Source organism: Methanothermobacter sp. (assembly GCF_030055435.1).
GTDB lineage: Archaea > Methanobacteriota > Methanobacteria > Methanobacteriales > Methanothermobacteraceae > Methanothermobacter.
Genome location: NZ_JASFYG010000002.1, coordinates 173015 through 230264, shown reverse-complemented (window position 1 = coordinate 230264; position 57250 = coordinate 173015). Strand labels below are relative to the sequence as shown.

Annotated in this window: 63 protein-coding genes and 1 tRNA gene (2 of these 64 cut by a window edge); 43 read left to right on the top strand and 21 right to left on the bottom strand. The window is 48.4% G+C overall.

Annotated features, from left to right (window positions below):
- On the top strand, positions 1-1716 hold the 3' portion of the coding sequence (gene topA, locus QFX30_RS02965) for a DNA topoisomerase I (protein ID WP_300487997.1). The gene continues 420 nt to the left of window position 1, outside the view; only the last 1716 of its 2136 coding nucleotides appear in the window; its start codon lies off the left edge, out of view; its stop codon occupies positions 1714-1716.
- A 135-nt stretch (positions 1717-1851) separates the two neighbouring features.
- A complete protein-coding gene (locus QFX30_RS02960) occupies positions 1852-4395 on the top strand; it encodes an STT3 domain-containing protein (RefSeq protein ID WP_300487995.1) in 2544 nt (847 codons plus the stop codon).
- 104 nt (positions 4396-4499) lie between these two features.
- Here the strand turns inward: QFX30_RS02960 and QFX30_RS02955 are convergent, their stop codons facing one another.
- The gene (locus tag QFX30_RS02955; protein ID WP_300487993.1) at positions 4500-4877 is read right to left on the bottom strand and encodes a CBS domain-containing protein; all 378 of its coding nucleotides are present in this window, start codon (positions 4875-4877) and stop codon (positions 4500-4502) included.
- A 130-nt stretch (positions 4878-5007) separates the two neighbouring features.
- Here QFX30_RS02955 and QFX30_RS02950 point away from each other — a divergent pair, with 130 nt between their 5' ends.
- The 15 genes from QFX30_RS02950 to QFX30_RS02880 all read left to right on the top strand — a co-directional run bounded on the left by QFX30_RS02950 (position 5008) and on the right by QFX30_RS02880 (position 13820).
- The gene (locus tag QFX30_RS02950; protein ID WP_300488248.1) at positions 5008-6102 is read left to right on the top strand and encodes a GTP-binding protein; all 1095 of its coding nucleotides are present in this window, start codon (positions 5008-5010) and stop codon (positions 6100-6102) included.
- 64 nt (positions 6103-6166) lie between these two features.
- Positions 6167-6943, top strand: coding sequence for a sulfide-dependent adenosine diphosphate thiazole synthase (locus QFX30_RS02945; RefSeq protein ID WP_300487991.1), 777 nt, complete (start codon positions 6167-6169; stop codon positions 6941-6943).
- The gene (locus QFX30_RS02940; protein WP_300487987.1) at positions 6943-7482 is read left to right on the top strand and encodes an adenylate kinase family protein; all 540 of its coding nucleotides are present in this window, start codon (positions 6943-6945) and stop codon (positions 7480-7482) included. The genes QFX30_RS02945 and QFX30_RS02940 overlap by 1 nt, the downstream gene beginning before the upstream one ends.
- A 104-nt stretch (positions 7483-7586) precedes the next feature.
- Complete coding sequence (gene rnp4, locus QFX30_RS02935; RefSeq protein WP_300487984.1) at positions 7587-8006, top strand: ribonuclease P protein component 4; 420 nt, start codon at positions 7587-7589, stop codon at positions 8004-8006.
- Positions 7951-8184, top strand: coding sequence for a YhbY family RNA-binding protein (locus QFX30_RS02930; RefSeq protein ID WP_300477545.1), 234 nt, complete (start codon positions 7951-7953; stop codon positions 8182-8184). Before rnp4 ends, QFX30_RS02930 begins: the two co-directional genes overlap by 56 nt.
- Positions 8185-8194: 10 nt before the next feature.
- Entirely contained in the window at positions 8195-8632 is a 438-nt protein-coding gene (locus QFX30_RS02925; RefSeq protein WP_300477543.1) for a 30S ribosomal protein S19e, read from the top strand.
- Between the two features lie 31 nt (positions 8633-8663).
- Complete coding sequence (locus tag QFX30_RS02920) at positions 8664-8999, top strand: DNA-binding protein (protein ID WP_300487981.1); 336 nt, start codon at positions 8664-8666, stop codon at positions 8997-8999.
- Positions 8996-9598 (top strand): asparagine synthase-related protein, encoded by a 603-nt coding sequence (locus QFX30_RS02915; RefSeq protein WP_300487978.1) that lies wholly within the window; start codon positions 8996-8998, stop codon positions 9596-9598. The genes QFX30_RS02920 and QFX30_RS02915 overlap by 4 nt, the downstream gene beginning before the upstream one ends.
- Positions 9599-9754, top strand: a complete 156-nt coding sequence (locus QFX30_RS02910) for a 50S ribosomal protein L39e (RefSeq protein ID WP_010877221.1) — start codon at positions 9599-9601, stop codon at positions 9752-9754. It abuts the gene before it with no gap.
- A 13-nt stretch (positions 9755-9767) separates the two neighbouring features.
- Positions 9768-10013, top strand: coding sequence for a 50S ribosomal protein L31e (locus tag QFX30_RS02905; protein WP_300487975.1), 246 nt, complete (start codon positions 9768-9770; stop codon positions 10011-10013).
- 13 nt (positions 10014-10026) lie between these two features.
- On the top strand, positions 10027-10695 hold the full coding sequence (locus QFX30_RS02900) for a translation initiation factor IF-6 (protein WP_300487972.1): 669 nt from the start codon (positions 10027-10029) through the stop codon (positions 10693-10695).
- Between the two features lie 3 nt (positions 10696-10698).
- Positions 10699-10929: a 50S ribosomal protein L18Ae gene (gene rpl18a, locus QFX30_RS02895; protein ID WP_300487969.1), complete on the top strand. Its 231-nt coding sequence runs from the start codon at positions 10699-10701 to the stop codon at positions 10927-10929.
- A gap of 4 nt (positions 10930-10933) precedes the next feature.
- The gene (pfdA, locus tag QFX30_RS02890) at positions 10934-11359 is read left to right on the top strand and encodes a prefoldin subunit alpha (protein ID WP_300487966.1); all 426 of its coding nucleotides are present in this window, start codon (positions 10934-10936) and stop codon (positions 11357-11359) included.
- The gene (gene ftsY, locus QFX30_RS02885; protein ID WP_300487963.1) at positions 11360-12442 is read left to right on the top strand and encodes a signal recognition particle-docking protein FtsY; all 1083 of its coding nucleotides are present in this window, start codon (positions 11360-11362) and stop codon (positions 12440-12442) included.
- A 103-nt stretch (positions 12443-12545) separates the two neighbouring features.
- The gene (locus QFX30_RS02880) at positions 12546-13820 is read left to right on the top strand and encodes a GAF domain-containing protein (RefSeq protein WP_300487960.1); all 1275 of its coding nucleotides are present in this window, start codon (positions 12546-12548) and stop codon (positions 13818-13820) included.
- A 50-nt stretch (positions 13821-13870) separates the two neighbouring features.
- Here QFX30_RS02880 and dmpI read toward each other — a convergent pair whose 3' ends face one another.
- Positions 13871-14056 (bottom strand): 4-oxalocrotonate tautomerase DmpI, encoded by a 186-nt coding sequence (gene dmpI, locus QFX30_RS02875; protein ID WP_237778936.1) that lies wholly within the window; start codon positions 14054-14056, stop codon positions 13871-13873.
- A gap of 89 nt (positions 14057-14145) precedes the next feature.
- On the opposite strand from dmpI, the gene QFX30_RS02870 reads away from it, so the two are divergent.
- The gene (locus tag QFX30_RS02870; protein WP_300487957.1) at positions 14146-14598 is read left to right on the top strand and encodes a deoxyuridine 5'-triphosphate nucleotidohydrolase; all 453 of its coding nucleotides are present in this window, start codon (positions 14146-14148) and stop codon (positions 14596-14598) included.
- 5 nt (positions 14599-14603) lie between these two features.
- Here the strand turns inward: QFX30_RS02870 and acs are convergent, their stop codons facing one another.
- Positions 14604-16565: an acetate--CoA ligase gene (acs, locus tag QFX30_RS02865; RefSeq protein WP_300487954.1), complete on the bottom strand. Its 1962-nt coding sequence runs from the start codon at positions 16563-16565 to the stop codon at positions 14604-14606.
- A gap of 69 nt (positions 16566-16634) precedes the next feature.
- Between acs and QFX30_RS02860 the strand changes: the two genes are divergently transcribed.
- The gene (locus QFX30_RS02860; protein ID WP_300487951.1) at positions 16635-18203 is read left to right on the top strand and encodes a thiamine pyrophosphate-binding protein; all 1569 of its coding nucleotides are present in this window, start codon (positions 16635-16637) and stop codon (positions 18201-18203) included.
- A gap of 63 nt (positions 18204-18266) precedes the next feature.
- On the opposite strand, the gene QFX30_RS02855 is transcribed toward QFX30_RS02860, so the two are convergent.
- Positions 18267-19424 (bottom strand): alanine--glyoxylate aminotransferase family protein, encoded by a 1158-nt coding sequence (locus QFX30_RS02855; RefSeq protein WP_300487948.1) that lies wholly within the window; start codon positions 19422-19424, stop codon positions 18267-18269.
- Between the two features lie 195 nt (positions 19425-19619).
- Between QFX30_RS02855 and QFX30_RS02850 the strand changes: the two genes are divergently transcribed.
- The gene (locus QFX30_RS02850; protein WP_300487946.1) at positions 19620-20318 is read left to right on the top strand and encodes a 6-hydroxymethylpterin diphosphokinase MptE-like protein; all 699 of its coding nucleotides are present in this window, start codon (positions 19620-19622) and stop codon (positions 20316-20318) included.
- Positions 20319-20716: 398 nt separating this feature from the next.
- Complete coding sequence (locus tag QFX30_RS02845) at positions 20717-21841, top strand: ORC1-type DNA replication protein (protein ID WP_300488245.1); 1125 nt, start codon at positions 20717-20719, stop codon at positions 21839-21841.
- Here the strand turns inward: QFX30_RS02845 and QFX30_RS02840 are convergent, their stop codons facing one another.
- Entirely contained in the window at positions 21842-22012 is a 171-nt protein-coding gene (locus tag QFX30_RS02840; protein ID WP_300487944.1) for a hypothetical protein, read from the bottom strand. It lies immediately after the preceding gene.
- A 123-nt stretch (positions 22013-22135) separates the two neighbouring features.
- On the opposite strand from QFX30_RS02840, the gene QFX30_RS02835 reads away from it, so the two are divergent.
- The 14 genes from QFX30_RS02835 to QFX30_RS02770 all read left to right on the top strand — a co-directional run bounded on the left by QFX30_RS02835 (position 22136) and on the right by QFX30_RS02770 (position 34610).
- Positions 22136-22558, top strand: a complete 423-nt coding sequence (locus QFX30_RS02835; protein ID WP_300487942.1) for an archease — start codon at positions 22136-22138, stop codon at positions 22556-22558.
- Between the two features lie 25 nt (positions 22559-22583).
- Positions 22584-24032 carry an RtcB family protein gene (locus QFX30_RS02830; RefSeq protein WP_300487939.1) on the top strand — a complete coding sequence of 483 codons (1449 nt, stop codon included), beginning with the start codon at positions 22584-22586 and terminating at the stop codon, positions 24030-24032.
- Between the two features lie 15 nt (positions 24033-24047).
- Complete coding sequence (gene mtnP / locus QFX30_RS02825) at positions 24048-24833, top strand: S-methyl-5'-thioadenosine phosphorylase (RefSeq protein WP_300487936.1); 786 nt, start codon at positions 24048-24050, stop codon at positions 24831-24833.
- Positions 24824-25402, top strand: a complete 579-nt coding sequence (locus tag QFX30_RS02820) for a flavodoxin family protein (protein ID WP_300487933.1) — start codon at positions 24824-24826, stop codon at positions 25400-25402. Before mtnP ends, QFX30_RS02820 begins: the two co-directional genes overlap by 10 nt.
- A gap of 1 nt (position 25403) precedes the next feature.
- The gene (locus QFX30_RS02815) at positions 25404-25733 is read left to right on the top strand and encodes a NifB/NifX family molybdenum-iron cluster-binding protein (protein WP_300487930.1); all 330 of its coding nucleotides are present in this window, start codon (positions 25404-25406) and stop codon (positions 25731-25733) included.
- Positions 25734-25965: 232 nt separating this feature from the next.
- Positions 25966-26553 carry a 30S ribosomal protein S3ae gene (locus QFX30_RS02810; RefSeq protein ID WP_300487927.1) on the top strand — a complete coding sequence of 196 codons (588 nt, stop codon included), beginning with the start codon at positions 25966-25968 and terminating at the stop codon, positions 26551-26553.
- A 19-nt stretch (positions 26554-26572) separates the two neighbouring features.
- Positions 26573-27256 (top strand): TIGR00297 family protein, encoded by a 684-nt coding sequence (locus QFX30_RS02805; protein WP_300487924.1) that lies wholly within the window; start codon positions 26573-26575, stop codon positions 27254-27256.
- A gap of 31 nt (positions 27257-27287) precedes the next feature.
- Complete coding sequence (locus QFX30_RS02800; protein ID WP_300487921.1) at positions 27288-28517, top strand: 2,3-bisphosphoglycerate-independent phosphoglycerate mutase; 1230 nt, start codon at positions 27288-27290, stop codon at positions 28515-28517.
- A gap of 1 nt (position 28518) precedes the next feature.
- Positions 28519-29862, top strand: a complete 1344-nt coding sequence (gene glmM / locus QFX30_RS02795) for a phosphoglucosamine mutase (protein ID WP_300487918.1) — start codon at positions 28519-28521, stop codon at positions 29860-29862.
- A gap of 4 nt (positions 29863-29866) precedes the next feature.
- On the top strand, positions 29867-31132 hold the full coding sequence (glmU, locus tag QFX30_RS02790; protein ID WP_300487917.1) for a bifunctional sugar-1-phosphate nucleotidylyltransferase/acetyltransferase: 1266 nt from the start codon (positions 29867-29869) through the stop codon (positions 31130-31132).
- A 13-nt stretch (positions 31133-31145) separates the two neighbouring features.
- Positions 31146-31610, top strand: a complete 465-nt coding sequence (locus tag QFX30_RS02785; protein ID WP_300487914.1) for a gamma carbonic anhydrase family protein — start codon at positions 31146-31148, stop codon at positions 31608-31610.
- A gap of 46 nt (positions 31611-31656) precedes the next feature.
- The gene (gene hisC / locus QFX30_RS02780) at positions 31657-32757 is read left to right on the top strand and encodes a histidinol-phosphate transaminase (RefSeq protein WP_300487910.1); all 1101 of its coding nucleotides are present in this window, start codon (positions 31657-31659) and stop codon (positions 32755-32757) included.
- A 5-nt stretch (positions 32758-32762) separates the two neighbouring features.
- Positions 32763-33458 carry an anaerobic ribonucleoside-triphosphate reductase activating protein gene (locus tag QFX30_RS02775; RefSeq protein ID WP_300488242.1) on the top strand — a complete coding sequence of 232 codons (696 nt, stop codon included), beginning with the start codon at positions 32763-32765 and terminating at the stop codon, positions 33456-33458.
- Positions 33459-33476: 18 nt separating this feature from the next.
- On the top strand, positions 33477-34610 hold the full coding sequence (locus QFX30_RS02770; RefSeq protein WP_300487908.1) for a tetratricopeptide repeat protein: 1134 nt from the start codon (positions 33477-33479) through the stop codon (positions 34608-34610).
- Here QFX30_RS02770 and glmM (QFX30_RS02765) read toward each other — a convergent pair.
- Both glmM (QFX30_RS02765) and QFX30_RS09060 read right to left on the bottom strand, forming a co-directional pair.
- The gene (glmM, locus tag QFX30_RS02765; RefSeq protein WP_300487906.1) at positions 34607-36013 is read right to left on the bottom strand and encodes a phosphoglucosamine mutase; all 1407 of its coding nucleotides are present in this window, start codon (positions 36011-36013) and stop codon (positions 34607-34609) included. The genes QFX30_RS02770 and glmM (QFX30_RS02765) overlap by 4 nt on opposite strands.
- A gap of 40 nt (positions 36014-36053) precedes the next feature.
- Positions 36054-36815: a hypothetical protein gene (locus QFX30_RS09060; protein ID WP_367186124.1), complete on the bottom strand. Its 762-nt coding sequence runs from the start codon at positions 36813-36815 to the stop codon at positions 36054-36056.
- Between the two features lie 544 nt (positions 36816-37359).
- Here QFX30_RS09060 and QFX30_RS02755 point away from each other — a divergent pair.
- Both QFX30_RS02755 and QFX30_RS02750 read left to right on the top strand, forming a co-directional pair.
- The gene (locus QFX30_RS02755; RefSeq protein WP_300487900.1) at positions 37360-37494 is read left to right on the top strand and encodes a hypothetical protein; all 135 of its coding nucleotides are present in this window, start codon (positions 37360-37362) and stop codon (positions 37492-37494) included.
- A gap of 11 nt (positions 37495-37505) precedes the next feature.
- Positions 37506-38024, top strand: a complete 519-nt coding sequence (locus QFX30_RS02750) for a carbonic anhydrase (protein WP_300487897.1) — start codon at positions 37506-37508, stop codon at positions 38022-38024.
- 1 nt (position 38025) lies between these two features.
- Here the strand turns inward: QFX30_RS02750 and QFX30_RS02745 are convergent, their stop codons facing one another.
- The 6 genes from QFX30_RS02745 to thiC form a co-directional block, all read right to left on the bottom strand.
- On the bottom strand, positions 38026-38427 hold the full coding sequence (locus QFX30_RS02745) for an exodeoxyribonuclease VII large subunit (protein ID WP_300487894.1): 402 nt from the start codon (positions 38425-38427) through the stop codon (positions 38026-38028).
- 48 nt (positions 38428-38475) lie between these two features.
- Complete coding sequence (locus QFX30_RS02740; RefSeq protein WP_300487891.1) at positions 38476-40131, bottom strand: ATP-dependent DNA ligase; 1656 nt, start codon at positions 40129-40131, stop codon at positions 38476-38478.
- Between the two features lies 1 nt (position 40132).
- On the bottom strand, positions 40133-40885 hold the full coding sequence (locus QFX30_RS02735; RefSeq protein ID WP_300487889.1) for a winged helix-turn-helix domain-containing protein: 753 nt from the start codon (positions 40883-40885) through the stop codon (positions 40133-40135).
- A gap of 19 nt (positions 40886-40904) precedes the next feature.
- Positions 40905-41357 (bottom strand): ferredoxin-thioredoxin reductase catalytic domain-containing protein, encoded by a 453-nt coding sequence (locus QFX30_RS02730; protein ID WP_300487886.1) that lies wholly within the window; start codon positions 41355-41357, stop codon positions 40905-40907.
- Between the two features lie 9 nt (positions 41358-41366).
- Positions 41367-41645, bottom strand: a complete 279-nt coding sequence (locus QFX30_RS02725; RefSeq protein WP_300487882.1) for a glutaredoxin family protein — start codon at positions 41643-41645, stop codon at positions 41367-41369.
- A 138-nt stretch (positions 41646-41783) separates the two neighbouring features.
- A complete protein-coding gene (gene thiC / locus QFX30_RS02720) occupies positions 41784-43055 on the bottom strand; it encodes a phosphomethylpyrimidine synthase (RefSeq protein ID WP_300487880.1) in 1272 nt (423 codons plus the stop codon).
- 46 nt (positions 43056-43101) lie between these two features.
- On the opposite strand from thiC, the gene QFX30_RS02715 reads away from it, so the two are divergent.
- Positions 43102-43479, top strand: coding sequence for a CBS domain-containing protein (locus tag QFX30_RS02715; protein WP_300487878.1), 378 nt, complete (start codon positions 43102-43104; stop codon positions 43477-43479).
- 2 nt (positions 43480-43481) lie between these two features.
- Here QFX30_RS02715 and QFX30_RS02710 read toward each other — a convergent pair whose 3' ends face one another.
- Together QFX30_RS02710 and QFX30_RS02705 are read right to left on the bottom strand one after the other, a co-directional pair.
- Entirely contained in the window at positions 43482-44309 is an 828-nt protein-coding gene (locus QFX30_RS02710) for a methanogenesis marker 8 protein (RefSeq protein ID WP_300487875.1), read from the bottom strand.
- Positions 44310-44319: 10 nt separating this feature from the next.
- Positions 44320-45318, bottom strand: coding sequence for a hypothetical protein (locus QFX30_RS02705; protein ID WP_300487872.1), 999 nt, complete (start codon positions 45316-45318; stop codon positions 44320-44322).
- A 139-nt stretch (positions 45319-45457) separates the two neighbouring features.
- Between QFX30_RS02705 and QFX30_RS02700 the strand changes: the two genes are divergently transcribed.
- The 5 genes from QFX30_RS02700 to QFX30_RS02680 all read left to right on the top strand — a co-directional run bounded on the left by QFX30_RS02700 (position 45458) and on the right by QFX30_RS02680 (position 50138).
- Positions 45458-45566: transfer RNA gene (locus QFX30_RS02700), tRNA-Met, on the top strand.
- Between the two features lie 282 nt (positions 45567-45848).
- The gene (locus QFX30_RS02695) at positions 45849-46601 is read left to right on the top strand and encodes a HesA/MoeB/ThiF family protein (protein WP_300487869.1); all 753 of its coding nucleotides are present in this window, start codon (positions 45849-45851) and stop codon (positions 46599-46601) included.
- A gap of 78 nt (positions 46602-46679) precedes the next feature.
- Entirely contained in the window at positions 46680-48008 is a 1329-nt protein-coding gene (gene glnA / locus QFX30_RS02690) for a type I glutamate--ammonia ligase (RefSeq protein ID WP_300487866.1), read from the top strand.
- 61 nt (positions 48009-48069) lie between these two features.
- Positions 48070-49752 (top strand): DUF128 domain-containing protein, encoded by a 1683-nt coding sequence (locus QFX30_RS02685; protein WP_300487863.1) that lies wholly within the window; start codon positions 48070-48072, stop codon positions 49750-49752.
- A 101-nt stretch (positions 49753-49853) separates the two neighbouring features.
- Positions 49854-50138, top strand: coding sequence for a DUF2097 domain-containing protein (locus tag QFX30_RS02680; protein ID WP_300487859.1), 285 nt, complete (start codon positions 49854-49856; stop codon positions 50136-50138).
- Positions 50139-50289: 151 nt separating this feature from the next.
- Here the strand turns inward: QFX30_RS02680 and QFX30_RS02675 are convergent, their stop codons facing one another.
- The 6 genes in view from QFX30_RS02675 to QFX30_RS02650 are tightly spaced (at most 10 nt apart) and all read right to left on the bottom strand, a layout consistent with a single transcriptional unit that may run on beyond the window.
- Positions 50290-52206 carry a molybdopterin-dependent oxidoreductase gene (locus QFX30_RS02675; RefSeq protein ID WP_300487856.1) on the bottom strand — a complete coding sequence of 639 codons (1917 nt, stop codon included), beginning with the start codon at positions 52204-52206 and terminating at the stop codon, positions 50290-50292.
- 10 nt (positions 52207-52216) lie between these two features.
- The gene (locus QFX30_RS02670; protein WP_300487853.1) at positions 52217-52552 is read right to left on the bottom strand and encodes a NifB/NifX family molybdenum-iron cluster-binding protein; all 336 of its coding nucleotides are present in this window, start codon (positions 52550-52552) and stop codon (positions 52217-52219) included.
- The gene (locus tag QFX30_RS02665; protein ID WP_300487850.1) at positions 52524-53867 is read right to left on the bottom strand and encodes a nitrogenase component 1; all 1344 of its coding nucleotides are present in this window, start codon (positions 53865-53867) and stop codon (positions 52524-52526) included. The genes QFX30_RS02670 and QFX30_RS02665 overlap by 29 nt, the downstream gene beginning before the upstream one ends.
- Positions 53857-55299, bottom strand: a complete 1443-nt coding sequence (nifE, locus tag QFX30_RS02660) for a nitrogenase iron-molybdenum cofactor biosynthesis protein NifE (protein WP_300487848.1) — start codon at positions 55297-55299, stop codon at positions 53857-53859. Before nifE ends, QFX30_RS02665 begins: the two co-directional genes overlap by 11 nt.
- Positions 55268-56647, bottom strand: coding sequence for a nitrogenase component 1 (locus tag QFX30_RS02655; RefSeq protein ID WP_300487845.1), 1380 nt, complete (start codon positions 56645-56647; stop codon positions 55268-55270). Before QFX30_RS02655 ends, nifE begins: the two co-directional genes overlap by 32 nt.
- Positions 56647-57250, bottom strand: the 3' portion of a protein-coding gene (locus QFX30_RS02650; protein WP_300487842.1) for a nitrogenase subunit alpha. The gene runs 809 nt beyond the window's last position; 604 of the gene's 1413 nt are visible here — the last part of the coding sequence; its start codon lies beyond the right edge, outside the window; its stop codon occupies positions 56647-56649. The genes QFX30_RS02655 and QFX30_RS02650 overlap by 1 nt, the downstream gene beginning before the upstream one ends.

Below are 57250 nucleotides of genomic sequence, written 5' to 3'. Positions count from 1 at the left end.
CGGGAGGAGATACGGAAAGCCTATGAGAACCCCATAGAACTTGACTGCGGGCAGGTGGACAGTGGCGCTGCACGGCACATCCTTGACTTCATATTCGGTGTGAACATCTCAAGGTCCCTAATGAAATCCGTGAAGGAGGCGACCAACCGCTTCATTAAATTATCTGCCGGGAGGGTTCAGACCCCCACCCTTGCGATACTCGTCGAAAGGGAGAAGGAGATAAGGGAATTCAAGCCGGTCCCCTACTGGATAATCCAGGCAGAACTTGAATCAGGTATCGTGGCAGAGAGCAGAAGGGGTAAGATATTCAAGCGCCCCCTCGTTGATGAGGTCCTTGAGAGGTGTAGTGGTAGCGATGCGTCTGTTAGAAGCGTGAAGGTAAGGGAAACAGTAAGGAAACCGCCTGTGCCCTTTGATCTTGGATCACTCCAGTCGGAGGCATACCGGGTATTTGGATTCAGTCCCAAGAAGACCCAGACCATCGCACAGAACCTCTACACCGAGGGTTACACCTCCTATCCCAGGACATCATCCCAGAAGCTCCCTGAAAGCATAGGTTACCGTAAGATACTGGACAGGCTTTCAGAGGACCCACGGTTCAGTGCGCACATTGAAGGGCTCAGGGAGCCCCTAAAACCCCACGAGGGTAAAAAGGTTGATGATGCACACCCTGCGATACACCCAACGGGTCTTCTCCCATCAGATCTTTCCAGTGATGAAAGAAAGATCTATGATCTCATAGTCCACCGTTTCATAAGTGTATTCGGGGAAGATGCTGTTCTACAGACAATGAGGGTGGACCTTGAAATAGGAGGAGAGGAGTTCAGTTTCTCAAGAAAGAGGGTGAGCAAAAGGGGATGGATGGATAGCTACCCCTACACCCGAATTGAAGATGAGGTTTTCCCTGATATATCCGAGGGTGATATTATGGGCGTTGTGGGGGTATCCGCCCTGGAGAAGGAGACAAAGCCCCCAGCCAGATACAATGAAGCCTCACTCATAAGGGAACTGGAGAAGAGGGGCCTTGGAACCAAATCAACCCGTGCAGATATAATAGCCAAACTCTATGACAGAAAGTACATTGAGGGTAAGAAGATACGTGTGAGCCCCCTGGGTGAGAACATAATTGACACCCTCACAAAGTACTGTGAGAAGATAACCAGTGAGGAGCTCACAAGGCAGTTTGAGAGGGAACTCGAGGAGATCATGAAGGGAAAGATAAGCCGCGATAGGGTGGTGGATGAGGCCATAGAGGAGGTTAAATCCATACTCAGTGATATTGAGAGGAATATGAAAGACATAGGCAGGGACCTCTATAAAGCCTACCAGGACAGCAGGGTTGTGGGTGAATGCCCTGAATGTGGCAGGAATCTTGTCATAAAATATTCCCCCAGAAACAAAAGCACCTTTGTGGGGTGTTCAGGCTACCCTGATTGCAGAACAGTGTATTCACTTCCCCAGCGGGCCAGTGTACTTAAAAGTCGCTGCGAAAAATGTGGCCTTCCCATGATATCCTATGGCAGGCCACGTCAGAGGGCCTGCCTTGACCCATCGTGTGGGAAGAAGGAATCCAAAGGTGAAGAAATTGTTGGTAAGTGTCCTGAGTGTGGATCCGATCTTATAAAACGTTCAGGGCGTTACGGTGAGTTCGTGGGCTGCAAGGGATTCCCCAAGTGTCGATTCACCTGCTCGGTTGACGATGTTCAGGCTGCATGATGAGGGTACATTTTCACAGGGACACTGCCTCAGCCTGTAGACAGATCAAAGTTTATAAGTGTTTACTGAACTAAAGAGTATACATCATCCATAAGTTCCTGAATTTATTACCAACTAAGGTAAAGAGGCGGTTAAATGAATATCAGAAATTTGCTTGAAAAATTGAAGCCCTTCATAATAATTATACTGCTGTTCTCAGCCGTATTCTATATAAGGGCCGAGGCCAGTAACATTGGAGGGGTCCCTGCTGATGCAAAGGAATTCTATAAGGACTCCGATGGACTGCCGTACTTCAGTGAGATGGACTCCTACTACAACTACAGGCTCACAATGAATTACCTCACCAGGGGCATAATGGGGGATACCCTTGTCGACGGCAAACCATACGACCTCCATTCATACTACCCCCCTGGAAGACCCGTCGATTACCCCCCACTCATAGTTTACATAACGTCCGCTGCCTACAGGGTGGCAAACGTCTTTGGAGACTTTAGCCTCAAGGAGGTGGCTTTCTGGATGGGGGCCCTAATAGGTTCCCTCTGTGTAATACCTGCCTACCTCTTCGTCAGGAGAATCACCAATGACTACGGGGGCATCGCAGCAGCCCTTGTGGTTGGACTGGTCCCCACCTACGTTGCCCACACCTACGCCGGTTTCTTTGACACTGACATGTTCAACTTCGTTCTTCCACTGCTGGTGTTCTGGTTCTTCACAGAGAGCATGCTTGCAGTGGACCTGAAAAGGAAAACTGCCTATGCGTTTGCAGCTGCAGTTTCAGTACTTGTATTCTCAGCTGCATGGGTCGGTTACATATTCTATCTGGCCGTTCTTGTGGCCTTCATCATAGTTTACTCCCTCATCTCAAGGTACGTTCTGGGTGAGAAACCCGATAGGGAGTTCACGGGTAAGGTTGACTGGCTGCTGCATCAGCGCGAGATATTCCCCCTCCTGGTCCTCCTTATAGGTGGCGGGATTCTCATAAGCATATTTGGAGGAGTTTCCAGCCTGGCTGGTGCCGTAACGGGTCTTGTGAGCACCACCCAGATACAGGCAACGGCCCAGACAACAGCCTACCCCAACGTTTATGTATCAGTTTCCGAGCTCCAGATCCCAGAATTTATAACCACCGGTGCCGGGGCAAAGAACCTGTTCATGCCAGGACAGGGAACGGTTGTTGGTGGTGTTGGTGGCCTTCTGGTATTCCTTCTTGGCATACTCGGTGTCGCAGTCCTCCTCTGGAAGTACCGCCAGCCTGAGGTTCAGGTTAAGGAACCTGACAGAAAGATTAAGGCCGGCAAGAAGAGCAAATTCATTAAAAGGCAGAATAAAAACAGAACCACCGACAGTGAAATGAGGCACAGGTACCTCCTATACGCTGTCCTAATGGCTGTATGGCTGGTGATGAGTGGATACGCTGTCACGAAAGGTTCAAGGTTCATACCAACCTTTGCAATACCCCTGGGACTTTCAGCAGGGATATTCACGGGATTCCTGGTTGAATACCTCAGGGAAAATATTAAGACAACATCCTCCATTGCACTGGTTGCCTTTGTGGCTGCTATTGCAATTGCAATGCCCTTCGGTGTCTCAGTTGCTGTTAAACTCCTTGCAGGGGTGATTGCAGCTGGATTCATATACCTGGTCAGGAAGCCAGAGGTTAGGGCTCCTGTCATGATGGCCCTTGTTGTCCTGGCGGTGGTGGCCCCCTCTGTGAGCGGAGCACATTCACTTACATCATCTGTGGCACCGGGCACAGATGATGGGATGTGGAAATCAATGGAGTGGATCAAGAAGAACACCAGCAAGGACACCGTGGTCATGTCATGGTGGGACTTCGGCCACCTCTTTGCTGTTGCAGCTGATAGGCCCGTGACTTTCGATGGTGGTTCACAGAACACTCCAAGGGCTTACTGGATCGGTAAGGCGCTGACAACCAGTAACGAGACACTCTCAAGGGGTATACTCACAATGTTATCATCCAGCGGGGATCTTGCCTATGAAACCCTCGACAACTATACAAATGACAGTGGTAAAACCGCCGAGATACTCACATCCACCCTGGGACTTTCAAGGGATGATGCCAGGGCAGTTATGACGGGGCGCTACGGCCTCACAGAGAAGGAGGCTGATAGTGTACTCAGATATTCACACCCCGCAAAACCAAAACCCTTCGTACTTGTACTCAGCTCTGACATGCTCGGCAAGGCCCCATGGTGGACATACTTCGGGACCTGGGACTTCAAGAAGAAAACAGGGTCAAGGTACGGCTACTATCCATCAATGGGAAGTTCAAAGCCCCAGGTTGTGAACAACACAACCGTGATCCAGACCGTCAACACAATGGTGGAGGACAACCTGGTTGGAACAATCATAGAGAAGAAAGGCAATACAACAAATGCAACGATAGCCATCGGCAATAACAGGACCGTTCAGAGGATAAACCCCCACAAGCTCATAATAATAGAGGGTAACCTCCTTGTCAGGAATGAGATTGTGGACAGCAATGCCCAGCTCAGCCTAATTGTCATCGGAAGCGGAAACCAGTACACAACTGTGATAATGAACAGGGAGCTGGAAGACGCGGTATTCACTAAACTCTTCCTCCTGGGTGGATTCAACCAGACATCCTTTAAGTTCCTTCATCAGGAACCAGGTGTGCTGCTTTGGACAGCAGCATAACCATATTTTTTTATAATCCACAAGAAGTAGAAAAATAATTTAAAAAAGCACATAACCATTTTTTAATCTAAGAAATCAACATTCAGTGAAGAAAAATTAATTTTTCAGTAGCGTTTGGCCATCTTGGCCCTTAGTATGTCCGTTGCACTTACTACGCCAATTATCTCGTCATCATACTCAACCAGGAGGCGCCAGACAACGTTCTTGACCATCCTCTCAGCGGCCTCCTTCAGGGTTGCCCCTGGCGGGACTGTGACAAGGTCCCTCTCCATGACCTCCCATACCTTGACCTCTCCGAGATCATCCCCCTCCGCAATTGCTTCAAGCACGTCCCAGGTGGTTACAATTCCAACCTTGACACCATCCTTGACAACAACCGAGCTCCCCTTGCCGTTCTCAACATAGTTCCTGAGAACATCCTCAAGGCTGGCCGATATGTCAATGGTGTCAACATCTGTAACCATAACGTCCTCAACCCTCATAAAATCACCATAATATATTATGAATTTTATGATATAAAATTATAAGGGAAAATATTTAATAATGTGGATTAGAGAACATTAAATGATTACACTGATTTTGTCCCGCTTCAACAATGTTCATGTGAGTATTATGGATATCGAGGAGAAGATCAAAAAGATAGAAGAGGAGATACAGAGGACTCCCTACAACAAGGCCACAGCACACCATATAGGGAAACTGAAGGCAAAGATCTCCCGCCTGAAGGAGGAGGCCCTCCAGAGAAGGTCGTCCTCAGGGAAGGGGAGAGGATTCCATATAAAAAAGTCAGGGGACTCCACCGTTGTCCTCATAGGTTTCCCCTCTGTCGGTAAATCCACCCTCCTCAATCAACTCACCAATGCGGAGTCAAAGGTTGGGGATTACCAGTTCACAACCCTTGAAATAGTACCTGGTGTGATGGAGTACCGGGGGGCCCAGATACAGATCTTTGACATACCTGGGATAATCACAGGTGCCTCGCGAGGTAAGGGCCGTGGAAGGGAGATACTTTCAGTTGCAAGGAGCGCTGACCTCATAGTCATAGTCCTTGATGTCTTCAACACTGACCACATGGACGTGATCCTCCGTGAACTTCGGGATGTTGGCATAAGGCCCAACGAGACGCCCCCTGATGTGACCGTGAAGAGGAGAAAGCTGGGTGGTGTGAAACTGTCCTCGACAGTTGAACTGACCCACCTGGATGAGAAAATAATAAGATCCGTGCTCAATGAGTATGGAATACACAACGCCGATGTGCTCATAAGGGAGGATATAACTGTTGACCAGTTCATAGATGTTATGGAGGCAAACCGCGCCTACATACCTGCCATAACCGTTATAAACAAGATAGATCTTGTGGATGAATCCTATCTGAACCATATAAAGCAAAAATTCCCCGATGCCCTGCTGATATCTGCGGACAGGAGCCTGAACATTGATGAGCTCAGGGAGGAAATATTTAACCGCCTTGGACTTATAAGGATATACATGAAGCCACAGGGGCAGAAGGCAGACTACAGTGAGCCTTTAATAATTAAAGAGGGTTCAACAGTTGGTGACGTGTGTCAGAAACTCCACAGAGACTTTGTCCGTAAATTCAGGCATGCAAGGGTGTGGGGTAGCTCAGTGAAATTTGACGGCCAAAAGGTAGGTATTGACCATGTACTCAACGATGAGGATGTGCTGAGGATCATCATAAAGAAGTGAACTCCCGGCGGAACATCAAGAGAAAGGCGTATTTAGTGAACATATATCATTTGAAGGTGTGAAGATGAAACTTGATGATATAAAAATTTCAAGAGCCATTGTTGAAGGATACATGGAGGAACTCCTGGACTACATGGACATGGACGTTGCAATTGGTGGAGGAGGACCCTCCGGACTTACAGCAGGTTACTACCTTGCAAGGGCGGGCCTGAAGGTTGCCCTATTTGAGAGAAAACTCTCCATAGGCGGGGGTATGTGGGGCGGCGGTATGATGTTCAACAAGATCGTTGTCCAGGATGATGGTAAGGAGATCCTGGATGAGTTCGGTGTAAGGTCAAGGCCCTATGATGAGGGATACCACGTTGCAGACTCTGTTGAGGCAACATCAACCCTCTGCTCAAGGGCATGCCAGGCGGGACTCAAGATATTCAACCTAATGAGCATAGAGGATGTTATGATCCGTGATGAGGGCATAACGGGTCTTGTGCTTAACTGGAGCTCTGTTGAGATGGCCGGACTCCACGTTGACCCCCTCACCGTGAGGGCAAGTGCAGTTATAGATGCAACCGGCCATGACTGCGAGATAGTGAAGGTGGTGGAGCGGAAGATAGGCCCTGAACTCAACACCCCCAATGGCAGGATACAGGGTGAGAGGTCAATGTGGGCCGATGTAGGTGAGGCCGCCCTCCTAGAAAATACGCGTGAGGTCTACCCCAACCTCTATGTGGCTGGTATGGCGAGCAACGCAGTCTACGGGGCCCCACGTATGGGTCCCATATTCGGGGGTATGCTGGTCTCAGGTCGAAGGGTTGCAGAGATGATAATTGAGAAGCTGAGATAATGAGGCCCATCTGCATAACAGGCACCCCCGGTGTTGGTAAGAGTACAGTGGCTGAAATTCTCAAGGATTCCGGTTTCAGGGTCCTTTCTGTGGGTGAACTTGCAATGGAGGAGGGTTTCATCCTTGGAAGGGACCCTGACCGTGGTTACCTTGAGGTGGACATTGAATCCCTCTGCAGCCACGTTAAGGGCCTTGGGGGTGACGATGCCATCCTCGAGGGTCACCTCTCCCATCTCTGTGATTGCTGCAGCATGGTGATAGTACTGAGGCTCCACCCCCGAATCCTTGAGGGGCGCCTTGAGGCCAGGGGTTATCCTGAGGAGAAGATCGCTGAGAACCTTGAGGCCGAGGCCCTTGACGTCTGTCTGGTGGAGGCGGTTGAGATCCATGGTGATAGGGTCCATGAGGTTGACACAACCGGCAGATCAGCCAGCGCGGTTACAGAGATCATCATGGATATTATAAGTGGTTCCCGGGTGTGCCAGCCAGGTGGGGTTGACTTCTCAGGATGGCTCCTGGGTGATGGAAAAGCTTTTTAAATATGGAAACACAAACCACTTATAATATTCTTCTTGTGCTTAAGTTAAACACCATCTTATGTGCAAGATCAGGGATGTTCTATTCCGTTGTGAGAGGTTAAACCTTGAGGAGAGGAAAGAGGCCCGGATGGATGCTGAAGATTGCCCGTGAGAGAATAGACATCCTCTTCAGAATGGCTGACCGTGAATTTGCAGCCAACCCGGGGAGATCGCACAGGTACACCGAACTTGCAAGAAACATATCCATGAAGTACCGTGTAAGGATTCCCAGAGAGTGGAGAAGGCGGTTCTGCAGGAGGTGTTACAGCTTCCTCAAACCAGGTTCAAACTGCACCGTCAGGATATCCGGTGGGAAGGTTAATTTTAGGTGTCATGAGTGCGGTCACATCATGAGATTCCCCTACATTCAGGAAAAAAAGGAGAAAAGGAGAAATAAAATTGAGTCTCACACCATCAAAAAAGGAACTGATGAGCCGGTCACTGTCGGCTCTCACAATAAACGTGGGAAAGGCCGGGGTGACTGAAAGTCTCATTGAAGAGGTCAGAAGGCAGTTAAAGGCAAATGAACTTATAAAGGTAAGATTTGCCAGGACAGTGGCCTCAGAAAAAGAAAGCTATATTACCGAGATAGTTGAAAAAACAAATTCTAAGCTCATAGATTTAAGAGGAAATGTGGCAATAATTTTCAAAAAAAGATCTTAGGAGGATAAATATGACTACAGTTTATGATGTGCCAGCAGATCTGCTTATAAATAAGGTTGCCGAGGACCTTAAGAAGGATGGTAAGGTTAAATCCCCTGAGTGGGTTAACTTTGTCAAGACAGGTGTCCACAAGGAAAGAAGGCCCGAGAATCCTGACTGGTGGTATGTGAGGGCAGCTGCCCTTCTTAGGAGGGTCTACATCGACGGGCCTGTGGGTGTTAACAGCCTCAGAACCCACTACGGCGGTAAAAAGGATAGGGGTTCACGGCCAGAAAGGTTCAGAAGGGGAAGCGGTGCAATAATAAGGAGAGCCCTCCAGCAGCTTGAGGAATCAGGCCTCATAACAAAGGAGGATGGCGGGAGAGTCATAACACCTGAAGGCCGTTCATTCCTGGATAAAGCGGCTGCTGAAGTAAAAAAAGAAGTTGAAGGCCTTGAGAATTACTGAAAAACCTGAAGGGGCCTGGGAGGTTTTCTAATTGACAGACCTCGAAGAAATACGTCGCAAAAAAATGCTGGAACTCCAGCAGAGGGCACAGCAGCAGGCAATGGAAACTGAAGCCCAGGAGCAGATGCGTCAGCAGCTTGAAATGCAGAAGAAACAGATAATGATGCAGATACTCACCCCTGAAGCCCGCAGCCGTCTTGCGAATCTGAGGCTTACAAGGCCAGAATTCGTTGAGCAGATAGAACTCCAGCTGATACAGCTGGCCCAGATGGGTCGTGTGAGGTCGAAGATAACAGACAAACAGCTCAAGGAGTTGCTCAAGAGAGTTTCTGGCAAAAAAAGGGAGATAAAGATCAGTAGAAAATGAATGCATGTGTACTCTACAGTGGCGGTAAGGACAGCTCACTGATGGCTGTGATGCTCCAGAGGATGGGGATCCAGGCTGAACTTGTAACTGTGAATTTCGGTGTCTATGATTCCTGGAGACCCGCATCCATGGCGGCAGATGCCCTGGGCTTTAAACACAGGGTCCTTGAACTCAGTGAGGATGTGCTGAGGGAAGCCGCTGAAATGATAATAAATGATGGGTTCCCCAATAACGGTATAAGGTATATACACAGAAACGCCGTTGAGGCCGCTGCAGGTGAGTACGATCTGGTTGCTGATGGAACGCGACGTGACGACAGGACCCCCAAGCTTACAAGAAATGAAATACAGAGCCTCGAAGACCGTAGGGATATTGAATACGTGAACCTTGATGGTTTTGGTCACAGGACCATCAACAGATTCTCTTCAGAGTTATTCACGCTTAAAAGGGAGAAGAGTAATCCTGAAAACAGCTCCGACTATGAGGTTGAGGTTAGAATCCTCATGGAGAAGATGGGCTGCAGATCAGAGACATTCTTCCCCGTTCACTTCCAGACCAGGGTGACTGGCTGGAAAGATTCGCAACAAGGAGGATGCTGAATGAGTAGAAACAAACATGTTGCCAGAAAACTTAGAATGGCGAAGGCTAACAGACAGAACAGAAGGGTGCCAGCATGGGTGATGGTTAAAACCAATTACAGGGTCAGAAGCCATCCAAAGATGAGGCACTGGAGAAGGACCAAACTCAAGGTGTAGGAGGGATCTTAACATGGAAAGAATTTACGTTATACCCCTTAGGAAGGCAAAGGAAGTTCCAAGAACCATAAGAGCACCGAAGGCTGTTAAGATTGTCAGGGAATTTCTCATGAAACACATGAAGACAGACACTGTCAAAATTGATGAATCCATCAATGAAAAAATCTGGGAGAGGGGTATCCAGAAGATTCCCCCCAAGATAAAGGTCAGAGCCGTCAAGGACGAGGACGGCGTGGTGGAAGCCATTCTCGAAGAATAAAAAATGGTGGATTATGATCAGAAGGATCAACCTCAGCGGAAACCCCAACCTTGGAGTCTACATCTCTGTAACTGACAGTGTGGCCCTCATACCTGTGAATGCATCCCCAAAATTTGAGGATGCACTGAGGGAGGCCCTTGAAGTTGAAGTCCTGAGGACATCCCTCAGTGGCAGCAGCCTCAACGGGGCGCTTTCAGCCGGGAATTCGAACGGTTTCGTGGTTTCAAACCAGGCTATGGACCGTGAAGTTGAGGCGCTTATGGCTGCAGGTCTTGAGGTTACCCGCATCCCTGACAGGTTCACAGCAGTTGGCAACCTTGTTCTGGCCAATGATAATGGTGCTGTTGCAAGTCCACTGCTATCAGAGGATGCCCTGAATGTTATAGGGGATGTTCTTGAGGTTGATGTTAAAGTATCCACAGTTGCAGGCCTCAACATCATAGGATCCCTGGGGGCTGTGACCAACCGCGGAGCACTCCTGCACCCCCACACCTCAGAGGATGAAATGAGAGTCATTGAGGGAGTGTTGGGAGTGGAGGCGGATGTTGGCACCGTCAACCATGGGGTAACACTGGTAGGTGCCTGCTCAGCAGCCAACTCAAATGGTGTCCTTGTGGGTGAAGAAACCACAGGACCTGAACTTGCAAGGATAGAAGAAGCTTTAGGTTTTCTTGAGGGATGAAAAATGAAAACGAAGATATTTAGGGTTAAAGGAAAGTTCCAGATGGGTGATAAACTTCAGCCATTCACAAAGGAACTCAAGGCAATAAGGAAAGAGGAGATCTACGAGAGAATCTACTCAGAATTCGGAAGCAAACACAGGGTTCCAAGAAGCAAGGTTATGATTGAGGAGATAGAGGAGATATCACCCGAGGAGGTAGAGGACCCGGTGGTCAGGGCGCTGGTCCAGAGGTGATCCCATGGAAGACCAGCAGAAACTTGAGGAGATAGTAAACCAGCTCAACATTTACCAGAGCCAGGCAGAACTTATCCAGCAGCAGATGGAGGCTGTCCGGGCAACTATCAGTGAACTGGAAATACTTGAAAACACACTGAAGGACATCCAGGGAAAGGATGGCTCTGAAACCCTTGTACCTGTTGGTGCCGGTTCCTTCATAAAGGCAGAACTCAAGGAGACAAGTGAAGTCATAATGAGTGTTGGTGCTGGTGTTGCCATAAAAAAGAACTTTGAGGACGCCATGAAAACCATCGACTCGCAGAAGAAGGAACTTGAGGCAACACTCCAGAAGATGGGTGAAAACCTCCGCAAGATAACCGACATCATCCTCAAACTATCTCCTCAGGCAGAGGAACTCCTTAAAAGGGTAAGGGGAAGTGAGGAGTAAGTGTTTGAATCTCTGAAGAAAAAATTCACTGAGACAGTTGGGAAGATCACCGAGAAGGTCTCTTCAGGTGCTGAAGCCCCATCTGAGGATGAGAAGACATCCCCAGAAGGGGGCGGCCCTGAGCCTGTGGCAGCTGCTGAAACCGATAATACAGAATCTGAGACTCCAATTCCAGAATTAGAGGATGAAGAAACTGAAGAAAGGAGTGATGGAGAGGGCTCAGGTTTTCTTTCATTTTTCAGGGAAAAGAAAATATCAGAAAAGGACGTTGAAGACGTACTCTGGGAACTGGAAATGGCCCTCCTTGAAAGTGACGTGGCACTTGAAGTGGCTGAAAGAATCGTTGAGGAACTCAGGAAGGAGCTGGTTGGTAAGAAGGTTAAAAGGAGTACTGAAATCTCAAATTACACAAGGGAAGCCCTTAAAAAGGCCGTCATGGATGTTCTGAGTGTTGATGGCGTTAAAATCAGAGAACTTGCAGAAAAAAGGAAGCCCCTTGTTATAATGTTCGTGGGTATAAACGGTACAGGTAAAACAACAACAATCGCCAAGGTGGCCAGGTACTTCATGAAGATGGGCCTTGAACCTGTTATGGCTGCAGCAGATACATTCCGTGCAGGGGCAATAGAGCAGCTACATGAACACGCAGATAAACTTGGTGTTAAACTTATAAGCCACCGAAAGGGGGCTGACCCTGCTGCGGTGGCCTTCGATGCAGTATCCCATGCGAAGGCTCAGGGTAAGGATGTTGTCCTCATAGACACGGCGGGGCGAATGCAGACAAACGTCAACCTCATGGATGAAATGGCCAAGATAAAGAGGGTTGTGAAGCCTGACCTCATAATATTTGTTGGTGATGCCCTTACAGGTAACGATGCCATTGAACAGGCAACAAAATTTGATGATGCAGTGGGCATAGATGCCGTTATACTCACCAAGGCTGATGCCGACGCCCGTGGCGGAGCAGCCCTATCCATAGGTTACATGATCCGTAAGCCCATAATATTCCTCGGTACAGGGCAGGGCTACGATGACATCATGGAATTCCAGCCCCAATGGATGGTCGATCAGCTGTTTACCTGACTGATTCTCAGTTTAGCATCATGACCTACATTATCCAAAAATTTTTATACAATGTGATTTTTTTATAAAATACAATCTCCATTTCCCATGGAGGGGTTTCCATATGACTGCAAGGATACTGCTGGTTGAGGATGAGGCGATAACTGCAATGGACCTCCAGAGGAAACTGGAATTCCAAGGTTACGATGTGACCGGAATTGTCCACAGCGGGGAGGCTGCAGTTGAACTTGCAGAGAAACACCGGCCAGACCTTATTCTCATGGACATAATCCTCAGGGGCCCCATGAGTGGAGTTGAGGCTGCAGAGAGGATAAAGGATCTTGATATACCCATTGTTTTTCTATCAGCACACTCCGAGGAAACCACGATGGAGAGTGCAAGGGAGGTTGAGCCATACGGTTACCTAATAAAGCCGTTCGATGAGAAGGAACTCTTTTTCACAATAGAACTGGCCATTCAGAGGCACAGAAGCGAAAGGAAGATAAGGAAACTCAACCGTTCCCTAAGGATGCTCAGTGAGTGCAACCAGGCCATAGTCAGGATCAAGGATACTGAAGAACTTTTAAGGGAAATATGCAGGATCATGGTTGATGTGGGTGGCTACAGGATGGCCTGGATAGGGTTTAAGGAGGATGATGAATTCAGATCCGTCCGTCCGGTTGCAGAGTATGGTTTCCATGAGGGATACCTTGATTCCATACAGGTGAGCTGGGGTGAGGGCAGATACAGTGAGGGACCCACAGGAAGATCCATAAAGGAGGGGAAACCCGTAGTTATAAGGGATACCGAAAATGATCCATCCTTCGCCCCATGGAGGGATGAGGCCATTGAGAGGGGGTACATGTCTGTTATGGGACTTCCCATCAGGGTTATGGACGATAACATTGGGGCACTCACCGTTTACTCCTCAGAGAAGGATTCATTCGACCCTGAAGAGGTGGAACTCCTGGCTGAACTTGCAGCTGACATATCCTTCCGCCTTGAATCTGAAAGTGTCCTTGGTGAAATGGAGAAAAGGATAACTGAACTTGAAAGAAGGGAGGAATTATTCAGGAAAATTTTTGAGTCAACCCCTCTGGCCATACTCAACTTCAAGGTTGGAGATGGTATCCATCTTGCTGAACTCAATAGAGCAGCCTCAATCTTAACCGGGCTGGAGACCGCCGGTTGTGAGAGCATTGAGGATGTGCTCAGCGGTCTCCATGAGGATGATTTAAAAGAGATAATAAGGGCAGCTGAGAGGGGTGAGGATTCCAGGTGGGAACGTCTTCAGTACCGTAACGGAGATTCTGTGAAGTTTCTGGAATTGAGAACTGTTAAAACCTCAGGGGACACTGTAACGGTATTTTTAATTGATCGTTCTCCAGCTGAAAATTAAAAAAATCTGAATTTCTTATCTATCCCCTCATCTGAGAATTAAAAAATCTTTCAATCCCTGTCACAGAGGAGTATCCCCCCAACACCAACATCCTCAGGTGGGACCTCCCTTATGAGCACTGTTATTGTTGACTCTGGAAGGCCCATCACCTCACTTGAGACCTCTGTTATACGTTTTACAAGTTCCCTCTTCTTTTCCCTTGTCAGCTTGTTGCAGCTTATCTGAATAACAGGCATGGTACCACCAGATATAACTATGGAGTCACATCAAATAAGTCTTAAACTGGATGAGCTTATATCACAGTATCAACAGAGAGGAATGAGATATGATCGGAGAAAAGGAGTTAATAAAACTTTTTCCGGATTTTAAGGAACTGGTACAGCCGGCTGGGATTGACCTCCGTGTTGATGAGGTTTACCGGCAGGCAGGTCCAGGTTCACTGATTGACGATGAAAAGAATTTGCCGCCCCTTGAAAGGCTGGATCCGCCTGTATACACACTGGAACCAGGGAAATCCTACCTTGTGAGTGTGGATAGAAAAATAAAAATACCTGAGGGCTATGCTATGCTTTACCTTCCAAGGTCAACCCTGCTGCGATCCTTTGTATCGGTCCACACCGCAGTTGGAGACCCTGGATTCCGGGGGACGCTCCAGTTCCTTGTCCAGAACTGTGGTGAATATGAGTACAGGATCAAGAGGGGTGAAAGGATAGCGCAGGGAGTTGTATTCCCCGTCAAGGGTTCTGGGAGGTACAGGGGGAGCTACCAGGAGGATTGAATGGATTAAATTGTCTGAAGTCTCTCCTCAAGCATCCTCACAGACTCGGGGTTTGAGAGTGTGCTCAGGTCACCCGCATCCTCACCCCTTATAAGGGCCTTTATAACCCTCCTCATTATCTTACCTGAACGTGTTTTTGGCAGATCCTCGACGAATTCAATGTAACTCGGACTTGCTATTGGCCCTATCTCCCTCCTGACGTGCTCCCTCAGAACGCCCTTGAGGCGTGGTACTGGCTTCACGGTGTCCCGGAGTGTCACGAATGCCGCTATCTCCTCACCCTTCAGTATATCGGGTTTTCCGACCACCGCGGCCTCGACTACGTCGGGGTGACTTACAAGGGCCGATTCAACCTCGGCTGTGCTTATCCTGTGACCTGCGACGTTGAGGACATCGTCTTCCCTTCCCTGTATCCAGAAGTAGCCATCCTCATCTATCCTTGCAACATCCCCGCTGAGGTAAATCCCAGGGAAGGTGCTCCAGTATGCCTCCACATACCTCTCAGGTTCCCTGAACAGTGTCCTGAACATTGCAGGCCAGGGTGTCCTTATAACCAGATGTCCCCCACTTCCACGTATGCTCTCACCGTCATCATCAACCACATCAGCCACCACTGTGGGGAAGGGCTTCCCTGCAGATCCAGGCTTGAGTGGTGTTAAAGGAAGGGGTGTTATCATGTGCATCCCGGTCTCTGTCTGCCACCACGTATCCATGATTGGACATCTGCCACCACCAATCGTCCTGTAGTACCACATCCATGCCTCAGGGTTTATGGGTTCACCCACAGATCCAAGGAGCCTTAGGGTGCTGAGGTCATACTTTTCAGGCCACTTGTTCCCGTACTTCATGAAGAGCCTGACGGTTGTGGGGGCAGTGTAGAAGATTGTCACACCGTACCTTTCAATCATGCTCCATATCCTTCCAGGGTCAGGGTAATCAGGGGCTCCCTCATACATAACCGATGTTGAGCCCTCAATGAGGGGGGCGTAGACTATGTAGCTGTGACCTGTTATCCACCCTATATCCGCTGCGCACCACCAGATGTCCCTTTCCTTTACATCAAAGACAAACCGGTAGGTGGAACTCACACCAGCTGCGTAGCCCCCGTGTGTGTGCACCACTCCCTTGGGTTTTCCTGTGGTGCCCGAGGTGTAGAGTATGAAGAGGGGGTCCTCCGGGTCGAGCTCCTCACAGGGGCATTCATCACTCATTCCCTCAACTGCATCCTCCCAGCGCAAATCCCGCCCCTCAACCATGTTCACGTCCTCCCCGAGCCTGTCAACAACTATGACCCTCTCAAGTGATGGTATGTCATCTGCTACCATATCGAGGGTATCCTTGAGCCTTATTACCTTACCCCTCCGGTAGAATGCATCTGCAGTTATTGCAACCTTTGCCTCTGCATCCACAGCTCTCTCACGGAACGCCTTGGCCCAGAACCCACTGAATACAACACTGTGAACGGCCCCTATCCTTGCGCATGCCAGCATCGCAACCGGAAGTTCAGGTATCATGGGAAGGTAGATGCTCACACGGTCCCCTTTCCCGACACCCATCTCTTTAAGTGCATTGGCAAGACGGTTAACCTCCCGGTAGAGGTCATAGTAGGTGAGCTTCCTGACGCTACCATCCTCACCCTCCCATATATAGGCGACCCTGTTCTTTTCAGGGCCAGCAACGTGCCTGTCAAGTGCATTGTAGGTTATATTGAACCTTCCGCCTGTGAACCACCTAGCATGGGGTGGTTCCCATTCAAGGACCCTCTCGTATGGACTGAACCATTCAAGTTCAGATGCCATTTCATCCCAGAACCATTCAGGATCCGACCTGGCTCTCTCAAGGAGCTCATCATAATCCCCTATGCCATGTTGATCCATCCAGATCCTTATATTGCTGTTTCTAACTGTCTCATCATCTGGATTGAAAATTCGTTCCTCCTTAAGAAGAGAATCTAGCTGCCCGCTCATAATAAACCCCCACTTACAGTAATTTTTCTATTTCATGATTTAAATAGTTGGCAGAATATACTTGAAGTCATGAAGGTGTGCGCAGAGGTCCTCACAGAGATGCTTGAGGAGGCAGGTTTCACCCACATATTCGGGCATCCCGGTGAACAGATACTCCCCCTCTACGAGGCCCTCCGAAAATCAGGGATCCAGCATGTTCTCATGAGGCACGAACAGGGGGCTGTACATGCTGCAGACGGCTACGCCCGGGCCTCTGGAAGGCCAGGTATATGCGTGGCCACCGGCGGCCCCGGGGCCCTGAACCTTGTTATGGGAGTAGCCGCTGCAAACACCGATTCTGTGCCCCTCATAGCTCTAACAGGGGACCTTCCCAGGGGTGAAGGTGGGGGCAGGTTCCAGGAGACAGACATAGAGGGTGTCTTCAGTCCAGTTGTAAAGAGCAGTCGAACAGCCTTCAATGGAGATGATGCTACCCTGGCGCTTATTGATGCCCTCGATGCATTTGATAGGGGAGTCACCGGGGTGATGCACATCAACCTCCCCAAGGATGTGCTTGAGGAGGGGGTGAAGACCATTGAAAAACCCCCCAGTACACCAGGTAAAACACCAGACCCCAATGATGCCATTGAGGTTCTGAGATCAGCAGAAAAGCCCCTGGTCCTGGCAGGCGCGGGCATAATCTGGGCAGGAGCCCTTGAGGAGTTCAGGAAGTTTATCACTGAAAACCAGCTCCCGGTTGTGACGACCTACAGTGGGAGGGGTGTTCTCCCAGAGGACCACCCACTCTGCCTTGGAATGACAGGGACAAGGGGGACTCCCACAGGAAACTATGCTGCAAGGGAATGTGACGTTCTCCTCGTGCTCGGCTCAAGACTCTCAGATAGGACCTCAGCGGCGATTGGTAACCCCCAGATTATACATGTTAATACAGACCCCAATGTCCTTAGGGGCGATTTCAGGTTAAATATGAATGTAAAGGACTTTCTGATGCATGGTATTCATGTGAAACATCCTGTAAGATGGTTAAGGGAACTTCATGACTTCAGGAAAAAAAATCCTCCCCTCTATGATTTACCTCTTGGCGAAGAGAAAACCCTTAAGACCTCCTCAGCCGTCCGCAGCATCCTAGATGCTGCCCCAGATGCGGTTGTGGTCAGTGACGCTGGAAGTCACACAACCTGGGTCACCCTCCACAGGAGGGTTCTAAGGGAGCGCAGCCTCCTCTTCTCCGGGGGGTTCGGACCCATGGGGTATGGCCTGCCTGCTGCAGTGGGTGCAAAACTTGCAAGGCCAGATGATGATGTTCTGCTGGTGGCGGGGGACGGGGGTTTCCAGATGACCATGCAGGAACTCGGGACCGTGGCTGAACTGGACCTTGGAATCACCATGTGCATACTGAACAACGGGCAACTTGATGTTATAAGGCAGTGGCAGGAGATGAAATACGGTGCAAGCTACTCTGTTAAGATGAGGAACCCTGATTTTGTTAAACTTGCAGGTGCATATGGTATAGGTGCAGAGAGGGTTTATGAAATTGGTGACGTTGCAGGGGCCGTTGAGAGGGGCCTTGATTCAGGAGAACCCTATCTAGTGGAGTTAATGGTTGAAGAGGAGAACATACCCCTTCCAGATCTGTAGATCCTTAACTGGATGAAAAAAGGAATTTTGGCCTTAAAAAAGAATTAAAGGAAAATAATCCGTTCAGACATCCTCAGGGAGGTAGGTGTCGGCAACCGCGGCCACTGCCTCTCCCATTTCAACTTCAAAGCCCAGTTCCCTCAGGGTCATCTCCAGGGCTGAGAATGTTGTTATAAGTTCCCTGTGGGTTATGTTACCCATGTGGCCTATCCTGAATATCTTGCCCTTCAGGTGGTCCTGGCCCCCTGCGAGTTCAACGTGGTACTTGTTCCTCATTGTTCCCCTGAGTTCTCCATCTGTGACGCCCTCAGGTAGATTAACGGCCGTCACCGTGGTGGATGATACCGATTCATCAGGGAAGAGTTCAAGGTTGAGGGCCTTTACAGCATTCCTGGTTGCCTCAGCTGCCAGTTTATGCCTCTTTATCCTGTTGCTGAGTCCCTCCTCCATTATCACCTGAAGTGCCTCGTGCATTGCGTATATAAGTGAGACTGCTGGTGTGTAGGGGGTTTCAGGTGGCTCGGCATCCCCGCTCTTCCTGTACCTCTTGAGGTTCAGGTAGTATGTCCTGGGGTTATCCACTGATTCAACAACCTTCCAGGCGTCGTCGCTGAGTGTTATGGCTGCCAGGCCGGGTGGGGCTGCAAGGCACTTCTGGGAGCCGGTCACGCAGATGTCTATGCCGTAGCCGTCAACTTCAACCTCGTCCCCACCGAGGGATGAGACCGTGTCAACTATGTAGAGGGCGTCGTAATCCGCCATTATCTTACCTATCTCCTTTATTGGGTTTGCAACACCGGTTGATGTCTCATTGTGGACAACGGTGACCGCCTTTATATCGTCATTCTCCTCAAGCATATATCCTATCTCATCGGGGTTGACGGCGCTGCCCCACTCGACGTCTATCCTTATTGATTCTCCACCGAAGGCCTCAACTATCTGTGCAAACCGCTGGCCGAATTTGCCTCCAACAACGTTCAGGATTTTGTCACCTGGTTCGATGATGTTTGCAACCGCCGCCTCCATGGCAGCTGTCCCCGACCCTGTTAGGAGGTAAGATTTATTGTTTGTCCTGAAGACATCTGACATCATCTCAGTTGTTTCAGTGAGTATTTTACCAAACAGTGCGCTCCTGTGGTTAACAATGTTCTCTGACATTGCCTTAAGGACTCTCTGGGCCACCCGTGTTGGCCCGGGGATCATAAGCAGTGTTTCATCCATTCCAAAAAACCTCCAGATTCAAGTGGATTCTGTAACCTGTACTTATTTTTAATCGTGCATTTAAAAAGATTTACACATGTGATGATGCCATAAAGTTCAAGTTGGAGGAACACATGGGGGTCACCGGCCTCTACCTGGATGGAACCAGAAAGTCTGATCAAAAGAATCATATATCTCCCCTGATAGATTTGTCCCATGGAAATGGAAGTCTGGCTCGAATGGTATGGGCGAATACTTGATGACTTTGGATTCAGCAGGAGGGCCGATGAGGAGTCTGCATTCTACCTGGAATCCTTCCTGAGGGAGCATGGCTGCCCGGGACCCGAAATCCTGAGGGTTCCCTCACTGGACTTCATCGTATTCGGTGCTGGTCCATCACTCAGGAAACACGTTAAAAGATTCAAAGAGGTCAGAGGGAATGTCACCATAGTGGCAGCAGATGGTGCGACAACAGCGCTTCTTGAGGAGGGTTTAGTCCCCCATATAATCGTGACGGACCTTGACGGTAGAATGGAGGATATAATTGAGGCCAACAGGAGGGGGGCCTCCCTGGTGGTTCATGCCCATGGCAACAACCTTGAGGCGCTCAGGAAGTATCTGCCATGCCTCAAGAACTTTATAGGGACAACCCAGAGTGTCCCCTATGGATGCATATACAATTTTGGGGGCTTCACGGATGGTGACCGGGCCGTTTTCCTTGCAGAGGCCCTCGGTGCAGAAACCGTGATACTTGCCGGCATGGACTTCGGTGAAGTTGTAACCAGGTACTCAAGGCCTGAGATGGGTTCCGAAACAGGAAGGGCGGATCCAGTTAAGAGGCTCAAACTCGAATATGCTGAGAGACTGATAGAGTGGATTGAAAGGAATGGAAGAATCCAGATAGAGAAATGGTAACCTTAAGGAGGCTACAGTGCATAAATGCGCTGCCTAACCATGTTCTCCCCCTGATGATTTGTAAAGCGAGGAACATAATCATTTCCATTACTTGATTAAATTCATCAGTTATCAGAATGCATAGGAGTGATTCCAGCAGCAAAGACATCATCATAAAACTAATGCGGATCTTATTTCCCTTTAATTTAAAGTGAGTCATTAGGGACGTCATCTCATTAAAGCGGGTATCATCCAGATAAAACATTATTAAATCCTTACCCTCAACTCATGCAATTCTCAATCTAAGTAAACAGATCCAGATAAAACCTTATTAAGTTCTTACCATATAAATCATTCTGATGATTTCATGTGTGCTCTGAAAAAATCCTTATGGCCATTTAAAATAAACTGTGAAGAATATGAAGGATATAAGGGATATACTGCTTCATGATGAAACCATCTTCAGGTATATGAATGCCTTTGACCCGGACTATGTCCCTGAGAACTACAGGTACAGGGAATCCCAGATGGAGGCCCTTGCAGTCTGCATAAGGCCTGCCCTGAGGAATGGAAGACCCGTGAATGCCGTTATACTGGGGTCCTGTGCAACAGGTAAGACCACCGCCATCAAAAAGATCTTTGAGATGGTTGAGTCAACATCCGAAAACGTTGTCTGCTGCTATATAAACTGTCAGCTTCACACCACAAGATTCGGTATCTTCTCCCAGATTTACAGCAAAATATTCGGACATCAGCCCCCTGAAACAGGTGTACCTTTCTCCAGGATCTACCAGGCGATAATGCAGCACCTGGCCAGTGAAAACAGGGCGCTGGTGGTGGCCCTGGATGATATAAACCACCTCTTTTACAGTAAAAACGCCAACAAGGTCCTGTACGATATACTGAGGGCCCATGAGGTGTTTGAGGGCGTTAGAACCGGTGTATTCGCGGTTTTATCTGACATTGAATTCAGGTACGCCCTTGATAAAAACGTCAACTCCATATTCATACCCCAGGAGATCATATTCCCACCCTACACCCGTGAGGAGATATTCAATATCCTTAGAGATCGTGTGAGGGTGGGCTTCTATCCAGGTGTGATCTCCGATGAACTCATAGAGAGAATAACCGATCACACCGTGGATACCGGGGACCTGCGCTACGGCATAGACCTCCTGAGGGTATGCGGAAACCTTGCAGAGGCCGATGCCTCACCTGTAATAACCGAGGAACACCTTGAAAGGGCTGTGAGGAGCACCGGGCCGGTTAACCTCATGCACACCGTGAGGACACTCAACAGTCAGGAAAGAGAGTTTCTCATCAGTATAATTGAGGCAGAGGATGACGACATAACCGCTGGCAGGCTCTATGAGCTCTTCTATGAGAGGACAGGGGCTAGTTACTCGTCATTCAACAGGACAATTGAGAAGCTTGAATTTCTGAGACTCATTGACACGAGACTGACAGGTAAGGGTGTTCGTGGTAATTCGAGGATTGTGATCCCCAGATTCAGCAGGGACGAACTTAAGAGGTGCCTGGACTGATCAGACCCCTGCAGGGCAGTTGGAGTTGGCCCCTCCCGCCACCATGAGAAGGCCCCAGACTACGACAGAAATCACAACTGAGATTAAGATGAATGACCTTGGATCAACACCAGCCACCGTCAGCAGCCAGAACCTTCTCCTGATACTGTTTGGTTTCCTGAGACTGTGCATACTACCACTCCACTATCATCTTCACCGGAGATTTATTTAAAAAAAGAGATAGAGAGCATCTGAAAACTAACCAGTGGATGAAATAATCATTCCTCTCTGAATCAGATAAATGGAGAGTCCCCCATGAAAAGGTTTGAATTCTTTGATGTTACTGCAGATGCAGGATACTGGGCCTATGGCCATACACCCGAAGAGGTGTTTGAAAACGCCGCCCTTGCAATGTTCGAGATAATGACAGACACATCACTTGTCAAAGCAGAGGAAAGCAGGAGAGTGAAAATAAAATCCGAGGATATGGTTTCGCTGCTCTATGACTGGCTTGATGAACTCCTCTTTATACATGACACTGAATTTATTTTATTCAGTAAGTTCAAAGTTAAGATAACTGAAGATTATGATGGTCTGCGTCTTAGCGGTAAAGCCTCAGGAGAGGTGATCAAGGACCACCATGAGAGGCGTGATGAGGTTAAAGCCGTGACCTTTCACATGATGGATATCCTTGAAGAGGATGGCTTGATGAAGGCAAGAGTTATTCTGGACCTGTAATGTATAAGTAGAGAGGATGATGCGTATGGATATAAGGGAAGAGCTGGTTAAGGTGAGAGAATCCGTCTGGGAAGTTCCAACATCATACAAGAAGGGAATGAGAGTTCCTGGAAGAATATTCCTGAAAGATGAGGCCCTCAGGGACCTTGAGAAGGGGGCTGTTGATCAGGTGGCAAACGTTGCATGCCTCCCAGGGATCCAGAAGTTCTCAATTGGACTCCCAGATATACACTTCGGATACGGGTTCAGCATAGGGGGTGTGGGTGCATTCAGCGCCCGCACAGGAGTCATAAGCCCCGGGGGTGTTGGATTCGACATAAACTGTGGTGTCCGCATGGTCAGGACCAATCTGGACCATGAGGATGTTAGGCCAAAGATAAAGGAACTCATAAACACCCTCTTCACCAACGTACCATCAGGTGTCGGGAGCAAGGGAAAGATAAGGCTCAGGCCCGGTGAAATCGATGAGGTTCTTGAAAACGGGGCAAAATGGGCCGTTGAAAATGGATACGGATGGGATCAGGACCTCAAATTCCTGGAGGAGAACGGCAAAATGGATGATGCCAGTGCAGATAAGGTCAGCGATAAGGCCAAGAAGAGAGGCATACCCCAGCTGGGATCCCTTGGATCAGGTAACCACTTCCTGGAGGTCCAGATGATAGATGAAATATTCGACGAGGAGGCAGCCGCCGCCTACGGTGTGAGCCCCGGCAAGGTCGCCGTTATGATACACTCAGGTTCAAGGGGATGCGGCCACCAGGTATGCTCAGACTACCTGAGGCTCATGGACAAGGCATACCGGAGGTACAAGATAAACATACCTGACAGGCAACTTGCCTGCGCCCCAGTGGATTCAGATGAGGCCATGGATTACTTCCAGGCCATGGCAGCCGCAGCCAACTATGCCTGGGCCAACCGTCAGATGATAGTCCACTGGGTGAGGGAGTCCTTTGAAAGTGTCTTTGGGATGAGTGCAGAGGACATGGAGATGGAGATCGTCTATGACGTGGCACATAACATAGCAAAGAGGGAGGTGCACACTGTAAAGGGACGTGATACAGAGCTCTTCGTCCACCGTAAGGGAGCCACGAGGGCCTTTGGACCGGGCAGAAAGGAGATACCCGCTGAATACAGAAAGATCGGTCAGCCGGTCATAATTCCAGGTACCATGGGGACATCATCCTACCTGCTCCACGGAACAGAGGTTGCAATGGAGGAAACCTTCGGTTCAACCGCCCACGGGGCAGGAAGAAAGATGAGCCGGGCCGGTGCAAAGAAAACCTACCGTGGAGAGGAGGTGCAGAGAAAACTTGAAAGTGAGGGCATCTATGTGCGGGCAACATCCATGCCAGTGGTTGCAGAGGAGGCCCCCGGTGCCTACAAGAATGTTGACTTGGTGGTGAGGACAACCCATGAAACCGGCATATCCAGGCTTGTTGCAAGGATGCTTCCACTGGGAGTTGCAAAGGGATAGTCTGGCGGTGAATCAATGATAGGGCTCATCGGAGGCACAGGGGTATACGAGATAGTGGAGCATGGAAGAATAATCGGAAGGGAATCCTTGGAGACACCATACGGCAAAACACCGGAAATATCAGTTTTCAGGCTTCATGACAGGGATGTGGCATTCATGCCAAGGCACTCCCAGGGGCATGAGAGCCCACCCCACATGGTCAACTACAGGGCAAACATCTGGGGCTTGAAGAAGCTGGGTGTCAGACAGATACTGGCAACAAACGCAGTGGGTTCCCTTGAAGAATCCATAGGGCCCGGTGAATTTGTCGTCCCGGACGACTTCCTGGACTTCACAAAAAACAGGCCCTCAACATTCTATGATGAGAGGACAGTCCACGTGGATATGACAGAACCCTACTGCAGGGACCTTCGCTCTGCACTTGTGAAGTCCTCGGGTGCAGTTGATGGGGGTGTATACGTCTGCACCGAGGGGCCTCGGTTCGAAACAGCCGCCGAGATAAGGATGTTCCAGTCACTTGGGGGCACCGTTGTTGGGATGACTGGAATCCCAGAAGCTGTACTTGCAAGGGAACTCGAGATGTGCTATGCAAGCATATGCCTGGTATCAAACTACGCTGCATCCATATCCCCCTCAAAGCTCACCATCACAGAGGTCTTTGAGGTTATGGAGGAGAGGAGAGAGGATCTCATCGACACACTTGAGGGGGCAATTTTGAAGCTTCCCAGCGACCCTGCCTGTAGCTGTCAGAGTGCCCTCAGCGGCGCTGATGTTAATGAAAATATGGAGGAATGTCCTTGAAGGTTTTAATGATATCTGCAAGTCCAAGGAAGAAAAGCAACACCATGATGGTCCTTGAGCACTGCAGGGATGCGGTGGAGAGTCATGGTGTTGAATGTGAGATAGTATCCCTCAGGGGGATGAATATAGAGTCCTGCCGTGCCTGCCTCAGCTGTGCAAAAAAGCACCGCTGCAAGATCGATGATGGCCTAAACGGGATAATCGATAGGATAAGGGATGCCGAGGGCTTGATAGTTGCAACCCCTGTCTACTTTGGCACAGCCAGGGGTGACCTCATGTCAGCCCTCCAGCGTATCGGAATGGTTTCAAGGGTCTCAGATGGATTCCTCAGCTGGAAGGTGGGGGGTCCCATCGCGGTTGCAAGGAGGGGAGGTCACACAGCAACGATACAGGAACTCCTCATGTTCTACTTCATAAATGACATGATAGTCCCCGGTTCAACCTACTGGAACATGGTATTTGGATGGGCCCCAGGCGAGGTTGAGGACGATGATGAGGGAATCGAAACCATAAGGCGCTTCGGGGAAAACGTGGCCGAACTCATAAAGAGGATTCACAGCGGGGAGTAGTATGAGGGTAGCAGTCGCCTCCTCCAACGGTGAGGAGGTGGACCTCCACTTTGGAAGGGCGTCAAAACTTTTAATATATGATTACAGTGATGGAAAAATGGAATTCGTGGAGGAGAGAACGGTTAATATTGCTGAAGATGATAAACATCAGTGGAGGAAGGTTCTCGACTCCATAATGGACTGTGATGTTGTAATAGCCGTCCAGGTGGGCTTGAAAGGGAAGATAGGAATCGAGGATGCTGGTTTAAAATTTGTGGCAGACGAGGGGCCGGTTGATGAGGTTCTGAAAAGATGGGTGAGGCACTTCGAATTCATGAACTCTGCCATCTGAAGACCCCAGACGCACCCCCACAAAAGTGGACCCCAGCAGTTCAGGTGAATCCCCGCTTAAGGTAAACCATATACCCCATGATGTCAAGGTTTAAATACTGCCTCATCATAATTATAGACTATTCATAACTGGCGGTGTAGAAACTTCCTATCATGGTTTAACCAGTTAAGATGAATTTTTTGAATTAGATTAAACCAGCTGCTTTTACGGTGTTAAATTTTAAGGTGATATAATGGCAAAGGCTCGAAGAAGGAGAGTACGTGATACATGGAAAGAGAAGAAATGGTATGTGATAAAGAGTCCTAAAATGTTCGGAGAAAACGAAATAGGAACAACACCCGCAAGGGACCCTGATTTCCTCCTCAAGAGGAGGGTTGAGGCAACAATGAGGGAACTGACAGGCGACTTTTCAAAGCAGTACGTCAAGCTGAAGTTCCAGATAAACAACGTTGCCGGGAGTGAGGCGACCACCAAATTCATAGGCCACCAGGTCACAACAGACTACGTCAGAAGCATGATAAGGAGGGGTACAAGCAGAGTTGATGCCCCAGTTATAGTTGAAACAAAGGATGGTTACAAGCTTAAGGTCCATCCACTGGCCATAACAATCAGGAGGGCCAAGTCCTCACAGCAGAAATACATGAGGCAGAGCATAGAGGAACAAGTGAAGGAGATAGCCTCCGAAAAGACCTTCGAGGAATTCGTGGAGGGTGTTGTAACAGGAAAGATCGCCTCAGAGATATACCACCAGGCAAAGAAGATATACCCCCTCAAGAGGGTTGAGATAATAAAAACAAGGGTTCTAGAGGAACCAGCCTGAAACATGGACCGGGACCCCCATGACAGACCTTAACATTGGATACGTGCTTCTGTGCGTATTCATTGGATTTTTAACATACCAGAGAGGTGCGCTTGATGTATGGGGATCCCTTTTCATGGTCATTATGGGCTTGCTCATAATATTATCTGCCGGTTTTAACTGGTTGATTCTAATTTTTATTTTTCTGGTTCTCGGCCTTCTTTCAACAAAATACAGGCATGAATACAAGAAATCCATTGGAGTTTTTGAGGGAACAAGAAGTGCCAAGAATGTTATATCCAATGGAATAGTGCCCTTTGTAATGGCTGCCTTTGGATACTATGATGGATTCTTCGGAGGGTTCATAGGATCCGTTGCAACGGCAACCGCTGATACCATGGCAAGTGAAATCGGTGTTCTGCAGACACCACGCCTCATAACAACACTCCAAAGGGTGGAACCTGGGACTGATGGAGGCATATCCGTTGCTGGAACCGCCGCAGGGATAGCTGGGGCTGGTATAATTGGTTTATCAGCGTTTATGCTTGGTGTATGTCCAGATCCATTTAAATCAATGAAAATAGCTGTGATTGCAGGTACTGTGGGGTGCTTCATGGACAGCCTTCTGGGGGCCGTCCTTGAGAGAAGAAAGTACCTCAACAATGAGCATGTGAACCTCCTTGCAACAGTAACAGGGGCATTTATAGGGATTTTATTAGCATAGAGATCCATAAATTTAGGAAGGTGGGTAAATCATGAAAGGGGTAATAATGATAATAGATGGAATGGCCGACCGCCCCATTGAAAGCCTCGGAGGTAAAACACCTCTTGAGGCCGCGAAAACCCCCAATATGGACAGGCTGGCCAGTTCAGGTATCAATGGTATAATGGATCCCATAAAACCCGGGATCCGTGCAGGAAGCGACACATCACACCTATCCATACTGGGATATGACCCCTACACTGTATACACCGGACGGGGTCCCTTCGAGGCTGCGGGCGTGGGGCTGGATGTGAGGCCAGGGGACATTGCATTCAGATGCAACTTTGCAACCGCAGACGATGACCTTGTGATAACCGACAGGAGGGCAGGAAGAATAAGATCAGGGACATCCCAGATAGCTGAGGCCATCAACTCAATGACCCTCGATGGATTTGAGGACGTTGAAATAATCTTCAGGGAGTCAACAGGCCACAGGGCCGTCCTGGTCCTCAGAGGTCCCGGGCTGGGTGATAATGTATCAGATGCAGACCCCAAAACTGAAGGAAAGCCCCCAAAGAAGGTGAAGGCCCTTGATGGATCCCCTGAATCACAGAAAACCGCCGATATACTTAACATACTTGTGAGGGAATCCTATGAAATCCTCAGGGACAATCCCGTGAACACCGAAAGAATCAAAAATGGAGAAGCGCCTGCAAATATAATACTGCCAAGAGGTGCGGGTGCTGTTCCTGACGTTGAAAAATTTGAGGACCGTTACGGTCTTAGAGCAGCCTGTATCGCTGAGACAGGTCTCATAAAGGGTATAGGGCACATCGCAGGAATGGATGTGATTGATGTTGAAGGGGCCACCGGGGGTACAGACACCGACCTGGAGAGTATAAAGAATGCGATAAAAGATGCCCTTGATGATGAATACGAGTTTCTGCTCATAAACATAGATGGTGCAGACGAGGCAGGACATGATGGGGACCTTGAGGGTAAGGTTGAGTTCATAGAGATGGTTGACTCCATCCTCGGTGACATTATACGCGATGACATCTACTTCATACTCACTGCGGACCATTCAACACCGGTATCCGTCAGGGACCACACAGGGGACCCTGTCCCCATCACAATAAACGGGCCAGAGGTCAGGGTTGATGATGTGAGTGTATTCGGTGAAAGGGCCGCGGCTGCTGGCGGTCTATGCAGGATAAAGGGATCTGACGTCATGGACATACTACTTGACCTCATGAACAGAAAAGAAAAATTCGGGGCTTAAAATGAAGCAGAAAAAGCGATTATTCGGGACATCTGGCATAAGGGGTCGCTTTGGGGAGAAGGTGACGCTTGAACTTGCGGTGGATGTTGGAAGGGCCCTTGCAACCCACCTAGGAGGGGGTAAGGTCGTTGTTGGCTATGACACGAGAACATCCAGCCAGCTCCTTGAAAGTGCCCTGATTGCAGGGATAATCGAGTGTGGCTGTGACGTCATCAGACTCGGAATGGTGCCAACACCCCTTGTTGGTTACGCCACTTCAAGGCTGGGTGCCGACGCCGGTGTAATGATAACAGCATCCCACAACCCCGCACCCTACAATGGCATAAAGCTCTGGAACCCAGATGGAATGGCCTACAGCCCATCACAGGAACGCATCATAGAATCAATCATTCATTCCAGAGAATTTAAGATGAGGGGATGGGATGGCCTCGGCTCAGTGAAGGAAGCTGACCTCAGGGATGACTATGCTGATGCCGTCGCTGGAATGGTCAATATAGAAAAACCCCTCAAGGTGGTAATTGACTGTGGCTGCGGTGCAGCCTCCCACCTATCACCGCTCATATTCAGGATGGCCGGCTGCAGTGTTGTGACCCTTAATTCCCAGCCTGATGGGTTTTTCCCTGGCCGTGACCCTGAACCTGTCCCTGAGAACCTCTCTGAGCTCATGGAGACTGTCAGATCAACGGGGGCTGATCTGGGGATAGCCCATGATGGCGACGCCGACAGGATGGTGGCGGTGGATGACAGGGGAAGGTTCGCAAGTTTCGATAAACTCCTGGCCCTCATGGCAAGGGAGATAGGGGGCAAGATCATCACAACTGTGGATGCATCCCTCTGTGTGGATGAATGCCTTGGAGACTGCGGTCAGGTCATAAGGACACGGGTGGGTGACGTTCATGTGGCAAACTCCATCGCAGAGGAGGGCGCTAATTTCGGAGGAGAACCATCAGGGACCTGGCTGCACCCCGACTTCTGCATGTGCCCCGATGGGATACTCTCAGCCCTCAGGGTGGCCGAGCTCATCTCACGGAAGGGCCCCCTCTCGATGCTCCTGGATGAGGTCCCATCCTACCCCAATATAAGGGATAAAATTCCATGCCCCGATGATAAGAAGGGGCCCGTAATGGAGAGGGTGGCCTCTGAACTCAGCCATGAGTTCACCGACGCTGCAGAGATCAATACTATAGACGGGGTTCGAATATCGATGAAGGATGGAAGCTGGGTTCTTGTAAGACCCTCAGGGACAGAACCCTATATAAGGATAACCCTTGAGGGTAAGACCGAGGAGGAGGCCCGTCAGATCCATGAGAAGACCCGTGCTTACCTTGAAAATATGATAGGGTGATGATATGGAGGCTGTTGTCCTAACTGCTGGTGAGGGTACAAGAATGCGGCCACTCACACTTACAAGGCCCAAGACCATGCTGCCGGTTGCAGGCAAACCCATGGTGGAGTACAGTGTAAATGCCCTAAGAGATAATGGTGTCAGTGAGATAATCATGATAACCGGTTACCGTGAGGAGGTGGTTAGGTCCCATTTCGGTGACGGATCCGAATTTGGGGTCAATATAAGCTACGTGAAACAGGATGAACGCCTTGGAACAGCCCATGCAATAGCTCAGGCCGAAGGTATGGTGAGTGACGAGTTCATAGTCCTAAATGGCGACGTTATAATTGATCCACAGCTTGTGGATGATCTGATATCCACCTACAGTGATATGAAACCCGAAACACTGATGGTTCTCCGTGAAGTTCCCGACCCCAGTTCCTTTGGGGCTGTCAAACTTGAAGGGGACCGTGTGCGGAATATAATCGAAAAACCATCCCCTGATGTTGATGCAGGTAACCTCATAAATACTGGCATATATGTGTTCAGTCCGGCTGTCTTTGATTACATAAAACAGACTCCCCTTTCCCCTCGGGGAGAGTATGAGATAACGGATACCATAATGATGCAAGTGAGGGATGACCTCCCAGTAAGGGCCATAGTATCAGAGAGGGAGTGGATAGATGTTGGAAGGCCATGGGAGCTCCTGGATGCCAGTGAAAAGCTCATGAATGGCCTTGAAGGAGCCATCCATGGAAAGGTGGAGGAGGGTGTGACCATCCACGGTCCGGTGGTGGTGGGTGATGGAAGCATTATAAGGTCGGGTACCTACATCCAGGGCCCTGTTTACATTGGTAGAGACTGCGACATTGGACCCAACTGTTACCTCCGTGCCCATACATGTATAGGGGACAATGTGAGCATCGGCAATGCTGTTGAGATCAAGAATTCCATCATAATGGATGGTACCAACGTCAACCATCTCAGCTATGTGGGTGACTCCGTCATAGGGGCAGAGTGCAACATAGCAGCCGGTACCAATATAGCCAATCTGCGTTTTGATGATGGTTCTGTGCATATGAGGGTTAAGGAGGAGTCGGTGGACACGGGTCGCAGGAAGCTTGGAGCAGTTTTCGGTGATGGTGTGAAGACCGGTATAAACTCAAGCTTCAATCCCGGTGTCAAGGTTGGGAAGGGTTCCCGTATCGGTGCCGGCTGCGTCATATACGAGGATGTGCCCTCTGATAAACTTGTTATACTCAAACAGGAGTACATTATAAGGGACTGATGGTGGTTCTACTGTGTCTTACCATGTATTTGAAGGCGCCAGAATAATCGGGGACGTGGAGATAGGTGATGGCTCATCTGTATGGTACAACGCTGTTTTGAGGGGTGACATAGAACCTATAAGGATCGGATACCGGTCCAATATCCAGGATAACTGTGTTGTCCATACAAGCAGCGGTTACCCGGTGAAGGTGGGAAACCATGTTTCTGTGGGTCACGCTGCGGTTCTCCATGGGTGCACCATACAGGATAATGTGCTGGTTGGCATGAATTCAACCATACTCAACGGGGCCCTCGTGGCTGAAAATTCAATTGTTGGTGCAGGTGCGGTTGTCACCTCAGGTAAAAGTTTCCCGCCTGGAAGTCTCATCGTGGGGGTACCCGCAAGGGCTGTTAGGGAGCTCAATGATGATGAGATAGAGTCCATAAGGGAGAATGCAGAGAGGTACTTCCACCTGGCGCAGGAATATGAAGACTGAAAACCAAGCAGACCTATAACTGTAAACATGGTTGAAGAGTGATTCTATGGTCAGAGTTCGTCCAGTAATTCATAAAATGGAGCCATATATACCTGGAAGATCCATAAAGGAAATAGCAGAGAATTATGGCCTTAAAGAGAGTGATATAATCAAGCTGGGGTCCAATGAGAACCCCCTAGGTCCATCGCCAGCCGCAGTGAAGGCGATGGAAGGGGAACTTCAATCCGCCCACAGGTACCCTGAATCAAACCTTGAAGATCTTTATGATGCTATAGCAGATTATGCAGGCGTAGATGGAGACCAGGTCATAGTGGGTGGTGACGGCGCAGATGAGATCATTGAGGTACTGGGTAAAACATTCATTGACCCTGGAGACGCCTTCGTTGTGCCGATGCCATCATACATGTACTATGAATACACCCTCCAGGCACATGATGCAAGGCCAGTTCATGCACGGTGGGATGTTGAGGAGAACCGCCTTGACCTTGAATCGGTCCTTGATGCGATTGATGACTCAACCCGCCTGGTCTTTCTCTGCACACCCAACAACCCCACAGGAGGTCTTATAGATAAGAAAGAGATAAAGGCTGTTGCAGAGTCCACAGACGCCCTTGTGGTTGTTGACGAAGCCTACTTCGAATTTGCAGGTGTCAGCAACGTGGACCTCTTATCTGACCATGAGAACATCTTTATAATGAGGACCTTCTCGAAGGTTATGGGTCTTGCAGGGATGAGGATAGGTTACGGCCTTGGAAGCCCCGAGGTTATAGAGTACATGCACCGGGTTAAACCCGTATTCAGTCTCACAAGGCTATCCCATGCAGCGGCCCTCGCAACCCTACAGGACAGGGGATACCTTGAAAAATCCGCAGAGTACTCCATAAGGAGCCGGGAATACCTGTATGAGAAACTTAAAAATTTTGAAAGCCTCAGAGTATTTGAATCATATGCAAACTACATCCTCATTGATGTGAGGGGTACTGGTAAAACCGCCGCTGAACTTGCAGAGGAGCTCCTCAGGAGAGGGATCATCGTGAGGGACTGTACCTCATTTTCAGGTCTCGATGAGTACTGGATAAGGGTGAGTGTTGGAACCCTTGAGGAGGATAAACGGTTCCTTGAGGTTCTCGCCGAGATCATTTCGTGATTTCAATGAAAATAGGTTCAATGGCAGTTTCAACCCTTGAATATCCACGTAAACTCTCCCTTGTGATATTCACGGGGGGTTGTAACTTCAGGTGCCCCTACTGCCATAACCCTGAACTCATAGACGGTGGTGTGGAAGCTGATCTCTCAGATATCCTGAAGGATATGGAAAAATACGCCGACTTTGTTGATGCCGTCGTGGTGAGTGGTGGCGAGCCCCTCCTCCAGGTGGACGATGTTGAGGTAGTACTGCGGCACGCGCGTTCCCTGGGGCTCCATACAAAACTTGACACCAATGGCTACTCCCCTGGGGCCCTCCGGAGGTTGCTGCCCTTGCTTGATTATGTTGCAGTGGATGTGAAGGCCCCCTTCCACCGTTACAGGGAACTAGCCGGTGCGAGATGTGATGGTGTTAGGGAGAGCCTCCGTCTTCTTGCAGGCTCAGATGTTACTGTTGAATGCCGTACAACCTTTGTGCCGGGCCTCATGGACGAGGAGGACCTTAAGATTATCGCAGAGTCCATAGACTGTGACATCTACGTTATCCAGCAGTTCAGGAACAGGGTGGTCCTGGATGAAAAATTGAAGGACCTTGAGCCCCCATCACCACGAATGCTCAGGGAACTTGCACTCAAGATCAAAAAATATTTCAGGAAGGTTAAGATACGCACCGAGGAATTCGGAGAGGAAGAAATTCAATAATCGGGGGGAGATACCAAATTGCCCATACTATCATTCAGCAGCAGGGACATTGACCTTGTAACAGGAAAAAGGACCATGACCATACGCCGTAAATGGAAAAGACCCCTCAAGGTAGGTGATCGCCTTCACTGTTACTGGAACCTTGTCTCCAAGGACCGTGAGAAGGTATTCGAGGCAGTGGTCACAGACGTTGAAACCGTCAGTTTCGGTGAGCTCAGGAAAAACGATGCGCTGGCAAGGGAGGATGGTTTCAGGGATGCCAGAGAACTGGAGGAAGAATTCAAAAGGATGTATCAGGGTGATGTGGATGATGAAACCGAATTCCAGGTTATAAGGTTCAGGAAGCTTCCGGTAGAGGAATGGGAGGGTAAAAAGATCGATGAAAAGGCCATGATAACCAGGAGGGCTGACATACTCTTTGATTCAGGAAAATTCAATAAGTCCCGCCTGTGTTACACTGCAGCCCTGCGAATCGACCCTGAAGATGTTTACGTGCTCAACAGACTGGCGGACAATCTCACAAGGCTTGGGAGATTCGATGAAGCCCTTGAAAACTACAGGAAAGCCATAAGAATAGATCCTGAAAATCCGTATATATGGAACAACATGGCCATAACCCTCCTTAATGCCGGTGACGTGGATAAGGCGCTTGAGGCAAGTTCAAGGGCGCTGAAGATAAGGCCCCATGACCCTGCCCTGCTTTACTGGAGGGGTGTTATGCTCGAGGTGGCTGAAAAACCTTTTGAAGCCCTTGAATTCTATGAGAAGGCAATTGAAAGGGACCCCCGGAATGCTGAATTATGGACCGCAAGGGGAAACCTGCTCTCAGAACTGGGAAGGACAGAGGATGCCCTTGAATCCTACAACAATGCCCTTGAACTGGTTCTTGAAGATGAACAGGACCCCAATCTCTGGAATCGCAAGGGCAACGCCCTTCTTGAGCTTGAAAGATTTGATGAGGCCGTTGAATGCTACAGAAGGGCCATTGAAATGGATCCAGAGAATGATGTCTACTGGACCAACCTTGGTGTTGCGCTGCTGGAACTTGAAAGATTTGAGGAGGCCCTGGACTCATTCAACAGGGCCCTCCAGTTAAACCCTGAAAATGAGGATGCGGAGATACTCCGGGAGGAGTGCCTTGAAAACCTCTAAGCATTTTCAAGTTTATCAATAGCTTCTCTCACAAGGGATATTCCCCATTCCGCCATTTTAGTGGCATTCTCCTGTGTATCAGACTCCGCAAAGCATCTGAATATTGGTTCCGTGCCCGAAGGCCTTATTATAACCCAACCATTATCCCTGAAGATTTTAACGCCATCAGTTGTATCTATATCTCTAACACCCGGTTCACTCTTCACCATTTCAGTCACCAGTTTCATGACATCCCCCTTGATTTCATCGGGACATTTTATCTTCTTTTTCTCGGAGTAATATGATGGCAGCTCTGATACAAGTTCAGAGAGGGGCCTTCCTTCATGTGCCATTATCTCAAGGATTTTTGCGGCTGTAAGGGCGGCATCCCTCCCATATACAAAGTCAGGAAATATCAAGCCACCATTCTCCTCGCCTCCAAAAAGGCCCCCTGTCTCTTTAAGTTTTCTGGCCACAAGGAGGTCCCCCACAGCGGTTGTTATCACCTCACCATTATTCTCCTCTGCCACGTCATATATTGCTGAGGATGTCGCAACTGTCGTAACTATTATTCCGCCAGCGTTCTCCTGAAGCATCCTCTTCTCAACAAGGGCGAAGGTCCTATCACCGAGGACAAACTGGCCCTTCTCATCTATACATATTGTTCTATCGGCGTCGCCATCATGGGCTATCCCCAGATCAGCCCCCGTTGATCTGACAGTCTCCATGAGCTCAGAGAGGTTCTCAGGGACAGGTTCAGGGTCACGGCCAGGGAAAAACCCATCAGGCTGGGAATTAAGGGTCACAACACTGCAGCCCAGTTTCCTGAGGATGTAGGGCATTGTGTAGGATCCGGCGCCGCAACCGCAGTCCACAACTACCCTGAAGTTTCTCTTTCTGATGGCCTCTGCATCAACCCTCTTTATAACCTCCTCCTGGTACTCATCTATTATGCCCTGGTTAACTGTTAGATGACCCATCTCATCCCATGAAGCCCTCTTAAATTTTTCCTGGAAGAATATATCCTCTATTTCCTCCTCCATATCATCCGGGATACCTATACCGTCAGCGTCAACGAATTTTATGCCATTGTACTCTGGGGGATTGTGGGAAGCGGTTACGATAACACCCCCCTCATAGTAATTCCTCACCGCATACTGGACCGCCGGTGTTGGCAGTATTCCCAGATCAACAACATCGCATCCACTTGATAGGAGGCCTGATATAACTGCATTTTTTATCATGACCGTGGATGTCCTTGTATCCCCTCCAACAGCGATTTTACCATCTACAATGGAACCATATGCCGCTGCAAGTTTAGATGCAAATTCAGGTGTTAAAACCTCATTTGCAAGTCTCCTAACACCAAATGTACCGAAAAGCCTTTTCATTTTTATAACCTCATGTATGATTATTGATTGCAAAGGAGCTCAATAGACTTCCACACATAAACTGCAAGATATTCTAAACTTCCACCCTATACACCACAAAGTCCCTATTTCTGTAGACCTTCCGTGAATACGGGGGTGTTTTTCTGTTTTTAGTGTCAAGAATTATATAACCTACCCTATCCATTCTGATGTCATCCTCTGTATACTCAAGGGTGACGGTGTATTTCCTGGCATCAATCGTGCCTCTAGATCCCGGGGCGTAGCCACCTGCAGATACCGGTTGCCCTGCAATAGAAACGATTAAAGGCTGAATATGGTAATCAGACACGACAACGGTTTTATGGTCCCCATTATATTTGAACCACTGGGCTACTTCCAGTTCAGATTCGGAAACCTCCGGCTTCACGGTGCTTGCAATTCCATAACCGCTGCACAGGGAGTAAACTGAGATGAAAAAAACCAGAACATAAACAGGCCACCTACTATCAGCCACCTTCATTGAATTGAATATGCTGGCCCCCATTGCTGCCGCAGGGAAGAGTGCGAAGTACAGTATCCTATCTGATAGGACCTTCAATCCCACAGTGTAACCGGCACTCAGAGCCAGGACAAATATGAACCAGCTTGCCATCAGGATATCACTCCTCTCCCTTCTTTTAAGTGCACAGATTAACCCTGTAAGTGCAAGCACTGTGAGCAACGCCCCTAAATGGTTCAGAGACCCCCCACTGGAAAGTGGATCTGCCGGTGGTGGCCTGAAGAAAAACCCATATTTAAGTAGAAGAGGCGCATACCAGATCATCGCCAGTATGAAACCTGTTAGGATAATCACCATGAGATTTCCAGGTTTTATGGAGTGCCTAAAGATTCTGGAAGCCAGAGTTGAGATTAAAACCACTGCAAGGGCCATTGAGGCGGATAAGAGGTGTGTTAACATCAGAATGCCAAAAATTAGGCCAGTGAAGACTGGATAAATTTTAGAATCATTTTCCATGGAAATGCAATAACCATAAACAAAAAAGGGCACAAATATCATGGCCAGGGATTCTGGAATGGGCATGATTATCCTTAAGAGGAATGGGCTTGAAATTGAAAGCATTCCGGTCAAAAATCCTGTCAGAGATCCGTAGAGCCTTCCTGCAATATAAGAAAATGACAGAATAATCATAAATGCCATCACAGGCTGTATGGATCTTGCCACAGTTAAAAAGCCAAGGCCAGTGATTTTAACAAGGAGAGTCAGCATTATATGGAAAAGGGGTGGATAACAGATTGGTCTCCCGTAAGGGGCACATGTAAGTGGATCCCAGAACACGATGCCCCTCTCCATATAAAGCATAGAGTTATGTGCGTGGTAATAGATATCCCATGTAAGGGGGGTGCTGTACTTCAGGGATGGTAAGAGTGGGAGGAGGAATGCAAAGATCGGAGGTAGAATGGTCAATATCACAGTGGCGTTCCTCTTGACAATCTCCATGGGTATCCCCGGTCTGCTCTTCATGGGTATAGAATGAGGTTTGTTATCATGGTTATTAAGGATATCCTCTCTGAAAACAGAAAATTTGTTAAGGAAGAAGGGCCTCTTCTGAACGCAAAACCAGCAAAGGGCCTCTGCATCATCACCTGTATGGACTCAAGGCTCACAGAATTCCTTGAGGAGGCCCTCGGGATAGGCAGGGGTGATGCAAAGATAATAAGGAATGCAGGAAACATCGTGGATGATGGTGCTTTGAGGTCAGCTGCAGTGGCCATATATGCCCTTGGTGTGCGGGAGATAATCATAGTGGGGCACACAGACTGTGGAATGACACGCCTTGATAGGGATCAGATAGTATCAGAGATGAGGAAACTTGGCGTTGAGGAGGATGTCATTGAAAATTTCAGCCTCAGCACACTTAACCCAATAGCCGATGAGGAGGAAAACGTGATCGAGGGTATCAGGAGGCTGCGGTCATCGCCACTTATACCTGAATCAGTAAAGGTCCATGGCCTTATAATTGACATAGCCACAGGTGAACTGAAACCATTACATATGGATGAGTGAACTAGCTCCCAAATGATTTTAACCTGATGGCCGCTGGTTTCTCAACAACTATCTCCAGTGCCCCGCGATACTCCTTAACCCTTCCGGTTACCTGGATCCTCATTCCACCTAAGATTTCAGGACTCAGTTCCATGGCCTCCGAGACGGATTTAAATGCCACAGCGGTTACTGTTCCTGTCCCATCATTTATTTTTAAAAGTAAAATCCCGGATTCGAGTTCATGAACCGCCTCCACTGTACCCTCAACTGTAATCTCCCTGTCCATCATGGACCTGTCCAGATCTGAAACTCTAACAATGGGGGGTGTGAGTGATGCTGATGATACTATCATTCCAATAAACCCCACTATTCCGATTAAAACCGATATGAGGAGCAGTGCCCTGTCATCCAGTATGAAACCCATGATATTATGTAATACGAATGGATATTTAAATATTACTGGGGTTTAGCATCAGGCCCTGAACATTGACTCTATACGGGAAACCGTATCAATGTCCTCAGGGCTCAGATCATCCCTTATGCGTTTTACAACAGGAAATCGAAGGGAGTAGCCGCTCTCATACTCAGGGCTGCGGACTATTTCACTGTAGGCCACCTCAAGTATTATTTCGGGCCTGACCCGCAGTTTCCTCCCCTTCCTCTCAATGGCAAGATTCTCCATCCTCTCTGAGAGTTCCTGGAGGGTTTCATCATCCAGTCCCGTTGCAACATGAGCCACCGTTACAAGCTCACCTGTATAATCATCCCTTGCAGCCAGAAGGTATGAACCAATGAGGTGGGCCCTTTTTCCGCGACCATAGGTACCGCCAACCACAATGAGGTCCAGTGTTTCGGGTTCGGCCTTGAATTTAAGCATCTTTTTACCCCTTATACCAGGTATATAGGGTGACTCTGTGTCCTTTATCATTATACCCTCATGACCCTCCCTTATTGATTCCCTGAAGAGCCACAGGGCTTTCTCAATATTATCTGGGCGCACATCAACCATCCGGCTCGCCTCAATCTCCCCTGGAATCTCCGAGATGATTGATTCAAGAACCCTCCTCCTCTCCCTAAGTGGTTCGTCGATAAGGGGCCTTCCATAATAGAGTACGTCGAAGAGGAAGAGGGAAAGGGGAACCTTCCTCCTCAATCGTTCTATATCATACTTTCTCCTGACCCGCTGGAGTATGTACTGGAATGAAGCGGGTCTGCCCTCAATTGTGACGATGATCTCACCCTCAACTATGTAGTCTTCATCCGGGAGCGCCTTTTCAACGCCATCAAGGATGTCAGGGACCGCCGCAGTTATGTTTTCAAGTCTCCGTGTGAAAATGGATACCTCGTCTCCCTTTCTGTGTATCTGGACCCTTATACCATCATACTTTGTCTCACAGAATGCCCTTCCAAGTTCCCCTATCGCAGATTCTATGCTCTCAGCAAGCTGTGCAAGCATTGGCTTTACAGGCCTTCCAGGTTCAAGGTTCAGCTTCTCAAGGCCCGAATTACCCTCCTCCATTGCAACGACGGCCACCATACCCAGGTCATTGGTGAGCATGTGGGCCCTCTCAACAAGTGAGGGGTCGGCTCCTGAGGCCCTGGAGATGGCATCCCTTATGATACCCTCTGCAACCCCCACCCGGAGTTCCTCAAGGACCGTCCTGGTGATGTAACGTGCCTCAAGGGGTTTTGCCTGGGATAGTACCTCAACGAGTATTCCTATCTTTCTTGCCTGGGCCCTTTCACCTGTTACAGATGTCAGTGAGCGCAGTTTATCATAAACAAATTCAACCGTGAGTGGTTGCGAAAAGAAGGTTGTCTGGGTTTTCTTTGAGAAGAGTTTCTCACTTGCGAGTCCTATATCACCCTCTTCCCTTATTGCATCTTCTATTTCATCAACCGAAACCCCCACGACTGTTGATATTGCCCTCATGAGAAGTTTGATGCCAACCCCGAGTTCCTCCTCACTCCAGATTGGGAAAACCCTTCCAAGCATGAGGAGGGTCACCACAGGTAAAAGGTCCCTTTCAACGCTGCTGAAGAGCTCTGCAAGGATATCTGTCTTTTCTAGGCGCTTTGTTGTTGATTCCAGTTCTCTGTAGACCTCTGCAAGTTCAATATAGAGCAATCTATCCAACTCCATCGTCTGTAAAGTGTCTGAAGAGGCTCCATGCCCATCCAATTGCCTCATCATCCCTTGAAAAGAGGAACCGTGATGGATCATAGAGGCCATCTGATAGGAAAAGAGATAGGGCCATTGAACCCTCCGTTATTATGAGGCTGAACTTAAGCTTCGCTGGTATGGAATGAATACCAGCATTCTGAGGCAAATCAGTTCCAATGGAGGCTATAAGGTCCTCTGAAAGTATTATCTCAACCTCCGTCCCTGACCTCAGGAGATCCTCATAGAAGGGGTGATATACCCCAGATAGGACCCAGACCCTCTCTGAATTCAGGGAGTTCTTTGCAATCACCTCATATGGTTCCATGAGGTTCTCTGGCTTTGATTCGAGAATAGTGGCCCCTGCGAGTGCTTCTATGCTGGATAGTAGGTGATCCGGTATTGATGACAGGTCATGGTCAAGGAAGAATTCTGACAGATCTTTAAGAGCAAGGAGTGACCCTATGATACCCTGAACTTTAAGGGATATTATCCTCCCCGTTACCGAAAGTTCATACTTGCGGTTGGTCCTTGAGACCAATCTTTTCTCTTCAAGCTGATATATAGCATGTAAAATCGTTGATGAACTCGATCTTATGACTGACCTCATCTCTGATAGCTCCATGGGACCATTCATGAGGGCGAGGAGGATTTTCAGTCTCACCTCAGAGCCAAAAATGAACCTGACATCCTCTTTGACTTCGCTGTACCCTTCCAGCAAGGATTCACCTCATCATCTTCTATTCAAGGAAGACATCAAATTTTCCGCTGACACCACATATGGGGCATGGTTCGGGTGGTGCCTTCCTTGCGCATAGATAACCGCACACACGACACCGGAGTACCGGGATCTTAAGGCCAAATTTTCCAATCAAATATTTTTCCATATTTCTTCTCTCAGGGATTGATTTAAACTCCACATCCTCATCCGCAACGTAGAGGCCGCAGTAGCATGTTCCATACTCTTCAAGATCATAGTCCCTGTAATCACAGGGGCATACTATATCGCTGTCCTCCTCTGGATTACCAGATGCAAGCCGGCAGGGGCAGGAATCATATCCATACCTCTCACGGTTTGTGAGGATCCCCCGCAGGAGTTCCATGACAAATTCCCTGTCAGGGTTGATTTTATAGCCTGATCTCTCTGCAGATTCCCTGATCTCTCTGTAGAGTGCTTCAAGTTCATCAGCCATGATGATCCCCTACCTGATGGCTGATTTTATTGAGATTGAATCGAATCCCACAATAACATCCTCATCATCTATCACAAGTGTGGGGAATGAGAGGGATGGGTTCCACTTTCGAAGTTCCTCGAGGGCTTTTTCTCGTTCATCACCCTGGAGAAGGTCGACGTATATGTAATCATAGGCCACCCCAAGATCTTCCAGCAATTCACGGGTTTTTTTGCACCAGCCACATGTGCTCAGGGCAAAAAGCCGGATCTTTGCCTTTTTGGTGCCGTTGACATGTTCAAATTTCATTTGACCACCACTGTAATTTCTGTTACTGAACCATATTAACTGTTGGGAATAGAACCGGCACAGTAGATGCAACTGTTGCCGTCCCCTCCTCAGACCGGGGGTGCCACAGACATTCCAGAGCCCCTATTCATAAGTGCTTCAATCACCTCTGAGGATCCTCAGGGCGCAGTATTCCCCGCACATGGTGCACATCTCTGAATCATCGATGGGGCACTGCATCCTGTATTCTGCGGGTTTTCTTGAGTCGAATGCCATTTCAAACTGTCTATTCCAGTCAAAGGATTTCCTTGCATTTGCCATTTCAAGTTCAGACTTCCATGCCCCTGGCAATTTGCTGGCGGCGTCCGCGGCCTGTGCAGCTATCCTGGAAGCCACCACCCCCTCAATAACATCCTCAACGCCTGGTATGGCGAGGTGTTCCGCGGGTGTTACATAGCAGAGGAAGTCAGCCCCATTCATTGCCGCGACTGCACCACCGATGGCCGCGCTTATATGGTCATACCCGGGGGCCATGTCTGTGACTATAGGGCCAAGGACATAGAACGGTGCGCCATCACAGACAGACTTCTCTATCTTCATGTTTGCTGCGATCTGGTCTAGTGGCATGTGGCCAGGACCCTCAACCATGCACTGGACATCTGCATCACGGGCCCTTGATACAAGATCCGCAAGGGTTAGCAGTTCCTGGATCTGTGGTATATCCGATGCATCTGCAAGGCAGCCGGGTCTAAGACCATCCCCAAGGCTCAGTGTTATATCGTATTCATATGCCAGTTCAAGGAGGTAGTCATAGTTGCTGTAGAGGGGGTTTTCTTCCTGGTTGTGGATTATCCAAGCCGCAAGGAATGCTCCTCCCCTACTCACTATACCCATTATCCTGTCTGATCGCTGGACCCTCTCAACTGTCTCAAGGGTTATCCCGGAGTGCACTGTCATGAAGTCAACGCCATCCCTGGCCTGGTTCTCTATTGTCCTGAACATGTCATCCTCATCCATGTCCACAACGGATCCACTGGATTCAAAGGCCTTAACACCAGCCTCATAGATGGGTACTGTTCCAACGGGTACGTCTACAGCTTCCAGTATAGACCTTCTGACTTCCCGGAGCATTGTACCGGTACTTAGGTCCATGACCGCATCTGCACCATATTCTACGGCGGTCATTGCCTTTTCAACTTCAAGATCAATGTCCTCCATCTTTGAGGATGAACCAATATTTGCATTTATCTTCGTTGAAAGGCCATCCCCTATGCCGCATGGTGATGAACTTCTATTAACATTGGATGGTATGACAGCCCTGCCATCTGCAATGCTTTTTATGAGAATCTGAATATCAATGTTCTCCTTCCGGGCTACCTCCTCCATTTCGGGGGTTATATTGCCCTTTTTTGCATCTTCCATCTGAGTCACTTTGATCCCTCAATCTTAATATATGGACATCAATAAAAATAATTTCATGATTAGGAAGCTCCGTGCAAGGGACATAATGCTGCGGGATGTTATTGTGGCTAATCCAGAGGATCTTGTGGCTGCTGCCAACCTCAAGATGGTCCGTGCAAATGTCGGTGGTGTACCCGTTGTGGAGGACGGCAGGCTTGTTGGGCTTATAACACACAGAGATATTCTTCTTGCCGGTGGTGAGGCCCTGAAACTGCGGGTGAAGGATATCATGAGCAAGGACCTTGTTGTTGTCCATGAGGATACGCCAATAAGCAGGATAAGCAGGATAATGGCAGATACAGGCTATCAGAGATTGCCTGTTGTGAAAAATGATAGACTCGTGGGCCTTATAACTCAGAGCTGCATCATAAAGGCTGTTGCAGACCACCTTTAGAGTTATACAAGTGGTTCAGGTGACACTGGATTTTTTTCTGGATTTTTATTACCCGCAGCTCCTATTCTTTCCATTCTGAGTTCAATGAATCTCTTACCCTTTTTTGTGCATGCGTATATGGGTATTGAGGAGCCAACTTTAAGAAGAGCTCTTCTATCCGCTATCCTCCTTATGTATTTTGATGCGCATGATGTTACAACATCACATGTATTGATTATCTTCTCTGCGCCCCTGTAATCTATTCCTGTGAGGTGAACTGCAAAGAGGTATATTTCTTCATCCCGAATTTTCCTTAACTGCTCTGCCTCATCTGGATCCTTAACTGTGACTGCAACTCTTCGGTAGCCCATTTCGAGTGCCCTTTCAACGCCCTTAACCTGGTCTATTGTTGCCTTATGAGTGTCAAGAACATTTTCAGGACCAATTTTTTCTATAACATTCTTTTTGGGGGATGTGCTAATGAAACCTGATATCCTCCCACCTATACCCTGTGCAAGTTCCGGTTCTGTTACAATGACTGTTCCTGCTCCATCGCAGACCATCACGGCCGCTTCCACCTCCCCCTCAGCAAGGAGCGTTGAGATAATCTCTGAGATACCAAATGATAGAAAATCCCTCATCCTTAATTCACGGTTGGCTGTGCACATGCCAAAATCCTTGATGCGGAATTCAATATTCTGGCGGACCGCCTCGGGTGTGATCTTTTCAATGCCACGATACCTGTGAAAGAGGGGGCAGTAGTGGATGAGTGGCTTAGATACATGGACCACCTTACCGTCCCTCACTGTAACCCTGGTTTTGCCCAGGGCCTCTATTACATGTTCATCCACAGAGAACACCTCAACGCTGGGGATATGGAAATCCATCGGCGGGATCAGGTTTCAGGATCAGTGAAGCATCTGACCTAAGAAGCGCATTTACAGTTGCACTGAATGAGCATAGTGTTCCTATACCACATGCAACCCTCTCATCACCAGATATGATATCCACAGTTATATAATCTTCCATTCTTACATTTTCCCTTACACCTGCCCTGCCCATTCTGTGGAGGATCCTGTTACCCAGTGCCCCCATGGATCTGCCAAGCCAGAAATGTTTGAGTGGGCAGAGGTCACAGTAATTCCTGAAGAGCCTGTTCCACTTACTGCTCCCAAATCCTGCATCGATTTCAGCCCTTATGGTAGCATATGCTATGCAGCACCCCCAGTTCCTTCCAATAACCCTTCCATTCTCAATAAGATAGGAGTGGACCCTTCTACCCCTCCATTCAAGTCTTCCTGTGATCCCCCTCTCGTACTTCTCCATTCCGGTGTTACGGGACCTTAGTGAGGCAAGTTCTTTTCTGATTGACCCAATCCTTGAAGCTGCTATGTTGATTGCGCAGACCGGGCAGAACCCTGATGCCGCAGATATAATTTCTTCACCACTCTTAGAATAGAGAACAACCTTTATACCTGCCCCCTCCCTTTTAACCTCCACGGAACCCCCCTCTGACCATACCCTGGAGATGACCCTGGATGCTGTGTTAACAACCCTTCCATACCCTGCCATTTCTGCAACGCGCTTCTGGTCCATTTTATCTGTAAGAAATGGTTTCAGGACATCTGCAAGGTCATCATCAATAAAACCAGCATTTATCTGTGCATCGAGAACTGCCGGGGCCCATGTTATGTCCGACCCCTCTCCAGCCAACTCTCCAGAGGAATCCAGTATACGTGCCCTGACGCCCTCAGGGTACTCTGAGGTTTCAACGATGAATCCCTCCTCTGAGAGATGCCTGAGTACCAGGTGACAGGCACCACATGCACCCTCTGAAAGATCAAGACCCCTGATCTGCATGGCCCTCCCCCACTGCAAGTGACTGATTGTATTTATGTTACCACCCAGTAATAATGGTTGCATCTTGGGGGCTTTCATGCATCCTAGGTGTTTAACAGAAAAGTTTAAATGAGATGAAAACTGATTTTTTATAAGCTACGCCGGGGTGGCTCAGCTGGTTAGAGCGCACGGCTCATAGGGTATTAAGCAGTGCTCTGACTTTTTCCTGGGATACCGTGAGGTCGCGGGTTCGAATCCCGCCCCCGGCATCCTGAAACCATTTTTTCCTATTATACATGCATGATCACCTCTTTATGGTAGCAATACATCACCAGTAATTTACAGACTCCAGTCAATTTTGCTATTCAGTGTCCCTAGGGCCACATCACAGTCATTTATCGAATCCACTTAATCCCCTATTCTTATGCGGTAAGCCACATCCACCCGCTTCAATGCAGTGCAGGTCATGATGTGATCTTTAAACCTGTAAAAATCATTAATATTAATTCAGTGACATACATATACTGCGATAGGATTTAAAGAGGGTTGGAATGCCTAGAAGATATGAGGGTATGGCGTACTGGGAGATGGTCAGCCGGCAGATGGGCCTCATTTCAAAGGCCGAACAGTTAAGGCTAAGGAATTCAACTGTTTCTGTAATTGGATGTGGGGGTATAGGGGGGGCTGCAGTTGAGATGCTTGCAAGGATGGGTGTAGGCAGGATTCGGATAATAGACAGCGACGTATTTGATGTCTCAAACATCAACAGACAGCTCATGAGTAGCTTCAGCGCCCTCAAGCTCCCCAAGGTTGAAGTTGCAGCAGAACGCATCAGGAAAGTGAACCCCTTCGCTGATGTTGAGGTATTTCATGAGTGTTTCACAGAAAAAAATGCCTCAACCATAATTGATGGGAGTGACGCCGTGGTGGACGCCCTTGATAACATAACCTCAAGGGTCATGGCGGCAAGAAGATGCAGCAAGGAGGACATACCATTCGTACATGGAGCCATACACGGATCCATGGGCCAGGTGAGCGTCTTCACATCCGATTCCCCCTCCTATGAGGAACTTTTCAATCTACCATCTGCGGGTCTTGAACTTACAGGGGATGTTAAGGCTAAGCTTAAAGAGCTATCCTCTGAAACTCCGCCGGTCATAGGGCCTGTGGCCAATGTTACCGGGTGTTTGCAGGCGGCTGAGGTTTTTAAACTGATAACCGGTAAGGGCGATTTAATAGTCGCGCCGAGGATTCTGAAATTTGATCTGCTCCTTGGCGAACCATTCAAAATTGTCGAACTGTAATGACCAAAAAATATATAAACCAGTAGAAGGAAAGTTACTTCCGGTGACAGTTAAGCTCATGCCACGGAGGCATAACCCATGTCAGATAAGATTGGAAGAATAATAGCTAAAATGGATGAATGCGGAGTAAAATTCGTCCGCCTTCAGTTTGTGGACATACACGGAAAACCAAAAAACATGGCAATACCCCTGGTAAGGCCAGACCAGATAGAGGACATAATAAAGGACGGTCTCCTCTTTGATGGGTCATCAATTGAGGGATTCGTCGACATAAACGAAAGTGACCTGGTCCTCAAGCCGGACCCTGACACCTTCTCAACACTTCCATGGAGACCAGAGGAAAAGGGTGTCTGCAGATTCATCTGTGACGTATACTGGCCAGAAGGAAAACCATTCGAGGGAGACCCAAGATACGTCCTGAAAAAAGCCCTTGACAAATACGCCCACCTAGGCTACGAATACAACGTTGGACCGGAACCCGAATTCTTCATCCTGGACCAGGATGAGGATGGGAACATAATACCCCACGACTGCGGCGCATACTTCGATGTGGAACCAGTGGACCAGGGTACAGACTTCAGAAGAAAACTCGTGATGGACCTTGAGGCCCTTAACTTCGATGTTGAGGTAAGCCACCACGAGGTCGCCCCTGGGCAGCATGAGATAGACTTCAAATTTGACAAGGCACTTAAAACAGCAGACGCCGTCATAACCTTCAAGCAGGCAATAAAGGCCATAGTGGACAAGATGGGGTACATGGTAACCTTCATGCCAAAACCATTCTTCGGTGAAAACGGTAGCGGTATGCACTGCCACCAGTCACTCTTCAAGGACGGTGAAAACGTATTCTACGACCCTGACACCGAGACACAGCTATCAGAGGAGGCAATGTACTTCATAGGAGGGCTCCTCAAGCATGCCCCTGCACTATCAGCTGTGTGTGCACCTACAGTCAACTCCTACAAGAGGCTCGTACCTGGCTATGAGGCCCCTGTGTACATCGCATACGGTCTCAAAAACAGGTCAACCCTTGTGAGGATCCCTGCATCCCGTGGTAAGGGGACACGTGTGGAACTAAGGATGCCTGACCCCTCATGCAACCCGTACCTTGCATTTGCAGCCATGCTGGAAGCGGGTATGAACGGTATACAGAACAGGATTGACCCCGGCGAACCAACTGAAATCGATGTATTCGAAAAATCCATGGATGAGCTCAAGGAAATGGGAATCAAAACCCTCCCATCAAGTCTCTGGGAAGCATACCATGCCCTTGAGGAGGACGACGTCATCAAGGGAGCCCTTGGAGACCATGTCTATGAGAAGTTCATGGAGATAAAGCACAAGGAATGGGACGACTACCGGGTGAGGGTCTTCAAGTACGAACTTGAAAAATACCTGGACATCTAACCCTCCTTTTTTATTAAACTTTAAATAACTCCCCTCCCTATTTTTTATATGGTGTTTGCTGATGGCTGAAGAGACCAACCAGAAGATGATGGAGATTTTAAGGATCCTTGCAGAGCACGACGACGTCCTTGGAGCAAAGATAATAGCATCAGAACTTAAAAAGAAGGGCTACGACCTTGGAGAGCGTGCTGTCAGATACCACATGCGCATACTTGATGAAAAGGGTCTTACGGAAAGGGTTGGTTACGCCGGAAGAAGGATAACAGAAAAGGGGCTGCAGGAGATAAACCGTGGCCTAGTCTACGACCAGGTGGACTTCATATTCTCAAAGTTCGAGAGTATGATCTACCGTACAAGCTTCAACCCGGATACCCTTGAGGGGAAGGTGGTTGTAAACACATCAAGGATATCCCCTGAATCCATTGAAACCCTGAAATACGTTATGAAAAATGGTTTCTGTTTGAGCCCCCGTGTCAGACTCGAAGAACATGATGGGGAGTTTGTAATAAGTACCATCTGCGGGACAACGGTTGATGGTCTTCTGCTCATGAATGGAATCCCTGTAATACCCCAGTTTGGGGGGCTTGTGAGGTTCGAGGAGAGCAGGCCAGTGAACTTCAGGGAACTCATAGCATACAAGAAGACATCTATGACCCCCCTAGAGGCATTCACATCAGAGAACATGACCTCAGTTCTTGATGTCATTGAAAATGGAGAGGGGACCGTACCTGCAAACCTCCGCCTTATACCTGGAACCGCCCGGGAGGAGGCCATTAAACTCTTCAGAAAACTTGAGGAAGTCAATATATCAGGAGTCCTCAAGGTGGGTGAGCCAGGGGGAGATGTCCTTGGCGTTCCTGTGGCTGACGGGATGGTTGGGGTTGCCATAATAGGCGGGATAACTCCACTCTGCGCAATACAGGAGGCAGGTTACAGGGCCGAGATTAAACTGGCAGAGAACCTCATTGACTTCAGAAACCTGGAGCCCCTCGTAAAACCCGAGGGGAGGTTGATGGCGTCTGCACCTGAAAGGGGTGTCAGGGTCCGATTCCTGCTTTCAAAGGCCTGGAACCTCATAAACAGGGTTGATTTTAACCACAGAGATTTTTCCGGGAGGGTAATTGCAAACATATCCCTGGTTAAAAGAGAGGATCTTGATGAATCCCTCGAGATCATACGTGACGTCCTGGGGAAGCGCCCTGAATTTTCAACCCTTCCACTTATAGGAATCACAGACGAGGGAAAAATGGCTGGAATTGCAACTGTCTGCAGCCTCACCCTGGACGGCATACTCATAAAGAACGGTATCATGTCCACACCAAAGTACGGCGGCCTTCTTGAGGTTGGAGGTAGGGATCCGCGCTTTGTTGAACTAACAGCCTACAGCGGCTCATCCCTGGACCCCCATGAGATCTACGTTTCAAAGAATATGACCGCAGTTCTTGAAGCCCTTGATGGTCCAGGCAGGGTACTTGCAAGTCTCCGTGAGGTGCCATACCTTGCAAGGGATCACGCCACGGACCTCATTGGAGATCTATCAGAAGCAGGTTTCAGCATACTGAAAATCGGGAAACCTAGTGAGATAGTCTACAACGCCCGCGTGGAGAAGTACCATGCTGGGATAGTGACCCCTGGAGGCCTGAACCCCCTTGCGGCTGTCCGTGAGGCAGGTATTGATATAAGGATGAAGGCCGTTAAGGGTCTCATGGAGCTTAAGGAATTCATGTATGTTGACGAGGTGTGAACCCTATTTCATGGACTAGAACCCCTGACCCTGGAACTCATACATGACTGGTGTAAAACTTATTTTTATAATGATCATAAGATTATATAATCAGAGACAAGGTGATTTATTTGAAAAAGGAAAATAGAATTGCAACCTGCGATGAACTCTGCAGGTACATAAGGGAAGAGGTTAAACCAGGGGATACTGTGAGGCTATCCCTCGGCCGCGTATACATTCCTGGGAAGGTTGTAACCAACAACGCCGGAGTCATACAGATAAAAATAGACAGCGACCTCATAAAGGGCCTTACAACCATTGACGTTGAGAAGCTGAAGGACTACCTCATCGAACTGGAGCACGAATGTGAGGGTGGGGTATGCATAATTGAGGCTGTAGATGAATGAGGTGATTTAATGTCCGCTGTGCTGGAGATAGTTTCACTCATAGTGGCTGGATTTATAATTGTGAGTCTGATGGCCCATCTACTCAACAGAGAAGCGACATAGGATATTATTTTAATTTTATCTACTTGAAGTCTATTACTCCATGAGTCCCTCAATAATGCTTTTTAATTTTTATTATGGTTTCATGGTATGCTGTTCCATGACCCATCCCTGTCTTTCCATCCTCAATCACAGTATTTATACACCCGCCCCTTGAGAGCCAGGTACCCCTGAATGATAGGGCACATCCAGGATACACTTTATCAGAGGACCTTACAATTGCACATGTTCTACCCACACATGATTCAAGAGTCACGGTTTCACCCTCTTCAAATCCTATTTTTAATAGGGTTTCTGGATGTATAAAGACCTCTAGAAGCTCTTCTTCATCATATGGTTCTCTGCATCCTATCCATTCAGAGTTCATCACCGTTAAAAGTCTAAGAGATTTTTCATCCGAGGTGCTGACCTCTGAAGGAATTTCTGATGGTAAGATAAACCTTCCGCTCTCTGTATAGAATTTGAAATCCTCAAATGGAACTTCTGGAATTCCAGGCGTCCTGTATGGCCTTTTTAAAAGATCAGGGAGCTCTATTCCATGGTAATCAAGGATGGGTGCTGCTATGATTTCAAGCCATTCCATGAGGGATCCCCCCATCTTATCAAGGCCCATGAACTCTGACAGACTCTGAAGGATCCAGAATTCTGACTGACATTCCCCTGAGGGCCTGACTGCTGCATTTACCGGAGAAACGTAGGGATGACCGTAACTGCCCACCAGATCGGTTTCCTCAAGGAAGGTTGTTGCTGGAAGAAATATGTCGGCAGCATATGATGTGTCGTTGAGGAAGTGGTCGACCATGACCACAAGATCCATTTTTCTGAGGGCCCTCAGAGTTTTCATTGAATTAGGGCCGAGGTTCACCGGGTTGCCTGCAGTTATGAAGACACATTTTGCCTCTGGTGAATCCAGATTCTCAAGTTCCCTTCCGAAAAGCGGCATGGATATTTTTCTTCTGTCTTCAAGGCAGACCGATTCATCAAAACCGCCGTATTCATCAAAACCGCTGTTAACGCCCCCTCCCCTGATCCCTATATTGCCTGATATGGCGGCGAGTGCATCTATGAACCTGCAGGTGATGTGGGAGTTGAAGTACCGCTGCAGCCCCCAGCCAATGATTATGCTGCTCGGGCCATCTGAATAGGTGAAGGCAAGCTCATACATCATCCCTTCAGGGACCCCTGTGATCCCTGATAGTTCAGAGAGGCTGAAGGCATCAAGAACGTTCAGGTAGGCATCGGAGTTCTCTGCATGGTCCTCAATAAACCCCTGATCGTAGAGTCCCTCATCAATGATGATCTTTGAAAGTGCAATTGCAAGGTACATGTCGGTGCCTGGTCTAACCTGGCAGTGGATATCTGCTCTGGCGGTTGTCTCAGTCCTTAGAGGGTCAACTGTGACGATTGTCTTGCCCTTACGCTGGGCCCTCCTTATTATCCTCCAGAGGTTAAGGTCGGTAACTGCCGGGTTACGTCCCCAGATGAATATGTTTCTGCTGTTGAGGTGGTCGCTTGGTTCATGGGATATCCTTTTCCCGAAATCCATTTTATGGGCAGCTATGGCTGTACCTCCACAGAGAGTTCCCTCAAGGGTTGTTGCCCCTAGAGAATTGAAAAATCTCCTGTTAAGAAGTCTAAGGGCCGTTCTTGCCCCGAATCCCTGATAGTAGACTATGGATTCTGAACCGTATTCATCCCTACATCTGTTCATCACATCAGATACTGTTTGAAGTGCCTCATCCCAGGATATGGTTCTCCACTGATTTCCATCCCTCATGAGGGGTTTTAGGATCCTCTTAGGGGAGTAAAGCCTCATAATATGGTATTTGGCCGTTTTTCTGCATAAAAATCCCCTACTGTGGGGATGTTTTCTGTTTCCACCTATCGACCTTACAACTCCCCCCTTAACCCTGACTGTGAGACCACATGCGCCTGGACAGTCCCTTGTGCAGGTTGTGAAGACTCTCATGGGAGACCCGTTATACTCTGCAGGATATGTTCAGTTCCGTGAGTGATTTCAATATTGCCGCAGCTATTCCATCATCTGATTCAAAGACTATAACACCCCTCCTTTTAGCCTCCTCAAGGGGTTTTTCCCCTATCCTTCTGCATATTACGATTTCACAGTCGTCAATAAGGTCCAGGACCCGCCTCCATCTATCATCGTGCCTCTCTATTTTCCCTCCATCCACCTTTCTTATTTCAGAAAATTTGATTTCACTATCAATCCTCTCAAAAACTATGAAGGCATCTGCATCTGCGAAGTGTCTGTTAACGTATCTACCGTCATCCGATGCAACAGCTATCCTTATCACATGCATCACCATCGATCTCATATCCCTCATCATAGTGGCTCTCAAGTATCAGGTTTGTAAGGGAGTCAACAAAGGATATCCCCCCGCCATAGCCTGCTATTCTTATTCTCTGTGACCCAACCCTATCGTAAACCGGGAATCCCATCCTCAAGAGTGGTATTCCAAGTTCCCTGGCGACCCTTGCGCAGTGGGAGTTTCCTATAAGGACATCGACCTCTCTACCAGCAAGATTCTCCTTTAAGCCATATATGTCCACTCCACTTTCTGCCGGGAATCGAAATCCCCATTTTCTTTGAAGCTGGCTGATTTTTTCATGGAAGTATCTGCTCCTGGAACCTGTGAAAACATATGGTCGCATTCCCATCTCAAGTACCAGCGATGTTAATGCAACAGCATATGCTGGGTCTGCAAATATGGCCACTCTCCTTCCTGAGGTGTACTGATGGGAATCTATCATTGCATCCATCAGTCTACCCCGCTCCCTCCTGATGGAACGGGAAATATCTGAATTGAAAAGATCCAGGAGGACCCCTAAAAATTTATCTGTACCTTCAAGGCCTGCAGGGATCTGGAGTTCAATGTTTTTAACCCCGTATTTCTTTTCCAGGAACTCCCCTCCACCGTACCCCCCAAGGTTAAGGGTGGCCATGGAGCTACCTGCACCAGCTATTTCATGGATGGATGTTCCGTGACGTGTTATAAAATACGGGTCACCATCAAATGGTTCATCAAGGGACTCAGAGTTATCGGTTATCATGAGAAAATCCACTCCGATTCCTTCAAGAATATTCTTTATCTCTGAGGTGTCTGCAGGGCTCATGATACCATTTATGATGTTTATCCTATCAACAGGTTCAGCATGATCCCTGACAAGTGATCTGAGAATGGATTTAACAGCGGCCTCATATCCATCCACGTGTGAACCTCTGAAGCCAGGTGATGAAACCGTTATAATCTCAGACTCTCCTCTTCCCCTGTGTTTATCCACTATTCTATCAATGTCATCTCCTATTGTCTCTGAGAGGCAACCTGAAATTACACCTATAACTTCAGGGCTGTACTGTTCTTCAACCGTCTTCAGGGCCCTTAAAAGGTTTTCTTCTCCACCATATACAACTGTAGCTTCACTCAGGGAACTTGAGGCTATATTCACAGGTTCTCTGAAGTGTCTTGTGAGCTGAAACCTCATATATGTGCTGCAGCCCTGTGAACCATGTATGAGTGGCATTGAGCCCCTGATGCCCAGAAACGCCATGACAGCACCCAGGGGCTGACAGATGATTCCAGGATTCATTATGGTGCTTCTATGCTCCACTGGACATACCTCCTGGTTCCGATAACCTTTTTTTGCTGGCAATAGTCCATATGGGACTTTCCAGCGTTCTTTTAACCACCTCAGCAAAATTCAGGAATCCTCCAAAGCCTGAGAATGGTTTTATCCTGTCATGGTTAAATTCACAGAAGGGTATTCCAAGCTTATAGGAGAGATATTTTTCCTTGGCCCCTGAAATAAGCAGATCAGGCCTGTACTTTCGCAGCAGTTCTGAAAGTTCAACTGGATTTGCATCATCAAAGAGTATCAGTTCCCTTCCTGACTTCTCCATTATCTTCAGGTAGTCTTCAGGGAGCCCATTCTGGGTTCCGCTCATTATCACCTCCATTCCAAGGTCCCCAAATGCCCTTATAAGGGACCATGCCTTGTTACCGCCCACGTATATTGCCACCTTTTTACCCTCAAGGACTCTCCTGTAGCCCCTGATGATTCTATATGTTTTTTCTGCCATTGAACTGATCCATTTTTCAGCGCTGAGACCAAAGAAATCTGAAATTGATAGGAGAGAATCCATGGTCTCTTTTATGCCAAAAAAATTGACATTTATGTAGGGTATCCCGTATTTCCTCTTCATCTCCTCTGCAATGTAACCTGATGACTTGCTGCACTGTACAATGTTAAGCTGCGCTGTGTGGGCTTCTGAGATTTCAGCCACTGTTGAGTCACCGGTTATGGATGAAACCACGTGAATACCCATTTTCTCAAGTAGACCCTTTATCTCCCACAGGTCCCCTGCAACATTGAACTCACCCACAAGGTTAACCGAGTTTTCCCTGACTTCAGCATCTCCACGCCCTATTATGTGTCTGAGAATAACATCGCAGGCTAGCTGGTGGCCGAGTGACTTGTTGAAGCTTCTGAATCCTTCAGACTGCACCGGTATTACCCATCTTCCTGTTTTGTTTTCTGCTGTTCTGCATACAGCCGCTATGTCGTCCCCTATAACGCCTGAAACACATGTGGAGTAGACGAATATGGCTGAGGGGGAGTGGATTTCACTTATCTCCAGTATACATTCAAGGAGTTTATCCTCCCCCCCAAACACCACATCCTTTTCCTCAAGACCAGTTGAGAATCCCATCCTGTAGAGTTCAGACCCTGAGCTTCTGCTTCCCCTGATGTCCCAGGTGCATGCCGCGCACCCCACAGGTCCATGCACAAGGTGGGCTGCATCCGTTATGGGCATGAGGACAACCCTCGCCCCCCCATAAACACATGACCTCTGGGTTACCATGCCTGGAAGTGATTCGCGATTACAGCGTGGCCCTGACCCACTGCAGCTCCTTGTGAAGTGTTCTTTTCTGGGGGAGAGTGTCTCTATAATCGCTTCAGGGACCTCCTCAACCTTTAAATCTCCTGCGGTGGCCGTTGAAAAATTCTCTTTACTGCTGCAGTTTCCAGTGCTGTGGTTCATAGTATTCCCTGAGTACTGTGTTTGTTATTCTGTTTATGAGATTCACTGCCCCCCTGTAACCTATGATGGGCACCCTCTGATAGCCCACCCTGTCATATACAGGGAAGCCAACCCTCACCAGGGGTATTCCAAGGTCACGTGCTATGAGTCTACCATCGGAGTTTCCTATCATGAGGTCAACGGGTTCCTCTGCGAGTTTCGCCTCAAGTGCCCTGAGATCTGATTTTATCATGACATTTATCCTTTCACCTGCCTCAGATGCCACTGTCTTCATCCTATCAAGGAATAGTTGGTTATCTGTTCCTGTGCAAGTGTGGAGTGGAACCATCCCAAGTTCACAGAGGAACCTTGATATTCCCGCAACCATGTCAGGGTCCCCGTAGACCGCGGCTGTTCTTCCAGAGAGGTACCTTGAACTGAGGTCCGCCATTGAGTCAATCAGGATGCCTCTTTCATCGAGGAGTTCATCATTCACATCACTCTCTGAAATCCTGGCTACCGTGCGGACAAATTCATCTGTATTGCGGACCCCCACTGGTATGGAGTACTCACCCGGTACCCCGAATCGCTTTTCAAGTGTATTCACTGCTTCATCACCATACATGGTCATGGTCACTGTTCCAATACTGTTTGATGAGTCCTCTATTTCAGAAACTTGTGTTCCTCCAGGGGGGTAGAATGGCATCTTCTCTGTTTTTGATGGTCTGAGTGGGGAATCAAAGGGGTCTGAGGTATCAGTGAGTATGATATGGTCAATGCCCATAAGGCCCAGGATGTGTTTTATCTCCCTTATGTCGCCAGGGTTAACTATACCAGGTATCACGTTGAGCCTATGGTTACAGTCTCCATCCTCCCTGGCGAGGGTCTCTATGAATGATTTTATGGCATTTCCGTATCCCCTGAAGTGGTTTTCAACGAAGCTGGGTGTTGATATGTGGACCAGTTTTGTCTGGAACCTGTCTCCAAGTTCATCTCTCAGTTCAGTCTCAGCGACCCTCATGAAACCATCCACGTCATCCCCTATTATTTCACTTGAGCAGGTGGTTACAATTCCCACAAGGTCGGGTCTGAATCTCTTCACAAGGTTTTTAACACCGTTTATTATGTTACTTCTACCTCCGAATACGGCAGCGTCCTCATGAAGCGATGTGACGGCTATCTCTGCGGGTTCTCTGAAGTGTCTGTTAAGCCCGTATCTCACAAAGGTGCTGCAGCCCTGGGAGCCGTGAACCAGGGGCAGCCCCCTCCTTATACCCATGGTTGCGAACATTGCACCGAATGGCTGGCAGGTCACGAGGGGGTTTATCACAAGTTCCCTTCCCCTCTCCATCACGTTTATTTCTGGCATCAGTTAACATCCTCCTCGAATTCAAGCAGATCCCATACGGGATTGTATATTGCCGCATACATGTCCCTCGCCAGATTAAGGAATCCCTCAAAGCCTATGTATGGTCCGTTTTCATATGAGTGGATGAGTATACAGGGCACTCCAAGTTTATGGGCGAGGTATTTTTCCTTTATTCCTGATAGAATGATGTCTGGCCTGTATTTCTCGATGATCTCCTCGAGTTCCAGTGAGTTGGGGTCGTCCACTATCACTGTGCCCTCCCGGACCCTTTTCTTGATCTTCTCGTAGCCGTCTTCGTGTTCGAACATTGTTGAAACTGCAACCACTTCCATTCCAAGTTCGTCCTCGAGTGGTCTGGGAAGATGCCAGTTTTTCGGGCCTCCTGAGAAAACCCAGACCCTTTTACCCCTGAGTTTATCCCTGAAATACTGAATCTCTGGACCTATTTTTTCCATTCTGTCCTCTATCACCCTCTCTGCCTTCTCTGGTATTCCGAAATACTCCCCTATTGCCATGAGGTTTTTTCTGCAGTATTCCATTCCAAAGAAGTCAACCTTCATGTAGGGGACACCATATCTCTCCTCAAGGAGCTTTGCAATGTAG

Bases quoted from the DNA above. Each gene is read 5' to 3' on its own strand.
- QFX30_RS02960 (WP_300487995.1), top strand. From the start codon at position 1,852: ATGAATATCAGAAATTTGCTTGAAAAATTGAAGCCCTTCATAATAATT.
- QFX30_RS02955 (WP_300487993.1), bottom strand. From the start codon at position 4,877: ATGAGGGTTGAGGACGTTATGGTTACAGATGTTGACACCATTGACATA.
- QFX30_RS02950 (WP_300488248.1), top strand. From the start codon at position 5,008: ATGGATATCGAGGAGAAGATCAAAAAGATAGAAGAGGAGATACAGAGG.
- QFX30_RS02945 (WP_300487991.1), top strand. From the start codon at position 6,167: ATGAAACTTGATGATATAAAAATTTCAAGAGCCATTGTTGAAGGATAC.
- QFX30_RS02940 (WP_300487987.1), top strand. From the start codon at position 6,943: ATGAGGCCCATCTGCATAACAGGCACCCCCGGTGTTGGTAAGAGTACA.
- QFX30_RS02930 (WP_300477545.1), top strand. From the start codon at position 7,951: ATGAGCCGGTCACTGTCGGCTCTCACAATAAACGTGGGAAAGGCCGGG.
- QFX30_RS02925 (WP_300477543.1), top strand. From the start codon at position 8,195: ATGACTACAGTTTATGATGTGCCAGCAGATCTGCTTATAAATAAGGTT.
- QFX30_RS02915 (WP_300487978.1), top strand. From the start codon at position 8,996: ATGAATGCATGTGTACTCTACAGTGGCGGTAAGGACAGCTCACTGATG.
- QFX30_RS02910 (WP_010877221.1), top strand. From the start codon at position 9,599: ATGAGTAGAAACAAACATGTTGCCAGAAAACTTAGAATGGCGAAGGCT.
- QFX30_RS02905 (WP_300487975.1), top strand. From the start codon at position 9,768: ATGGAAAGAATTTACGTTATACCCCTTAGGAAGGCAAAGGAAGTTCCA.
- QFX30_RS02900 (WP_300487972.1), top strand. From the start codon at position 10,027: ATGATCAGAAGGATCAACCTCAGCGGAAACCCCAACCTTGGAGTCTAC.
- rpl18a (WP_300487969.1), top strand. From the start codon at position 10,699: ATGAAAACGAAGATATTTAGGGTTAAAGGAAAGTTCCAGATGGGTGAT.
- pfdA (WP_300487966.1), top strand. From the start codon at position 10,934: ATGGAAGACCAGCAGAAACTTGAGGAGATAGTAAACCAGCTCAACATT.
- QFX30_RS02880 (WP_300487960.1), top strand. From the start codon at position 12,546: ATGACTGCAAGGATACTGCTGGTTGAGGATGAGGCGATAACTGCAATG.
- dmpI (WP_237778936.1), bottom strand. From the start codon at position 14,056: ATGCCTGTTATTCAGATAAGCTGCAACAAGCTGACAAGGGAAAAGAAG.
- QFX30_RS02870 (WP_300487957.1), top strand. From the start codon at position 14,146: ATGATCGGAGAAAAGGAGTTAATAAAACTTTTTCCGGATTTTAAGGAA.
- acs (WP_300487954.1), bottom strand. From the start codon at position 16,565: ATGAGCGGGCAGCTAGATTCTCTTCTTAAGGAGGAACGAATTTTCAAT.
- QFX30_RS02860 (WP_300487951.1), top strand. From the start codon at position 16,635: ATGAAGGTGTGCGCAGAGGTCCTCACAGAGATGCTTGAGGAGGCAGGT.
- QFX30_RS02855 (WP_300487948.1), bottom strand. From the start codon at position 19,424: ATGGATGAAACACTGCTTATGATCCCCGGGCCAACACGGGTGGCCCAG.
- QFX30_RS02850 (WP_300487946.1), top strand. From the start codon at position 19,620: ATGGAAATGGAAGTCTGGCTCGAATGGTATGGGCGAATACTTGATGAC.
- QFX30_RS02845 (WP_300488245.1), top strand. From the start codon at position 20,717: ATGAAGGATATAAGGGATATACTGCTTCATGATGAAACCATCTTCAGG.
- QFX30_RS02840 (WP_300487944.1), bottom strand. From the start codon at position 22,012: ATGCACAGTCTCAGGAAACCAAACAGTATCAGGAGAAGGTTCTGGCTG.
- QFX30_RS02835 (WP_300487942.1), top strand. From the start codon at position 22,136: ATGAAAAGGTTTGAATTCTTTGATGTTACTGCAGATGCAGGATACTGG.
- QFX30_RS02830 (WP_300487939.1), top strand. From the start codon at position 22,584: ATGGATATAAGGGAAGAGCTGGTTAAGGTGAGAGAATCCGTCTGGGAA.
- mtnP (WP_300487936.1), top strand. From the start codon at position 24,048: ATGATAGGGCTCATCGGAGGCACAGGGGTATACGAGATAGTGGAGCAT.
- QFX30_RS02820 (WP_300487933.1), top strand. From the start codon at position 24,824: ATGTCCTTGAAGGTTTTAATGATATCTGCAAGTCCAAGGAAGAAAAGC.
- QFX30_RS02815 (WP_300487930.1), top strand. From the start codon at position 25,404: ATGAGGGTAGCAGTCGCCTCCTCCAACGGTGAGGAGGTGGACCTCCAC.
- QFX30_RS02810 (WP_300487927.1), top strand. From the start codon at position 25,966: ATGGCAAAGGCTCGAAGAAGGAGAGTACGTGATACATGGAAAGAGAAG.
- QFX30_RS02805 (WP_300487924.1), top strand. From the start codon at position 26,573: ATGACAGACCTTAACATTGGATACGTGCTTCTGTGCGTATTCATTGGA.
- QFX30_RS02800 (WP_300487921.1), top strand. From the start codon at position 27,288: ATGAAAGGGGTAATAATGATAATAGATGGAATGGCCGACCGCCCCATT.
- glmM (WP_300487918.1), top strand. From the start codon at position 28,519: ATGAAGCAGAAAAAGCGATTATTCGGGACATCTGGCATAAGGGGTCGC.
- glmU (WP_300487917.1), top strand. From the start codon at position 29,867: ATGGAGGCTGTTGTCCTAACTGCTGGTGAGGGTACAAGAATGCGGCCA.
- hisC (WP_300487910.1), top strand. From the start codon at position 31,657: ATGGTCAGAGTTCGTCCAGTAATTCATAAAATGGAGCCATATATACCT.
- QFX30_RS02775 (WP_300488242.1), top strand. From the start codon at position 32,763: ATGAAAATAGGTTCAATGGCAGTTTCAACCCTTGAATATCCACGTAAA.
- QFX30_RS09060 (WP_367186124.1), bottom strand. From the start codon at position 36,815: ATGGTGATTATCCTAACAGGTTTCATACTGGCGATGATCTGGTATGCG.
- QFX30_RS02750 (WP_300487897.1), top strand. From the start codon at position 37,506: ATGGTTATTAAGGATATCCTCTCTGAAAACAGAAAATTTGTTAAGGAA.
- QFX30_RS02745 (WP_300487894.1), bottom strand. From the start codon at position 38,427: ATGGGTTTCATACTGGATGACAGGGCACTGCTCCTCATATCGGTTTTA.
- QFX30_RS02730 (WP_300487886.1), bottom strand. From the start codon at position 41,357: ATGGCTGATGAACTTGAAGCACTCTACAGAGAGATCAGGGAATCTGCA.
- QFX30_RS02725 (WP_300487882.1), bottom strand. From the start codon at position 41,645: ATGAAATTTGAACATGTCAACGGCACCAAAAAGGCAAAGATCCGGCTT.
- QFX30_RS02715 (WP_300487878.1), top strand. From the start codon at position 43,102: ATGATTAGGAAGCTCCGTGCAAGGGACATAATGCTGCGGGATGTTATT.
- QFX30_RS02705 (WP_300487872.1), bottom strand. From the start codon at position 45,318: ATGCAGATCAGGGGTCTTGATCTTTCAGAGGGTGCATGTGGTGCCTGT.
- QFX30_RS02695 (WP_300487869.1), top strand. From the start codon at position 45,849: ATGCCTAGAAGATATGAGGGTATGGCGTACTGGGAGATGGTCAGCCGG.
- glnA (WP_300487866.1), top strand. From the start codon at position 46,680: ATGTCAGATAAGATTGGAAGAATAATAGCTAAAATGGATGAATGCGGA.
- QFX30_RS02685 (WP_300487863.1), top strand. From the start codon at position 48,070: ATGGCTGAAGAGACCAACCAGAAGATGATGGAGATTTTAAGGATCCTT.
- QFX30_RS02675 (WP_300487856.1), bottom strand. From the start codon at position 52,206: ATGAGAGTCTTCACAACCTGCACAAGGGACTGTCCAGGCGCATGTGGT.
- nifE (WP_300487848.1), bottom strand. From the start codon at position 55,299: ATGAACCACAGCACTGGAAACTGCAGCAGTAAAGAGAATTTTTCAACG.
- QFX30_RS02655 (WP_300487845.1), bottom strand. From the start codon at position 56,647: ATGCCAGAAATAAACGTGATGGAGAGGGGAAGGGAACTTGTGATAAAC.